Raw genomic sequence first — 57,671 nt, forward strand, 5'->3', positions numbered from 1 at the left:
ATCAAACCCCGTTTCAAACAATAAATGAGTGATATTTTCACCCTCTTTTACATTATCAAAAAGGTATTTTGTCTGATTTGTATGAATATCAAAAACAGCAATATTATGTGCTTTTTCAAAATCAAATACATCTTCTTTATTGGAAATAAGGCCTTTCGGTTTTTTCCTGTGGAGAGACAAATAAAATCGACCGCGCCGTTGATCTGTTTCTTCAGTAATAGAAGATTGTCGAAAATTCATGCTTTTCATATACTTTTTCTCTAAGAAACTGTCTAAAGTAAAATATGCCTTGCAAAACTACACTGTGAAAAAGTCCAGTACTAGAGAGTACCTAACTGTTATAAGTAACTCTCACTATGCACAAAATAGCTTAGCTAGTGTGAAATATGTACTAAAATCTAGTTTACAGCATATCAAAAACAAGGCATTTAATTCTTTTGTGAATAGTTTAGCCTAGTTGCAAACGGCTTTCTTTTCTTCAATCAACCCAGTAATTGCATCCCATAGCCGAATTCTTTGTTGTAGTGCTTGTCTTGCCACAGTCAGTGTTTCCTCCCATTTAAGCTCATCTGAACCGCATAATTCGGATACCATCCGAAGAGATAACGGTCCATGTTCATCTCCATCGAGTTCGATATGCCTTTCTAGGTAATATACCAGCTTGTTGTATTTCTTATTTTCCGCATCAGCATTTTTAAGGATTTCCATAAACATATCTGGAATAAGGTCTTCCCTACCAAAGGTAAATGCAGCTGCAACCAAGTGAGGCTTTTGGATTTCTATCACCTCAAAGGTAAAAGCCACAAAGTCTTTCACCCGTTTATCTATTTCCAATTTATTCAGTGCATCGTTTACAGTGTTTTCTGCTTGTAGGTATCCTATAAACCTTTGGATATCACTTGTATTGGCATCCAACTGTCTCATTGCATCGAGGTACATTTCAAAATGGCTTTTGGGTTCTCCAAATTCATTGACATCACTTTCTTCTCCATGGACAATCTCGTTGATAAACCTAGCGAGGGTTGGGTTGTTTTTGGGAGTCCAAGGCAACGTAACATTTGTCAACTGTAATTGAAGTGATTTTAGCAAAGACATAAAATCCCATACCGCATAGACATGGTTTTCCATGAAAATCTTTATATCGTCTATACTTTCCAGGTTTTTATACAGTTTGTGTGTGCGTAACTTTGCTCTTAGTTCAGTTATTTCTGATTCTATATAATCAATTTTACTCATGCAGTTTATTGTTTTGTTAGTGATAATCAAGTTAGCATTTGTCTATTTTTCCCTAAATCTACGAGATAAAAGCATATTTTCAGCCCTAGTAAAACAGGATTCAAATATCTTTGTTTGAGTCTTTCCTAAAACAAGGATGAGAAGCTAGGTCTGAAAAACAAAAAATCACCAAGGAATATCCTTGGTGATTTGCTCAATTTGAAAGTTCAACCTTTTTCAAAAGGTTTTCTATATACACCTTATGAATATGAAATTGAATTTCTTACTCTAATTCAAAACGCTTTTCTTGCTTGTTGGGCAGTTCTATAGTGCGGATAAACACCTCACTAGAAGTTGGCTGCAACCATACAGATTCTGTACTATTTTGAAGGGCTTCGTGGCTCTCTACTTTCTTCAATTCTTTGCCATTGAGCTTCACACTTTGCAAGAACTTCTCGGTCACTACTTGCAGCTCTAGCTGGCGACTTTCATTTTTTTCTTCGCCCATTCCCTCAGCAGCATGAACCATTAGGGATATTTTTTCACCTGTTATTTGCTGCTCAATTTTGGTAGTGGAAAATGCCCCGTCTTGGTAGCTCACATCCCAGCCATTGTCTTCGTAAAGGGTAAAGCTTGTCGCCTTTATTGATGGAAATATTTTAACTATCAGGTCATTGCGGGTAGTACCATCGGTTCTTCTACCGTGAGCATTCATAGTTTTGGCATCTACATAAGCCAATGGAATAATGGCTCCTTCGCGTACATAAATGGGCAACTTGAACATACCGGCACGATAGAGTGCCACATCTTTTTTGAGCTCGCCACGGCTATTGAGCTTTTCGTGGTTGTGCCAATCATACCAAGTACCTTCAGGCAAATACACATCTCTTGTTTTGCGATCGTATTCTGTTTCTGCCACACCCATAAGGTAAGCTCCTATCATTTTTTGGTCGAAAATATCAGCTACGCTAGAGTCTGCTTGAAAATAGCACACCAAGGGAGCGATTACCGGATCGGCTTCTTGTGCCGCTTTGAAAGCCAAGGAATAATAATAGGGCATCATGGCATATCGCTGGCGGGCATTTGACAAATTGCTGGCAAAATCCCCTACTCTATCGGGTGCTGTCTCAAAATTATTCTTGAGGTTTTGAGCATGAGGCCTTACGGGCACATCGAACAGCATGGCATAAGCAAACCATTTGGTGTAGAGTTCGTCATAAGGTTTTCCCTCGTCGTTGATATGTCTATGAAAACCACCCAAATCTGCCCCATAATAATCTATACCCGAAAAGGACATGTTGGTTTGGTTCATGGCATGGGCAGTGAGGCTGATCATTTTGGTGCCAATATCAGCAGACCACATAGCTGAGCCATAGCGCTGGATACCCGAGATGCCCGAACGAGACATAATGAACGGACGCTGGCTTATGCCGTTACGCTTGTAGCCATCAAAAATACTTTTTATCCAAAGGATATTGTAAATATTATGAGCCTCTTTTTGGGTTTTTCCTCCCATGTAAATTGCGTCGGCATTGTACACTTCTGGCTCACCTAAATCTGTCCAGTGACCAAGCACGCCATCTTCTATCAATGCTTTTCTGCGATGGTCAAATACGTATTTCCCAGTTTCAGGATTGATATAATCAAACATTCCACCACTGCCCCACCACGATTGCTCGGGAAAAAGCATAGCTGAACTTTCATCTGTGCTCGCAACCAATAATCCTTTGGATTTAAACTCTTGATAGTCTGGCAGTTTCTGGTCTACATAAGGCTCTTCTATGAGCATAACCCCGACCCCGTAATCTTTTTCTAGCTGTGAAAGCTTGCCTTTAGGATCTGGATAGGTTTCGGTATCCCAGGTTAGGCTGCCCATATGTGAGTCGTCGCCCTCGTTGCCTATTCCCCCAAACCACTGCAAATCCATCACAAAGCCATCGAGGGGAAACTCGTTCTTTTTAAGGGAAACAAGCTTGCTGTCTAGCTCATCCCAATCGTCAAACCCGTATTCAGACACCCACATTCCAAACATCTTTTTGGGAGGAATGGTTGGGTGACCAGTCAACTCTAAATAATCTTTACGAAGATCGAGCAAGTCTTCTCCAGACATGAAATAATAGCTTGTGTTTCCTCCAGAATGATCTACTTTCCAAGTATCCTCTGCAGTAAAATCCCAAACATGTTTGAAAGTATTGTCGAGAAAAATAGCGTAGTTTTCATGCCCTGCACCGTTCATGGCGTACATAACAGGAAACTGCGAGTTGCCATTGCAGCCACCATCCCACCAAGCCATTACATTTCCGAACTCATTGCCTTCCCTCACTTTTCCATTGTAAGAAAGCTGACTGTAGCCCTCATTGGTAAACTGCTGGCCCAAACCATACACCTTAAGGTCAGCTGGGCAAGTGGCTACTAAGCCTTGCAGCCCCTCTTTCCTACTTGGAGAAATGGAGGTTAATTCTACCCAGCTTTTAGTCTTATCAATAAAAGAAACTTCAAACGTTTCTGAGTTTATGATCAGTTTCAGGTCATTTGTTTCGATAATATCCTTTTCTCCTTTCTTGTAAAAGGAAACTGTTTTTGCTCCCTTATAGTCGGTTTTGGCAACCATGACAGAAGCGTTTTGTGGCAAGGTAAAGCTATCTCCATAGTGATATTGTACATTTACCAAATCGTCGTCCAGCAGTTCAATGTAAAGATGGGTATCTGCATTGGAAAAATTGAAGACTTTACTGGGTGTTTCTTCCCCACCTCTTTTGCAGGAAGCCAAACAGAAAATGGCCACTGCAAAGAATAGTATTTTTTTCATTTCAGCTCAAGCTTAATTCTTATAAATAATTTCCTTTATGAAGTCCTTTATTGCTTCAAGACTTTCTTTGAAATAGTCGATTTGCTGTTGTGAATATTGATAAGGTATAGCCCGCTAGCTAAGTCTGACATATCTATTTTCAGTTCCTTTGCCCCTGGTTGCAGGTAAATTGTTTGAATATTTTCCCCTTTGAGGTCTGTCAGTTTTACGTATAAGACTTTTGCAGATTCATCGAGGACCAATAGATAAGTAATGTTTGTTACAGGATTAGGATATACTATAAAAGCCTTGCTTAGCTCTTCTTTGCTCAAGGCGAGTGGCTCTTCGGTAGTAATGGTCTCAGAGTACTCCGAATCTTTGAAACTTCCTTTTGCTTTTACTCGGTAATAAAACTGTCCAAATTTCACCGCTGCATCGGTATAGGTTTGTGCATTTATTTGCAAATCGGCAATTTGCTCAAACGTAGCCCCTTCATCGGCCGAACGCTCCACCACGTATCCTACTTCCGAGTTGGAATTGTCCATCCAGTTGAGATCAACACCTGTAGGCGAAGTAGGAGCGGCTTTTAGCTCCGTTGGCTTGGCTAAACTCAGCTTGAAGGGAACAGGGTTTCCTTCTACAGCAGTAGCCAGTTTTTTGTTGGTAAAGATATGAAACTCCCCTGGGGCAAGTGTCACTGTTTCTTCCAAGTCGGTTACTTCAAGCGAGTCTCCTGAGAAATAATCATACCATTTCCCCGTACTGATAAACTGAGGATTCACCACCGACTTTCCAGTACCAAAATTGGCTACAACACTCATTTTTAGGGATTCGTGTTCCAAGTTTATCCACTTGGTATTTCCAGAAGGATCCCAAGTAAATGTCCCATTGTTGAAAGCTTCTGCCTGCGATTTTTTGAGGTGGATAAGGCTGCGGTACGTATCAAACAACTTCCTTTTTTGAGGGTCGTCGAGGTACTCCCATTTAAGTGGTTTCACACCGGTTCTTCCATTATAATCAATGGAAATATCGTATCCGTATTCGCCAAACTGCCAGATCATTTTCGGCCCTGGAATGGTAAAAAAGAAGCTTGCCGCTAATTTCATCCGATCTAGTGCCGTAGCCGTGTCCCGTACATTATAATCTCCCGAAGAATTTCCATAGTTCAATGCTTCGTACATTTGGCGCTCTTCATCGTGGCTTTCCATGTAGCTCACCAAGTTCAGGTCATCCCAACCTCTTTCTTTGGCATAACCCCATTTCAAATCTGCACTTTTACCCAAAATCACATCTTTGTAGTTGAAATGCATATTTCCCCACAGCATCATCCCATAATCTGCCAATTCCTTTTCCTCGTCGTTGTCGGCCAAATGCTCTAAAATAACCAAAGCATCAGCTTTTTGAGCCCAAACCACATCTGCCAAACGCTTCAAGTTTCTCACCCGGTCGGCATCGTATTTCCCTCCCCATTCGTCGTCAGCAATAGTTTTAGGATTGTTGGAAAAACCTTTAGTAAAATCGAGACGGTAGCCATCGAAATGAAATTCTCTCAGCCAATACACCAAAATGCTGTCCATAAGACCTTTGGTACTGGCACTTTCGTGGTTGAAATCCGAGCCCCATTGCAAGCCTGTATTTTCAAAATTAGATTGCTCATTGTACCAAGGGCTGTTTGCCGCAGGTCGGTTTTCCTTAGCATTCCAATACAACTTTGCCCAAGGCGAAGAGTTGTACGAATGATTCAGTACCATATCCATCAGCACCAACATGTCCCGTTTGTGGCATTCGTCTATCAGCATTTTGAGTGCTTCGCGAGGACCGTAATATTTGTCGGCAGCGAAGCAAAAATTAGGATTATAGCCCCAGCTGAGGTTTCCCTCAAACTCGTTCACGGGCATTAGCTCAATCGCATTTACCCCCAAACTGTCCAAATAATCCAACCTATCTATAACGGACAGGTAACTATGTCCTTTGTCAAAATCTCGGATAAGTAATTCGTAAATCACCAAATCGCTGTTGGCAGGCTTGGTAAATCCGTCGTGCTTCCACTCAAACTCGTCCTGCCCCGTTCTCAATACCGAAGCTCTAAATTGGGTTTTTCCTTCTGGGTACTTCACCAAGCCAGAATAAGTCTCTTCGGTAATGTATTTGTCTTCCCACGGATCGCTTACCTGCTCAGTAAAAGGATCGGCAATTCTCAATTCTTCATCTACCAAAAACTGGAACACGTAGTCTTTCCCAGCAACCAACCCGTCTATTTCCAACCAAAAAAACTTATCGTCTTTTTTCATAGAATAGGCTGGCGAAGGCGTCCAATCGTTGAAATCGCCAATGGCATACACGGAAGATTTGCCCGGAGCTTCCAAGACCAAAACCGCTTTCGAATCATCCGTTGCGTTGTAATTCACCCCAGGTTTTACACCTGCGGGCAACGGAGCTTCGTCCACATCAGCTCGGGTAATGTAACTGAAAGTCACCGTATCGGCTTCTTCACCTGCTGTAGCTATAATGGCAATATCGTTTTTCCCTTCAGATGTTACGCTTTCTTGGTATGAATATTCGTTGGAAGGAGTAACCGTTGTTTCTACCAAACTTTGGTTTCGGTACAATGAAAAAACGGCATCTTTAGAGCTCGCTGCAGAAATGGAAATTTGCTCGTTTAGATCAACAAATAGCAATTGGGAAAGAGGAGTTAATAGATTCAGCTCCAGCTTATCCGACGTATAAAGATCTACAAAAATATCTGACCCGTTGGGGTCTTTTCCCTCGGCACAATTGTTACTTGCCCCATCAAAACCTCCACAAGGTCCCTCTTCCCGAAACACCATGCTCAAGCGGTATACCGTAGCATCGGCAGGCAAGCCCGCTGCGGCAAAATAGGTACGAGGGGTAATAATAATCTGCCATTTCTCATCGCCAAGAGAAGTCATTTTCCCCGAAGAATTTGGGTTGCCCCATTCGCCTACTACATGTTCCCATTCCAATCCGTTTTCTTCCAAAATCACACCTGCGTGCATCATCACTCCTGTAGCCCCTTCCAGTCCCGAAGCACCTTGGGTGGCATCGTAGGTAATGGTGATTTGCTCGTCGGAAGAGGGAAATAATGGGGAGACAGTTACTTGTCCCCAAGCAGTGTTTAGGGTAAGAATTGTCAGTATGAAAAGTAAAATCCGTTTCATATAATGATGGTTTGGAAATAAAAAAGCTTGTTGTCTGTCGTGAAATCTATGGGGAAGTATAGCTAGGAAACCCTGTTCCATTGAAGTTAAGAAAGGGCACGAGCGAGACGCTCGCGCCAGCATTTCTAACTAACCTCTAATTTTCTAGCACCCAGCCTCTAGAAAGGGCAATAGCCTTCCCAAGTTTGTACCGTTCCTGTGAACGAATTGGTGCCGTCGTAGGTAAACAAACGGTTCTCCACCCCTTCGCAACCCGTATTGTCTCCATTAGGCTTTTGCTCTCCATTACCCCAAGCTGGGGCATCTGTAGTCGCTAAGAAAAATTTAAACTCTACTGATTGCCCATTGGTCATTGGAAGATAAATTTCGTAGGTAGTACCTCCTGTATTATTCATTTTCAGACCTGCCGCTTGACCAGGCTGCACCCAGTATACTACACCCAAATCACCAGTGATATAAATATCTTTATCCGTAGGAGTATCGACAGGAACATCCACGGTGAATTTCACCAAATCTTTGCCATCTGCCACACAAAAGCCTTCCCAAGTCACTACTGCACCTTCTACGGTTTGGTCAGAAAAATCACCACTGTTAAATGTAAATTTTCTGTTGTCTATTCCTTGGCATCCAGCATCATTAAACGTTTGCTCGCCACCTCCCCAGCTTGTTCCGCCATCAGGTACAAGGAAATATTTATATTCAATACCAATTCCGTCTTTGTCAGGAGTTATTATAAATGTTTTCTGGTAAACCCCGTCTTTCAATTCAAGCTTCAAAGCTTGGTTTGAACCAGGCTCTTGCCAATTACCATCAGCAATGCCCAAGTCACCTAATGAACCTGCCAAAAATACGCCGTAACCGGCAGGAACCTCGGCAAATTGACTAAGCTTGAAGGTAAGTGCAATACCTGCTCCGTAACGATAAAGGTCAAGATTAAAAGGCTCTTCTGCCATTTTTACTACACCTTCTGCATCCGTAGCTTTAGCCTCTACTGTCCAGATAATGGAGGCTTTGCCTTTTTCTTCAATTCCTAAATCTTTCAGAGCATCTTCTAACTGTTGGTGTGTAAGGGTAAGAGTGGTATCCTGCCCACTGTTGTCAGAAGAAAAAGAAAGAATTGGCTCGGCAAAATCGCCACCTATGTTATCAGCTTTCCATGTGTATGTAATACCTGAACCTAGCCCCGCCTTGCTCGCTTCCCACTTTATAACGATATCTTCGTCTGCACTCGATTCCAATAAGTATAATGGTGTGTTATTTGTTGGCGTCATAAGATTAAAATCCGCCAATGTTTCGCGGTAGCGCACGATAGTAACTGGTGAAGGACCTGATATTTTAGTTATTTCACCGTTACTTGCCCTTACTCCCCAGTCCAAAGATGCTTCACCACCTTCAGCAACACCCAAATTTTTGAGTGCTTCTTGCAATTGTGCATGTGTAAAGGTGATTTGCGTTGCTGTATTATCATTGTCGGAAGGAAGTTCCAGTACAGGAGCTTCCAAATCGCCACCTTCTGTAACCGCTAACCAAGTATAGCTTACAGGAGAATCAAAACCTGAACGGGCTTGGTTCCATTGAACAACTATTGGTTCGTCTGGGGTCAAAGGGTTCAATTCTACCCTTCCCGTTGGCACTTCTATGAGGGAAAAATCCCTCAAACTTTCTAGCCCTGAGCCTACAAACTGCTCTTGGTCACACGACGAAATGAGACCTGCTAGAACAAATAAGAATATGATATATTTTTTCATTTTCAAAAAGGTCTTTTTGTTGAGAAATCTTAAAAGTCGCCTGTTACAGCATCGGCTTTGATAGGCGAGAAGAGCTTATCGCCCAAGCTTGCTGGGGGCTCTGGTCCTCCAAAGTCTGGATTAGGTCCACTTCTTACATGAATTTTTATCGATTCAATTTCTTGACCTTCATCCAACTCATAAAAATCGAAAGGTACCATGGTTAAGGTAAAAATCCCGTCGCCCTCATTTGTGAACATTTGCTCTGGAGTATTACCAACTTCATCCCAAGGTACCAACTGAATCTCTGTACCATCAGTAAGTTTGATATCTGTGTACATGTACACTTCAGTAAGCGCAGCCAAAGTGCTATTCACATCTTTGTGGTTCTGGTCGAAGTAGAAAGTAACCACATCCGATTGCTCAAACTTATCGGGGAAAGCTCTCAAAGGAACGGGTACAAACTCTAGTGCAACTACATCTACCGACATATCGCTAGTCTGTCCATCACTCCAGTCTCTTCCTTTAAAAAGGAAACCTAAAGTCAATAACTCACCTGGCGTTTTGTTAAAGAATGCAGTTGGCACAAAAGTAAAAGTGAATACATTTTCAGTAGCCGTTGGCAGCAAACGAGCAGCTTCTTGGTCTGGTCCTGCTGGGTTCACATTAGTTGGCGCATCACAGCATCCGTCTACAAACATCCAGATATAAATATTGCCAGTATATTTTGAAGCTTCAAGGTCTGTGCCCGTAAAATCGACGGTCATGGTAACTTGGTCTTCCGCTGTAAACTCAGCCGGATCGTAGGTGACAGTTTGGGCTGAGGCAACTCCTGCCAAAAGCAGCCCTATGATAAATAATATATATATTTTCATTTCTTTAGTTCTTTTTAGATAATAGGAGAAAATTGTTATTCCCCTGCAGATTGTACCAACGTATAATTATAAGTCAAGAATTTTTGCCAGCTAACCTTACCATTTTCTTCTTTTTTAAAATATTTAGAAAACTGGAAAGCGATGGTAGGTACCTCAGTTTCTGTAAGCCCATTTAGACCTTGGATATCCAAAGTAGTTTTGGTATTTCCATCTTCGCTAGTAAAAATGATTTGGCTAGGATAGCCCGCATCGTCAAATGCCCAAGTTCCTTTGGTCATGCCTATGATGTTCGGCGCAGAGCCAAGATTTACCTCAAAAGAGCCATCCGCTTTTAGGTCGATATTAAAGTCCCCAAACGGAAGCTTTTGGGTAATATCCACCGACTGCACAAAGGCAGGGTATCCTTTTTCTACGGCAATGTCATCTACCTGCACCACACGGGTCACATTCCAATTGCCTACCATTTGCGTGGGGCGGTCGAATGGTTCGCCCACACCGCCAAATTCTTCTATACAACCACTCAAGCCCGCTAAAAGCAAAATGAGTAGTAGTTGGATTTTATTTATGTTCTTCATTTTCAATGTCTTTATCTTTTTATGACTTAAAAAATCGAGTAAAAAGGAGCTGGACTAGCAGCCTCCTTCTTCGTTTGGAGTGAAAAACTCTGTACCGCCAGCACCTGCTATCTCTATATCAGGAAACTGAACTGACATGCCTGGGCAGCTCCAAGGAGATCCGTTAATGGTGATATTTTCACCTTTTGCTCCTATGCGCCTTAAGTCGTGGAACCGAACACCTTCCGCTACCAACTCTTTGCGCTTTTCATCTCTAATTCGGCTAATAAGCGTTGCTTGACCAATAGGTCCTTCTATTTCACTCAAACCTGCACGCATGCGGATATCGTTGAGATCGGCAAGTCCTTCATCCAACATATTCAACTCTGCAGCAGCTTCTGCTCTCACCATTTTTAATTCCGTTACGTGGAGTAGAGGAACATCAAAATAGTTTTTCCCATCAAATTTCTTCACAGAAATCTTCTCGTTCTCAAGACCTTCATCTTCTACCACATACCAGTTTTGACCTCTCAAGTCTGCAGGGTCAGCTGTAGCTTTTTCATAAAGCTCACGAGCGATTCTCAATGTAGGAGGGTTATCGCCATCAGAACGGAAATGTGCAGTAAATTGCTCTCCACGATGATCGTTGGCATTACTTACCATCTTAAAAATAGCTTCCTCAGTTCCTGTAGTCGAATAACGATCGATCAATTCACTTGCATTTGGATTGAATTTATTAGGACCATTTTCGATCACATCATTCGCCAAATCATAGGTGCTTTGGTAATCATGCATGTGGAAATATACCTTTGAAAGCAAAGCTTTTGCAGCCCATTGGTTAGCATAAATACTATTTTCTGTAGGTAATTTAGCGGCTGCGGCTGCTAGGTCTGCCGTAATTTGGGCATACACTTCAGCTACTGTGTTTCTATCTTTTGCAACAGATTCTGGAGTTGTTCTCAATACAACACCCAAATGGCTATTATCAGCAGTGTAGCCATATGGTTGGGCAAATAGCCTTACCAAATCAAAATAGCACAACGCCCTTAAGAATTTTGCTTCACCTTCTATCCTATCTCTTTCAGTATCTGACAAGCCTTCAAGCTCTAGATTTTGTAGCAAAACATTTGCTCTATAAATCAAGAAATGTGGCTCTGTGAAATATGCTTGTGTGTATCCTGTAAAAATAGAAGTTGACTTATTATAGTAAGCCAAGAAATCAGCGTTATCAAGACTTCCTGGCTTTCCATCTATGTTGTCGCCCATTACCTCTGCAATTGCTTGAGTACGACCACCCATAAAATCACCACCTGAACCTCTAAGCACATCGTAGGTTGCATTGAGTAGCTCCTGTAAATCCTGAGGAGTATTGATTGCTTCTTCTGCAATGATTTCATCACCTGGCTCTAGCTCTAACAAGCTATCGCAAGCTTGTCCGCTCAACATTGCCAGAATGAGAAGTATATATTTAAGATGTTTCATTTTCATTCAAGTTTTTTGGTTGAACTTTTTAGAATTTAAGATTTACTCCAACAGAGACTGCTCTTTCTTGAGGCGGTGTTAGGTAGGTGATATTTGGGCTCAAGTTTCTCCCTTGAGGGCCACTATGATCTCTAACAATCTCTGGGTCTGGACCAGGGTATTTTGTGAAAGTAAGCAAATTGGTACCTGTCACATATACTCTAGCGTTTTGGACAATCTTAGATTTGGTTGGGATGTTGTAACCCAATGTAAGCGTACGTAATCTCAAATAGGACGCATCGTACAAGAACTGGGTAGTGTTCAAGTTCCAGAAACTTGGCAGACCTCCGTAAGTTGTTGGATCTTGTGTAAGCCTTGGGAAAGATGCCTGATCACCTGGTTGTCTCCAACGGTCTACGATATCCCTACGCATATTCCAGTCAGAAACAACACCTAACTGACGCTTGGCCGCATCATCATAAATATTACCTCCAATTGTGAAAGTGAATAAGATATTCAAATCGAAGTTTTTGTAGGCAAAGTTGTTGGTAATACCACCTGTAGCATCTGGCACTACACTTCCTACTGGTACTCTATCGTCGAGGTTAAACTCATACGTTTCGTTTCCTTCTTTGTCCAAAAAAACAGGCAAACCATTCGCTGGATCTACATAAGAGAACCTGTTCAAAAAGTTTACACCTACTGGCAAGCCTTCTACTACACGTGTATCACCTGAACCAGCAATTGCATCTGGAGGAGTTGCTCCAATATCAATTACTTCGTTTTGAAGTCGAGAAATGTTCAAATCTGTAGTCCACTGAAATTCACCTACTAGGTTACGAGACTTGATAGTAAGTTCTAATCCTCGATTGCTAATAACACCTATGTTTTCGAAGTAGCGCTCAAAACCTGTTGATGCTTGAACTAATCTATCGATAAGCACATCTGAAGAACGTTTGTCGAAATAAGCGAATTCAGTAGTAATTCTGTTTTCTAATAAACCTAGTTCAAACCCTACGTCAACGGTACGTTGTACCTCCCATTGCAAATCGTCATTTTTCAACCTAACTGGGTATAAAATTGGTTGTTGATTGTAAGGGTTACCATCGTCACCAGCTTGGCGTCTAAATGTTCCGAAACGTTGGTAGTTAGGAATATCTGCATTACCAGTGATACCCCAGCTAGCTTTCAGCTTCAAGAAGTTCACTGCACTGCCTTCTGGGAAGAAGTCTTCCTCTGAAATCACATAACCAAGACCTGCGCTTGGGAAGAAACCGTAACGGTTGTTTTTACCAAACCTAGATGAACCATCCACCCTTGCAGATGCCTTCACAATGAATTTATCTTTATGGTTCCAGTTCACACGACCAAAGTAACTTAAGAAAGACCACTCTTGGTCTGCAGCAGTTGAGATCACTGGATTGGGCAATGGCTCGCCCTCTTCATCAAATCTTGGAGGAATAGTTGGGTCTTCATAAAGTGGACCTGTTACATTATATGCGGTAATACTGTTGTATTTTTCAGTGATTGAGTACTGATACTCTGAACCTACTAAGAATACAAATTTGTTATCGTCATTCAGGTTTAGGTCGTATGATACAGTTGCAGATGTGCTGTAATTAGTTACCCATGTCGGATACCTAGATGCTTTGCTTTCCGCATTTGTCCACTCTGCTGGCTCAAACTGGTCATCTTGGATATCCATGTAATCCAAGTTACCAGCTACCCTAACCTTTAGGTTTTTGATAGGCTCATAATCTAAAGAAAGAGAAGATATAGATCTATTTTCACGAACTTTCCAATCGTTGAGTTCCTGTTGCCTTACAGGGTTACTCCCTCCTGTAAAATAAGTTCCATCATCGTTGCGAACGGGGTAAATAGGCAATGCATCAGAAGTTGCAGCACCCAAACCGCCAGACCATGCAGCAAATACCCTATTGTTTATACCTTGGCTAAGTGTAGATGAAAGGCTTGCCTTTAGGTTATTTAGAATCTTATAATCTAGGTTTAACCTACCACTTATTCTTTCATAGTTGTTGCCAACCAAAAAACTTTGGTTATTACTATAAGAAAGACCTATATAAGTTGTGAGCTTATCATTACCTTGGCGCATAGAAAGATTATATTCTTGTTTTACCCCCGTTTGGGTAGTTAGGTCTTGCCAATCTGTATCTGTATTTTGAGCATCTTCCCAAGAAACACCACCATATAAAGGTGCTCTTCCAGTTTTTCCATCATTTTCCCAGGCTTCTTGGTAAAGCTGCAACCATTCAGAACTACTTAATAAATCAAGCTTACGAGCTGGTTCAGATACTCCAAATTTTGCTGAAAAATCAAAAGAAGGTTTTCCTTCTTGCCCTCTTTTGGTTGTAACCAACACAACTCCATTAGCACCTCTTGAACCGTAAATAGCTGCTGCAGAAGCATCTTTTAAGATTTCAATAGACTCGATGTCATTGGGGTTGATAGTTGCCAAAGGGTTGTTGTTCATTGCGCCACGATCACCGTTGATAAACGGGTCTTGTGTGATAGGAATACCATCTACGACGTAAAGAGGGTCGCCACCTGCACTAAGTGAAGCAATACCACGAACACGGATCATAGATCCAGAGCCTGCCATACCGCTACCTTGGATTACCTGAACACCAGCAGCTTGCCCTTGCAGAGCAGCTTCAAAACTGGGAACAGATACATTAAGGAGTTTTTCCCCTTCTACCTTGGCAATAGAGCCAGTTACTTCCCGTTTGGTTTGTGTACCGTAACCTACTACGATTACCTCTTCTAGTTGCCTAAGGTCAGGCTCAAGTGCTACTTCAAAAATAGATTTACCACCAATTTCAAGCTCTTGGGAAACATATCCCACATAGCTTATTACTAAAATCCCGTCGGTAGGGGCTACCAACTTAAATTTTCCATCGATGTCTGTGATAGTACCTTTACCAGTACCTTTTAATAAAATACTTACACCGGGGATTCCAGCCCCGGTCTCATCATAAACTGTTCCTGATACGGAATGATCTTGTGCGTGCGCCAGCGACATGTTAAAGAACAGGCACAAAAGCCAGCACAGCATACTCTTCGACGTGTAGTCTTTCATCATCATATTCAATATTAGTTTTAAAAGTTAAGCACAAGTGCTTTATAGAGTTTCACCAATACCTCTGCAGGTATTTTTTAGGGATGAAGCGCACACCATGAAATGCGCGACCAAATTGGATCACTAAAACTGTGGGATAAATAAGAAGGGAAAACTAGGTTCGGGAACGTTTGTATTTCAAGAATAAAAAATAGTAGAACTTCATTTTCATATCTTATTCTGATTCGTGCAGTTTTATTTCACTAATTGACTCTACAATGATATGGCAGAATAAAAAAGCAATCGTTCCGCGTTCGGAAAAATACGTTCATTATAAAATGAAACGTTTCAAATCATAATTTGCACCTTTTAAAACATTGGCTATCAAACTATTGTTATTTCTGGAAAAAGTGGGTTATAATTGAAAAAAATAATCCAATTACCAAGAACGGCACTTATGAAAATGAATAATATTCTATTATCGGCCATACTTACACTACTTTGTTGTTCTCCTATCAGCCAAGTTTTGGCTCAAGTAACCATTATAGTGGAGGCTGTGCCCGAAAATACCCCAGAAGGGGCTAATATTTTTGTAGCTGGGACTTTCAATGACTGGAATCCTTTGGACTCATCCTACATGCTTACCAAAACGGCGGAAGGGACTTTTGAACTTACTTTAGATATAGATGCTTATTCTTTTGAGTATAAATTTACCCGAGGAGGCTGGGATGCCGTAGAGGCAAATGAAGATGGAGACTTGATGGGAAACCGTATCATAATCAGGAATGACGACCCCATAAGAAGAGTACGCATAGCTGGCTGGAGAGATCTGGTTATCAATACCGTTCCTCATTCACGGTTTGTCATCAGAGAACTTCCTGAGAATACACCCCAAGGCAGCGAAATTTATATGGGAGGGAGTTTCAATGATTGGACAGCCAAAGATCCTAATTACAAGCTCACCAAAGATATTGATGGCTTTTACCACATTTATATCCCTGCAAGTATCGATTCATTTGAGTATAAATTTAACAGAGGAAGCTGGGCTTCGGTTGAGGCAAAAAAAAGTGGAAAACTGAGAACAAACCGCTATTTCCAACGGAATTCAGATGAAAATATCACTGTAAACATCGATATTGAAAACTGGGAGGATTTATCGAAAGGCTTGCCGAGGAACTACATTCTCTTCATGCTTTTTTCCGTGTTTTTCAATGGTTTTCTGATTCTTTCTGTATTCGGCATTCGCTACAAGCAAGGTCCAGCCAAACTATTGCTAATCCTCCTAATCTCCATCAGTCTAATAGGCTTGCTATCACGCGTTTTTTTTACCGAGCTGAAGGAGGCTCATGAGGCGCTCCCTAAGCTACACCTCGGCTCAGATTATATTCTTTTCCTTTTTGCCCCAGTTTTTTACCTTTTGGTCAGAAGCCTGATCCAAGAAATAAAACCAGGGCAATTTGAGGGTATGTTTTGGCGACATTTCCTCCCCTTTACCCTACAAATCATTATCTACCTCCCACTTTGGTTTACCAATATAGAAGACTTTAAGCTTCACCTTGTTAATAAGGATTATAATTTACTTTTTTATAGTGTAGGCGCAGTTGCATTTGTTTATAACCTTGCTTATTGGGTCGCTATTTTCCGAATAATCAATAAGTTTAAAAAGCTAAACCCAAGCAAATGGCATTATAATTCTCTTTTTTCTACCTTAAAATTCATTCAAGGACTTGTATTATTATTTTGGGCTTATACCATAATCATGTACCTCATAGGGCAGGCGACTGGCGAAAATCTAGAACCGTATGTAGAGCAGGGTATTGAAGGTACTTGGAGTATTTTTGCCCTTAATGTTTATGCTATTGCTTATTTCCTCGTCACCCGAAGGGGGATTTTTAACGAGAAGAAAGAAATGGAAAAAGAGCAAAAGATTTATAGCAGCAAAATTGCTGATGAGGAGCTGGCTAGGTATAAGGACAAATTAGACAAAGCGATGGAGGAAAAGCAACTTTACCTCAACCCACAACTCACACTTACCGACCTTGCCAAAGAGCTAGGCATGTCTACACATACATTATCTAAAGCCATAAATGAAGGGTACGACAAAAACTTTAATGACTTTGTAAATAGCTATAGGGTCGAAGAATTCAACAGGCTTTCGATAACAGTTAAAGATGGTTCGGAAAACATTCTATCGCTCGCATATAAAGTTGGTTTCAATTCTAAAACAGCTTTTAATCGTGCATATAAAAAAGTGACGGGTTCTACGCCTAGCGAAGCTTTACGATGAAAGTGAGCCAGATCTATATAAACAAAAAACCGCATCAGCAATGCCAATACGGTTTCAGTTCTACCTTTTCTTAATTAAAACTCTTTCTGCTAGAAAGCATATTTGTTTTTTTCGATGAGGTAATCTGCTACCTCTCTTCTTATCTGATGCACGTTGAGTAGGTTGGTTTTGGTAAAGCGTTTCAAACCAAGTACCATTACTTTTTGCTCATCACCTGAGCCAAAAGATGAAACGGCTTCTTTTCCTGAAACATTTACTTTATCAACCGCTCCAGCTAAGTAAGCTTTCGCCATTTTTACATAAAGCTCAGCTGCTTCTTCACCTTTTGTCTCCATTATTTTTTCGGCACGGAGCAAAGCTGACTCAGCTGCATAAACTTCAATAGCCATATCGGCTATATTCATTAATACTTCCTGCTGCTTCTGAATTTCAGTAGTGAATGTCTGAACAGCTTTTCCAGCTACCATCAACACCGCTTTTTTCAAATTCTTCAGCACACTTTTCTCTTCAGCAAGAGGCGTACTCATATCTGGTATTGCAAACGAAGGAACTGCCGTTAGTTCTTGGGCAACTGCCATAGCTGGCCCCATTAAATCGAGCTCACCTTTCATGGCACGCTTGAGAGCCATTCCCACCAAAAGCATTCTGTTTATCTCGTTGGTACCTTCATAGATTCGGCAAATTCTCGAATCACGGTAAGCCCTTTCCATAGGCGCATCGGCTGAATAGCCCATTCCTCCATAAATTTGCACACCTTCATCTGCCACATAATCTAACACCTCCGATCCGTGTACTTTCAAAATAGCACACTCCATGGCAAACTCTTCAGTTGCTTTAAGCTTCGCTTCGGCTTCAGAAGCTCCGCCAGCCATTAGGGAAGCTATGGCATCTTCTATATCTTGACCTGCCCGATAAGTAGCACTTTCACTCACAAAAGTACGAATGGACATTTCAGCTATTTTTTGCTTAATCGCTCCGAAAGAGGAGATTGCCACTCCAAATTGTTTCCTTTCGTTGGCATACTGGGTAGCAAGGGTGATAACTCTTTTTGCACCACCCAAGGCACTTGCAGCTAACTTTATCCTTCCTATGTTGAGGATGTTTACTGCTATTTTAAACCCGTTGCCTCTATCGGAAAGCATATTTTCAACAGGCACCATGCAGTCATTGAAGAAAACTTGACGTGTAGAAGATCCTTTGATTCCGAGCTTGTGCTCTTCCTCGTTCATGGTGATGCCCCCAAAGCTTTTTTCTACTATGAAAGCTGTAAGGTTTTTGTCATCTTCTATTTTAGCAAATACGATGAAAAGCTGCGCAAACCCTGCATTGGAGATCCACATTTTTTGACCTGTAACTTTGTAATGCTTCCCATCTTCAGTTAAAACTGCTTTCGTTTTTCCAGAGTTAGCATCCGAACCCGCATCGGGCTCGGTAAGGCAATAACTTGCCGCCCATTCTCCGCTAGCAAGCTTAGGTACGTACTTTTTCTTTTGTTCCTCAGTACCATAATAGAGAATAGGCAACGTACCAATACCTGTGTGTGCTCCGTAGGTAGTGGAAAAAGAACCCGCAGCGCCAATTACATCTGCAATCAACATAGATGTGTTAAAACTCATGCCTAGCCCTCCATATTCTTCTGGCACGGAAATACCCAACAAACCCAATTCACCAGCTTTGGCAAACACATCTTCTACTACTCCTGCTTTCTGCTTTTCAATATCTTCTACTCTCGATTCTATTTCTTTTTCAATAAAATCTTTACAAGCTGAAGCCATCATTTGCTGCTCTTCACTAAACTCTTCTGGGATAAAAAGGTCGGCTGCAACTGATTCTTTGATGAGGAATTCTCCTCCCTTTACTGATTTTTTATCTATTACTTCCATCTTCAAATATTTTGGTTGAGGTTAAAAGGCTAATTAAATTGTTACATCCCCACATCAAGCTCCATAAGCATTGCGCTTAAAGCTTTTCACTTTCCTCTGATCGTATCAACAAGATGATATATCAAACAATTTAGTATGCATGCATACTATTATATGTACAAATATATGCAATTAAATTTATTATGCACGCATACTAAATGTTTTTTTTATAAGAACAAAGAGATAACCTTTATGGTTTCGGGAACGATTGAAAAAATAAAGAACACTTGACTTTCTAGATTTTATTTATGAAATTCATACACATAAACCACGGAATAAGCTACTATTATTTCAAATAACATAATTGCATGAGTAAAACATATTTACTGAAGCAATTGGGAGGGTTGGTAAACCGTATTTTTTTACATTATTTTCCTACCTATACCTCTTCTAATGAGTGTCCACTCCTAACATAAGTAAACAAACTTCTGATTAACAAATTTGCTCATCTACTACCACTAAAGAGTCCAATTGCCACCCACCAACAAACCTCTTGGAGCACAAGCAGGGGCAATTTCTAATTTCTTTTTCCTAAAAAAATAAAAATCAGAAGCATGGAGCAAAACATTCTACATTCCAGTAAGAAATCTCTCATTCTAGAGCAGTCTCAACAAGCCCGAAACCTTACTAAATTATTGGTATCGGACGTGCCTATTAACTTATGGACAGCTACACCTGTAGGTATTGATACCAACATAATGTGGCAAATTGGTCATATGATTATTAGCAAAAATTATCATAGTATCAGCTGTATAGCAGGGTTTCAAAAGGAAGTCTTGGATATTTTCCCTTTCCAAGAATATCTCACCATGTTTGGCAACAGCAGTAAACCAATGGAATTAAAAGGGTATGACCTCAGTCCTTCTAAGATGCTAAGGCAATTAGAAGAAGTAAGAGAGTTAGCCCAAAGTATCTTACTGAACCTCGACGAGGGTCAGCTTGATGCACCTTTGGCTTCTTCGGGAATGGCACATCCTATAGCAAAAACCAAAAAAGAAGCTTTGCTCTGGTGTAGCCAACATGAAATGTGGCACAATGGGCAAATTGCTATGATCAAGCGAGCTCTTGGATTAAAAGTTTTCATTTATTAAATACCATTTTGCGCCCTTTGGAGACCCAGAGGGCATTTTTTATCGTCCTCCTTATTTTAACACCATCCCTTATTAGTTTTATCAAACTATAACATTTTGATAAAAATCATTTCCTTCGGCACACCCCTATCATAATTTCAAATAATTAGCCACCGTACTTTTGAACTTGAGAAATCATCTATACGCATCAGAACTCATGAACTTCTTACATTTAGCTTGTATTCAGGCAAAATGTTTATTTGAGAAATGATCAAACACCTATAAATACTAGAACCATGGCTAACCTGGTCATACTCCGTCACGGAAAATCATTATGGAATATTGAACATCGCTTTACAGGTACAGTAGATATAAAACTGAGCCCAGTTGGAGTAAAAGAAGCAGAAGATGCTGCCGATAGATTGCGAGACATGAAATTTGATGCAGCATTTACCTCTAGCCTAAGCAGGGCTAAAGATACGCTACAGATAATGCTAGGAAAAAACAATCAACTCCATACGCATATAAAAGTAAACAAAGCTCTTAACCCAAATTATCTGGGTGATTTGGAAGGGCAAAAAAAGGAAGACCTTGTAGAAAAATTTGGGGCTTCTAAGGTAAGATGCTGGCAAAAATCATATTCTGCCACCCCCCCAAACGGTGAAAGCCTACTCGACATTAGTAATAGAATAATCGATTTCTATGAAAAAGAGGTAATTCCTCTATTGAAGCAAAAGAAAAATGTATTGCTGGTAGCACATGGAAATAGCCTAAGGGCATTAATGATGTACTTGGAATCCTTGACTCCGGAAAGCACTAAGAACCTCAACCTCCCAACGGCACAACCTATTCTCTACAAATTAGTTTCGATGCAAATCCCCGAACCTGCCGAGGAAGAGGTACTCCCTTCTGATATTCAGGATATACGGGAATACATGGTGGTTTCGGAAAAAGTTTATGTTTAAATGGAGTTTCCTTGGCAACATGAAAGGCGGTTCAATGCGTACTCAAACTACTTGAAAAGAGTATTTGGTGGCCGCATACAAAAGGTTTCGATCGATGCTGGATTCACCTGCCCCAACCGAGACGGAAGCAAGGGAAATGGCGGTTGTACTTTTTGCTTTAACGACTCATTCACTCCTTCATACTGCTCCGAAAGCGATGGTATTAGTGACCAGATTGAAAAGGGAATTGAATTTCATAAAAAGCGCTATCGGAAATCGACCAATTTCTTAGCCTATTTCCAAGCCTTTTCCAATACATATAAACCCCTTGAAGAGCTTAAAGAAATTTATTCTGAAGCTTTGGCACAACCTGAAATAATGGGGCTGGTTATTGGCACTCGCCCTGACTGCATAGACAACGAAAAGCTCGATTATTTAGCAAAACTTGCGGAAAAGCACTATATCACGGTTGAGTATGGGATAGAATCGGTCTACGACAAAACTTTGAGGAGGATAAATAGAGGGCATACGTTTGCCGAAAGTGAAAAGGCTATACGAGCCACTTCCCAACGAGGAATCCGCACGGGTGGGCACCTGATATTCGGGTTGCCAGGCGAATCGCAAAAAGACATGCTCGAATCAGCAAAGATTATTTCCGAATTACCTTTACACAGTATCAAATTCCATCAGCTACAAATTATCAAAGGGACTAGAATGGGAGCTAATTATAAAAGAAATACCTCTGATTTTGAACTATTTGACCTTCCTGATTACTTAGACTTTATTAAAAGCTACTTGGAACAACTTCCTCCATCTCTCGTGATAGAAAGAATAGCAGGGGAATCATCACCAGAACTGAACCTTGGGCGGAACTGGGGAATGCGCTACCACCAAGTGCTCACCTTATTTGAAAGGCTTCTGGAAAAGGAAAACACTTGGCAAGGAAGGCTCCACAAAGAAGTAAAACACCCTTCTGGAAACAATTTTTCCACTTTTCATAAATAAAGGATAATTTGCAAGCTTGTCTATCGCATTTTAATATTCACCAATTTAAAGAACCATAGCAAAAAAATACTGGTTAAACCAAGGCAATTAACAACTTGCCGGTTGATGATCTAGTTAATTATTTTTGCAAACTCTTATGATCCAATACGAAAGCTTTGTTTTAGAGAATGGATTGCGGGTTTATGTCCACCAAGACAAGTCCGTGCCAACAGCTGTTTTGAATATACTTTACGATGTTGGCTCAAGGGATGAGGACGAAAACAAAACTGGGTTTGCACACCTTTTCGAACATTTGATGTTTGGAGGCTCAGCCAATATCCCCAATTTTGACACTCCTCTTCAAACTGTGGGAGGGGACAACAATGCTTTTACAAGCCCCGATATCACCAATTATTATATCTCTTTGCCTGCTGGAAATATTGAAACTGCTTTTTGGCTAGAAAGTGACAGGATGCTGAACCTAGCGTTTAGTCCAGAGAATTTGGAAGTACAAAGGAAAGTAGTGATCGAGGAGTTCAAACAACGCTACTTAAACCAGCCATACGGCGACCTTTGGTTAAAGCTTAGGCCTTTGGCTTACAAAGTCCATCCTTACAAATGGCCTACTATAGGTAAAGAAATTTCCCATATAGAAGATGCCACTATGGATGATGTAAAAGCATTTTTCAGTAAATTCTACTGCCCAAACAATGCTATTTTAGTAGTAGCGGGAAATGTGGAAACTGAGCAAATCCGTAAACTAAGTAAAAAATGGTTTGGACCAATTCCAAAAGGAAATATTTATAAAAGAGACTTACCACAAGAGCCTGCTCAATCTGAGCCGCGTCAACTCGAAATAGTTGCCGATGTTCCCGTAAATGCCATCTACAAAGTTTATCACATGTGCAGCCGAACTTCAGAAGATTATTTTGCAACAGATCTTTTGAGCGACATATTAGGCAGAGGGAAAGCTTCACGTTTTTATGAACAATTGGTAAAGAAAGATCAACTATTCAGCAGCATAAGTGCGAGTATCTCTGGATCCATCGACCCTGGCCTATTTGTAATATCGGGGAAAGTATCTGACGGCATTTCCGTAAACGACGCCAATAATGCTATTGAATCCATCATAAATGATTTGAGGACTAAGGAGATTGAAGCATTGGAACTTCAAAAAGTAAAAAATCAAGCGGAATCTACCATCGTGTTCTCAGAAATGGAATTACTTTCACGAGCGATGAGCTTGGCTATGTCAGTGCTCCTAGGCGATGCTGAGCTAGCGAATAAAGTTGGAGAAAAAATAAACAAGGTTACGGAGAAAGATATCCACAGGCTGGCAAACAGCGTATTGAACCCTAATAACTGCTCCACTCTTTTTTATAAGAAAGGTTAGATATAGGAGAAAAATTTTGCACAAAAAAGCCCTTGGTAGCATGCTATCAAGGGCTTTTTTGAATTCTATATCAAAACTAACCATTGGAAAGAGCTTCTGCACCGCCAACAATCTCTAGTATTTCTTTGGTAATAGCAGCCTGACGAGTTCTGTTATAAGTTAATCGAAGTTGTTTCAATAGCTCACCTGCATTATCAGTTGCTTGGTCCATAGCTGTCATCCTAGCTCCTTGCTCAGAGGCATTTGACTCAAGAAGTGCCTTATAGAAGGTCGTTTTCAATGAGTAAGGAATCAAGTTTGTAATGATCTCTTCTTTGCTTGGTTCAAATATGAAATCAGTTGCTTCTTCTTCCACTACATCGTCACCTTCCACTACTTCAGGTGACAGCGGTAAGAACAAATCAGTTTTTAGAATTTGTGTTGCTACATTCTTGAACTCATTATATACAAGTTCAACTGCATCATACTTTTTATCCAAATAAGACTCCATCACGAACTCAACAGCCTCTCTCACATTGTCAAAAACCAGGTCATGAAATAAGCTAGCATAATCAGCATTAATGGTATAACCCCTTCTTTTGAAGAAATCAAGTCCTTTATTGCCAATACACATCAACTCCAAGTTACCTGCTTTATGCTGATCAGCATACTTTTCATTGATCAGACGCTGAGTAGCTTTAATCACGTTGGCATTAAAACCACCACAAAGTCCCCTATCAGAAGTAATTACTACAATAAGAACATTATTTTTCTCACCTCTGTTATCCTCAAAAGGGTTGTTGATCTCGCTTCCTTTTACAGAATGGCTGATGTTTTCAAGCACTCCATTTAGTTTTTCAGCATACGGTCGCATCTGAAGAATCCTGTCCTGTGCCTTTCTCAATTTGGCAGCAGCAACCATCTTCATCGCCTTGGTGATTTGCTGAGTTGACTGAATGGATTTAATCCTATTTTTTACTTCTTTAAGACTTGCCATTATCTTACCCTTTCTCTTATGTATTGAAAAGCAGGCAAGGTATCCCAAGCCTGCTTAAGTTGATTACAAATAGTTTTTAGCTAGATCAGTAGCTACTTTGCCCATCGTATCTTTGATGTTGTCATCGAGCTTACCAGCACCCAAAGCATCAAGAATAGCTTTGTGGTCTTTTTCTAGGATACTTAGGTACTCTTCTTCGTAAGCTTTCACTTTATCGAGAGGAAGTTTATCCATAAATCCATTAGTAGAAGCAAAAATGATAGCTGCTTGCTTTTCAACTGTGTAAGGAGAATATTGGTTTTGCTTCAATATCTCTTGGTTTACACGCCCTCTATCAATTGTTTTCTTAGTTGCAGCATCAAGATCAGAACCGAACTTAGCAAATGCTTCAAGTTCACGGAACTGCGCTTGATCCAGCTTCAACGTACCAGAAATTTTCTTCATCGACTTGATCTGAGCATTACCCCCTACCCTCGATACAGAAATACCTACGTTAATAGCAGGACGGATACCTGAGTTGAACAAGTTAGTTTCCAAGAATATCTGACCATCAGTAATCGAAATCACATTGGTTGGAATATAAGCAGAAACGTCACCAGCTTGAGTTTCAATGATAGGAAGAGCAGTTAGTGATCCTCCACCTTTCACTATAGGCTTTAATGATTCTGGCAAGTCATTCATCTGAGATGCGATCGCATCCGAAGCATTGACTTTTGCAGCTCTTTCCAACAAACGAGAGTGAAGGTAGAAAACATCACCTGGGTATGCTTCACGTCCTGGAGGTCTTCTAAGTAGCAAAGACACCTCACGGTAAGCAACCGCTTGTTTAGACAAATCATCATAAACTACCAAAGCAGGACGACCAGTATCCCTGAAATACTCACCAATAGCAGCACCGGTAAATGGAGCGTAGAATTGCATTGGAGCAGGGTCAGATGCGTTTGCCGCAACGATAGTAGTATAAGGAAGCGCTCCAGCTTTTTCCAATGCAGCATAAACCCCTGCCACAGTAGAAGCTTTCTGTCCTACAGCAACGTAGATACAGTAAACTGGCTCACCTTTATCATAAAATTCCTTTTGGTTGATGATAGTATCTAGTGCAACCGCAGTTTTACCAGTTTGTCTATCACCAATAATCAACTCACGTTGTCCCCTTCCAATCGGAATCATCGAGTCAATCGCTTTGATACCTGTTTGGAGTGGTTCGTTTACTGGCTGACGGTAGATTACACCAGGAGCTTTTCTTTCGAGAGGCATTTCGAAGAGTTCACCTTCAATAGCACCTTTGCCGTCAATAGGTTGACCAAGTGTATTGATTACCCTTCCACATACGCCTTCACCAACTTTAACTGAAGCAATAAGTCCAGTTCTTTTTACAGAATCACCTTCTTTGATCTCGGTAGATTCACCAAAAATTACTGCACCAACATTATCTTCTTCAAGGTTTAGTACTAATCCTTGAAAGCCGTTTTGGAACTCGATAAGCTCTCCAGATTGTGCTTGGGTTAGGCCGTAGATCCTTGCCACACCGTCACCTACTTGAAGAACAGTACCAACTTCTTGAAGATCGGCTTCTGATTTAAAATCGGATAGCTGCGCTCTCAATATTGCAGATACTTCATCCGGTCTTACCTCTGCCATTATTTTTTAATTTATATAGGTTGATTAATTTATTATCTGAATTCTTATATATCGAAACTTAAGCTTTCTGTAACAGTTGACGCTTAAGTGTACTCATCTTAGTTGCAATTGAATCATCCAACTTCTTATCACCTACGGTAAGTACAAAACCGCCCAAAATAGAAGTATCAACTTCTACTTCCAGCTCTACTTTGTCTTTCCCAGAAACCTCTTTTACGATGCCTACAAACTTCTCTTTCAAAGCTTTATCAACTTCAAAAGCCGTAACTAGCTTAGCAGTTTGGATGCCTTTTAAACCATTGTAAAGCTTAATAGACTCCTCTGCAACAGCTACTAGCACCGCTTCCCTATTTTTTCTACTAATGATTTCAATAAAGGAAACCGTTAGCTTATTCAGGCTTTTCTCAAAAATTTCTTTCAGGATAGAAAGCTTCTTATCATTATGAATGATAGGACTTTTAAGCATAAGGCGAAGATCTCGGCTAGCTGTGCAAGTATCGAAAACCAACTGCATATCATTCTTGATATCCTCTAGCAAGCCTTTTTCATCTGCCAAAGAAACCAATGATTTTGCATACCTGATGGCTACTCTTGAATCTGCTGACATAATGTATGCTGGTTTAGTTGAGTTTTAGATCCTTTAAGTGGCTATCAACCAAGTTTTCTTGGGCTTTTTTATCAGCCAACTCTTTTTCGATCAATTTTTCAGCGATTTCCAATGAGAATTGAACTACTTGGTTTCTTACTTCAGCCAAGGCAGCGTTTTTCTCACTGATAATATCTTCTTGAGCCTGCTCTACTATTTTAGCATACTCTTTTTCTGCCTGCGCTTGTTTGTCAGATAAAAGTTTATCGGCATTTACTTTAGCCTCTTGCAATATCTTCTCGCGCTCAGCTCTCGCCTCTTTCTTCATCTCTTCTATCTCTCCTTTTAGGGCATCCACTTCAGCTTTTGCCTTATCAGAAGAATCAAGCGCATTTTTGATCGTATTTTCTCTTTCTTTTATCGCATTGAGAATAGGTTTCCAAGCCATTTTGCCTAAAATGCCCCATACCACTAAAAAAGCGATACTCATCCAGAAAATTAATCCTAAACCAGGTTGAACTAATTCCATTATTTATAGAATTTTAATGTTTGTATGCTAAGGAAATACCAGCGCTGTGCCTATCGCAGCAGCACTGGATTTAAAATCATCTCCACTGGCTATCGCCCATTGCGTAAGCTGTGGTACTTTAGATAAATTACTTAAGAGCTACCAATAAGCAAACGATGATACCAAAAAAGGCAGCACCCTCTACAAGAGCAGCAGCAACAATCATGTTACCACGAAGGTCACCAATTGCCTCAGGCTGTCTTGCCATAGCATCCATCGCATGTTTACCGATGTTACCAATACCAAGACCAGCACCGATAACAGCGATACCAGCTCCAACAGCAGCACCTGCGTAAGCAAGGCCTAAAGATTCTTGCAAAAGAATTAATAGAAATTCCATTGTGATTTTATTTATATAGTTTAAAGTAATTTACTTATTCAAAAACTGGCTTTCGCCAATTTAACATTAATGAGCATCGTGATGCTCTTCCACAGCCGAACCGAAATAAATAGCCGAGAGCAAGGTAAATACATACGCCTGCAAGAAAGCTACAAGAATTTCGATCACGTTGATGAACATGGCAAACACTAATGATACGATTGACACGCCAAACCCTGCCGCAGCACCATACATTCCTGCAAAGATGAAAATCAAACTCACGAAAGAAAGGATAGCAATGTGACCTGCTACGATGTTAGCAAAAAGTCGAAGCATAAGCACCACAGGCTTGGTAAGCATACCCATGATCTCGATTGGCGTAAGGAGAATCCACAACGCCGGCGGAACTCCTGGCATGGCAAAAATATGTTGCCAATAGTTTTTGTTACCACTAAATGTGGTTACAATGAAAGTAAACACCGCCAGTACCAAAGTAGCAGCAATGTTTCCAGTGATGTTGAATCCGCCTATAAAAGGGATAAGCCCTAACAAGTTACAAAGCCAGATAAAGAAAAATATGCTCAACAAATAAGGCATGAATTTCTCGTGCTTTGCTCCTATACAAGGCTTAGCAACATCGTCTCTAATAAAAATGATAATCGGTTCAACAAAGGACTGCAAACCTTTTGGCTCTCTGATCCCCCTTTTCTTATACGATTTTGCGATAGACAAGAAAATGAAAAGCATAGCGAACATCACCATCACACCACCTAAAGCTGATTTTGTCAATGAAAAATCAAGCGGCTGGGCATTGTGGGAATGTCCATCTGCATCTAGTTCGAGAACGCCTTCTGCATTTGCAATATATATCTTTTCGTGGTGCATGATATACCTACCGTGCTTGTGCTCCGCATTGTGGAACTTAGCCGATGAAAATATCTCAACACCGTTATCTGCTGTGTAAAGAATAATAGGAAGAGGAATGGATGCATGAAACTCATCAGCTTTGCCCTCATTGAGCGTAAAGAAATGAATCTCATGGGCATCTAATACGTGATGGATGATTGTCTCACCCGCATTAAACTCTGCAGTTTCCGCACCGTCACTAGCAATCAGCTTGCTGTTTATCAAAAATGTGAATAAAAAAACGCCGATTATTGCAAGTAAAATCCTTGAATTGTAGTTCTTAGCTACCATTTAAAATTTTATGTTTTTTGGGAATTCGAGCGCAAAACTAGGTAAAATTCAAATAGTAAGAAAATAAAATATTCTCTTTTTTCAGAAGGCTATAAGAACCCATCTATTTCTATAGAAAACTCATTGTAACCTACTGGTAATTAGTCTGATTTTTATTGGTTTACAGGAAAATATAAGCCCAAGAGTATTTATTTATTAAGATATGGCAATCAAGTGGTTCAAGAAGTTTTTTAAAAAACAGGAAATAGGCATTGAAAAAGTAACCTTTATTGGGGCGGGAAATGTTGCCTGGCATTTATCCCAAGCACTGGAGTCAATCGGCTTAATTGTCGCAGAGGTTTATAGCAGAGATTTGGGACATGCCCAGAAACTATGTAAGAAATTATATGATGCAGCCCCGGTCAACTCTCTCGACTTTAGCTCAAGTGAGGCAGAGTTATTTGTCATCGCCATTCCCGACGATGCAATCGCTGAAGTCGCAAGCAGCTTACTTCTCCCCCCAAATACAACCTTAGTCCATACTTCAGGTGCAATGGCTATCGACCTTCTCGTACCTTATGCTACTAAATTTGGCGTCTTTTACCCACTCCAAACCTTTTCCGCGAACCAAAAAATAAACTTCAAACACATCCCTTTGTGCCTTGAAGCATCGGACGCAGAAACTTTGGCACTTATGGAGCGAATAGCCAAACGTTTATCAGAAAATGTGGCAAAAGTGTCTTCGGCACAAAGAAAGGTTATTCACTTAGCTGCGGTATTTGCCTGCAATTTCACCAATCACCTTTTGGCAATTTCTGAGCAAATTCTGAAGGTAAACGGCCAAGATTTGGAGTTACTAAAACCATTGGTAGCGGCAATGCTAGAAAAAGCATTAAAAAATGGTCCGGCAGGTTCCCAAACAGGACCAGCCATTAGAGGCGACCAAGAAACAATAAATGAACACTTGACCTTATTGAAAAACAATGCTCCTTATAGCAAGCTTTATATGCTTATTACAAGGAGCATTATTGATTTTTATGAGGACGATTAAACTCTACTGTACTTTTAGCGTCTCGCCCACAACTATTTCGTTAGAACTTTTGCCGTTCAATCTTTTCAATTCATCGAGGCTGATTTTGTATTTACGGCTGATAGAGTATAGTGTCTCATTTTTTTGAACAGTATGGACAGACCCTCCAGCAGAAGAGCCAACTCCTGATACAATCAATTCTTGTCCAGTATTGATTTCACCAGAACTCATTCCGTTCATCGACATCAAATCGCTCACCTTTACATTATATAGTCTAGAGATCGCATACAAAGTCTCCCCTTTTTGAACTATATGGGTCTTGCCATTTCCCACACTAGCAGCTGATGTTGCCGCTGCACCAGCTGCTTGATTGTAATTGCCCGCAGTTGCTGCATAATCAATCTGGCTGTTTCCTGTAGGAGCAGTATAACCTACCACCTGACCACCAGTTGCTGTATTATTTGCCGAAGGAATAGCCGTAGCTCCTCCCGCAGCTCCATTTGCTTGGTTGTAATCAACAGCACCTGCTGCCGCACCTGTCGCACCAGCAGCTACTTGAACATCCGCTGCTCCTGCTACGCCCTGAGGCTCTACTACCAATACTTGTCCAGGTTGGATATCTGTCCCAAATGGGATATTATTCCACTTTCTAAGGTTTTCAACGGTTACATTATATCTAGCAGACAAAGTATAAATATCATCTCCATTTTGAACAATATGCTGACCCTGACCTGTAGTTGTAGCCGCACCAGGCGGAACTGTTGCGGCAGCTCCGCCTGCCACTTGATTATAATTCGGCATAGCAGCTACTTGAGCACCCGCCGCTCCTGTATTAGTTTGCGCTCCTGCGGGCTGGTTATATGCGCTTGCAACTCCTGCTTGTTGGTCATATGCAGGAAGAGTTGTTGAAGCACCTGCTGCTGCTCCAGCTACTTGATTATAATCTACTGCTGCAGAAGCACTAGCCGCACCAGCTACTTGATCATAGCCTCCTGCTGGAGTAGAATAAGATCCTGTATTGAAAGAAGCTGAAGCTCCTGCTGGCGCTGCTCCTGCTGCTCCTATTGGCGCACTTACCAATAGCTCTTGGCCTGCATTGATATCTGTACTAGCCAATCCATTCCAATCCATTATGTCATTTACAGACACACTGTATTTACGAGAGATCCTGTAAAGCGTCTCACCTTTTTCCACTATATGTGTCTGGTCTACTGGTATGGCAGAACCTGTTGTTCCAGCGGCTACTCCACCCGTTGCAGCTGCACCATAAGCATTATACCCTCCTGTAGCTCCCGTATTGTTGTACGAACCTGCTGGAGTTCCAGTATTATAAGCCGAAATAGCAGAAGAAGGATCTGCCACATATATTTGCTGACCAACTTCTAGCAAAGTATTATTATCCATCGAGTTCCAAGCCATCAGGTCTTTAGGAGAAATGTTATACTGCCTTGCTATTCCGTAAATTCCTTCTCCTTTTTGAACCGTGTGCATTTGAGAAGCTGTAGAAGCTCCTGCTGCCGTTCCAGTAGCAGCGCCTGCTGGAGTTCCATAGCCATATCCATTTTGGGTTGCACCATAAGCAAAAGCACTGTCAGGAGCATTTCCCCCAGGCTTCAAAATAATAGATGGAGTCAAAGGATCAGCGCCTCCACCAGTTGTAGTCGCTGTATTTCCATAAGAAGAATTCTGAGGAAGTTTATCACCTTTTACTATGATTACCTCACCAGGCTTCATGTTTATATTATTGTAATCAAGGTTATTCCATTCTTTCAATTCTAGCACCGTTACATTGTAGGCCTTAGAAATATCAAAAATAGTCTCCCCTTCTCTTACCGTATGGAATTTTGCATTAGGGTCAATTACCAGTTTAGAAGCCGCTTGATTATCTATTCTAGTAATTTTCTCCAAAGGCTGTTCATCTTTTGTACCTCCTTTATCACCATCTATGAATCTAGCCCATGGTCCTGCTGCTTTAGGATCTGGCTTGATATCCTTGTTAAATTCTACTGGGGTTTTCTTTTTGCGATTGCTCTGAAGGAACATTTTACGCCCCAACTGCAATTCATCTCCAGTGCTCATCCTGTTTTTCTTGAGCAACTTCGACTTTTTGATACCATACATCTGGGCAATATCCCAAGCTGTTTCTTTCGGCTGCACATAGTGGAAAGGAACAGGAGCTTTCGATTTTTTATTTTTCAAATAATACACCGCTCCAGCTATTAGTTCATCTATAAATAATGGAGGCGTATCATTAATTTTGGCGAACTTGTTCCTCGACATATTGGTAGAGGCAAGTAGTTTTGGTACATTTTGCCCAGGTCTTGCTATAATTGCAGGAATCCCATTGGCCATTACATGGATAATCGTATCCCCTTGGTACACCTTCACCTGACGGTTCGAAATGATAGGATACTGATATTGGAGCTGTGTAGGAGTTGAGGGCTCTACCAAAACGCTGAGAGAACCATCTATCTCAGTTGGCTCAGTCCCTCCTCTAAATGCCATGTTGAGAAGCAGAATTGCCGCTAACGACATAAGGGCAATCAGTTTTTTGCTATTTTTCATTTTGAATATAGTGTTAGTTGAATCTCTTTCCTTTGTTTGATTTAAAATATACTACTTATCTTAACCTATGCAATTCAGTAAATGACTATTCTTTTGCCAATTTCCCAAACCACAAGGTTCTTATATAATTTATGCTACTTAATTCTTTCTTGCAATCATCAATCCATCCCTCACGGGCAGAATCGTATTGGTTACCCGCTCGTCTTCTTGCACCATTTTATTAAAATCACGGATCGCTCTAGTCGACTTATCTTTCATTTCTTCATCAGCGACCTTTCCCTTCCATAACACATTATCCGCTACAATCAATCCACCTGAGGTGACCTTATCTACTACCAACTGATAATAGTTGCTATAGTTTTGCTTATCGGCATCTATAAAAACCATGTCAAATAAACTTTCAATAGTAGGGATGATTTCCATGGCATTACCAAACATCGGCTTGATCTTTTCAGAAAGCCCAGCTTCAGCTACATGTTTTTCAACAATGGGCTGAAGCTCTTCATTCTTGTCAATAGTATAAAGCAAGCCATCAGGTTGTAGACCACGTGCCATGCAAATAGCCGAATACCCAGTAAATGTCCCTATTTCCAAAATCGTTTTTGGGGATAACATTTGTGTCAGCATAGTAAGAAGAAGGCCCTGAGGGTGACCCGAAATCATATGGGGCATCAAAACGTGCAAATGAGTAGCACGGTCTAGCGCTTTCAATGCGCCATCCTCACTACTCGAATGTTCGGTAATATAGTCTTCTATCTTCTTTTCTATCAGCATGTTGATTAAACAAAGAGTTGTCAGCAAAATCCATTTTGCTGCTTATTTTGTTTGCTTTAATTTACGCTCTAACTCTAAAAAGGTTTTAGTTGCTTGTAAATCAAGTAATAAGCTATCATGATTGAAAGTATTAAATTAACGCAAATTTTATTCAAAAAGCTCAGAAAATCATCAAAAAATAATTTAAAATTTGCACAGCAACAGAAAGAAAAAACATAATCTTCTGAATATCAATGAAGTGCGAACAAATATAACTTAGGTAACATTTTAATAATTATGCTTCGTATAGCACACTCCAAAGAATATTCTCACAACTTACCTGAAGGACATCGGTTTCCTATGATCAAATATGATCTGCTTCCAGAGCAGCTGGTTTACGAAGGAACGGTAAGCACACAAAACTTTTTTGCTCCCGACCCCATTTCGGAAGAACTTATACTCTTGACCCATGATGCAGACTATTGGTACAAACTCAAAAACCTTTTGCTTTCGAAATCAGAAATCAGAAAAACAGGGTTTCCGCTTTCCGAAAAATTAGTTCTCAGAGAGCAAGTTATTTGCCAAGGCACAGTTCAAACCATCGAATACGCTCTTGCCCATGGAGTTTCTCTCAATATAGCAGGGGGCACGCACCATGCCTTCACCGATAGAGGCGAGGGGTTTTGTCTGCTCAACGACATTGCCATAGCAGCAAATTATTTACTTCACAAACAAGGCTTTGAACGCATTTTGATAGTAGACTTGGACGTGCACCAAGGCAATGGCACAGCCCAAATTTTCGAACAGGAAACCCGAGTTTTTACCTTTAGCATGCACGGAGCCAAAAATTACCCTATGCACAAAGAAAAATCTGACTTGGACATCCCCCTACCCGACGGCATAGGTGACAAGCAATACCTAGAGCTACTGAACAGACACCTTTCACAATTGATCGATCAATTCGAACCTCAATTTATCTTTTTCCAATCAGGGGTTGATGTGCTCCATACCGACAAACTTGGTCGCCTTGGCATGACCATAGCAGGGTGCAAAGAAAGAGACAGAACTGTTTTTGAGCTTTGTAAAAGGAATAAAGTACCTGTAGCTGTGAGCATGGGTGGTGGATATTCTGCCCGAATTGCCAACATAGTAGAAGCTCACGCCAATACCTTCCGACTAGCTCAAGAATTGTATTTCTAAAACCTATTATCTCTGTTTGATTTTGTTAAGAAACAACTTTGAAGCTCAAAAAAATTCATTGCCCCCTGATCATCAAAAGATTGAGCCATTTTACAACATATTATTGCCTATTAATTAAATCGTTCCCGTTTTGCGAGTGAAATCCAATTGATTAGATTTGGAGCATTAAAACAATAAAATGAATCTAGTGCACTAAGTGCCCATTATTTAAAAACATACTGTTATGTCGAAAGTACCTAAAGAAGAGAGTTTAGAATTTGATGTATTGATCGAAATCCCAAAGGGAAGTAGGAATAAATATGAATACGATCCAGAAAAGAGGTTGATCCGCTATGACAGAATGATTTTCTCATCTATGCACTACCCAAGTGACTACGGATTTGTACCAGAAACATTGGCTGGCGATGGTGACCCTCTCGATGCACTTGTACTAGTTTCGGAGCCTACATTCCCTGGCTGTATCATCCGTGTTCGTATCATCGGCGTTTTTAACATGACCGACGAAAAAGGAAAAGATGAGAAACTACTTTGTGTACCTGTAAGTGACCCTATCTGGAATAGCCTCACCAAACTGGAGCAAGTAAACGATCACCTCATGAAGGAAATCGAACATTTCTTCTTGGTATATAAAGACTTAGAGAAGAAAAAGGTATCGGTAGAAGGCTGGGAAAACGAAGAAGCGGGCATCAGGATCTACCACGAATGCAGGCAAAAATACATTGACAAAACATCTGAAAGCAACAAGCTGATCAAGCTTTAGCCGCAATAAAGGAAATAGATAGTTGAGCCACAGCCAATGCTGTGGCTTTTTTTATTCCTTTTACCCTCAAAATAAACAGTGTCTAAAAGCACCCTCCTCATTTTTTTAGTAATGTAATGCCCTAATTTAAAACGTTTGCAGTACTTTTGGTTTTGGTGTTAAAATCTATAGTTTTACTCTCCAACATTATTTTTTTATATAGAAACATAGCTAATCAAAATTTAAATTATTCATATGGAAAACCTGATTTACGTAGCTCCAGCCTTAGGAGTGCTGGCATTGATATATATGTTCATGAAATCTTCATGGGTGGTAAAGCAAGATGCTGGCAACGATAAAATGCAAAAAATAGCAACCCACATTGCTAACGGCGCTATGGCATTTTTAAAAGCCGAGTGGAAAGTCCTTTCTTATTTTGTAATAGTAGCAGCCATTATTTTAGCATGGTCGGGAACGTTAGTGGAAAGCTCTCACTGGACCATCGCAATCTCCTTTGTCATAGGGGCAGTTTTCTCGGCTGTTGCTGGCTATATAGGCATGAGGATAGCCACAAAGGCAAACGTAAGAACTGCACAAGCAGCACGAACCAGCTTAAGCCAAGCACTCAAAGTTTCCTTTACAGGTGGTACTGTAATGGGGTTAGGCGTAGCAGGATTGGCTGTTTTAGGCCTCGGTTCATTGTTCATCCTTACTTACTACGCTTTTGTGGTTTCTACTGGAGCCGATGTGAATGGGCTAGAGATGGAAAAAACGTTGGAAGTATTGGCAGGTTTTTCACTTGGAGCGGAATCTATCGCACTTTTTGCCCGTGTGGGTGGCGGTATTTACACCAAAGCAGCAGATGTTGGAGCTGACCTTGTAGGTAAAGTAGAAGCAGGTATTCCTGAAGATGACCCTCGTAACCCTGCCACTATCGCCGATAATGTAGGAGACAACGTAGGTGACGTAGCCGGTATGGGCGCCGACTTATTTGGTTCTTATGTAGCCACTATCCTAGCTTCAATGGTGCTAGGCAGGGAAATTATTTCAAGCGATGCGCTTGGCGGTATTGCACCAATCGTATTGCCAATGCTGATTGCAGGCCTTGGGCTTGTATTCTCGGTAGTGGGAACTTGGTTTGTAAAAGTAAAAGATGAAAATAGCGATATCCAAAAAGCATTGAACATAGGCAACTGGCTTTCTATCATTGCCACAGCAGCGGTTTCTATAGGAGTTATTTATTGGATTATGCCCGAAACCCTCGAACTAAGAGGTTTTGAATTCACAAATACTGGTATTGTTTATTCAGTACTTATCGGTCTGGCAGTAGGTGCCCTGATGTCCCTCATCACCGAATATTATACTGCTATGGGCAAACGCCCTGTCAACATGATTGTAAAGCAATCTTCTACAGGTAGTGCAACCAACATCATTGCAGGCTTGGCAATGGGCATGGAATCTACCGTGTTGCCTATCCTCGTGTTAGGAGCAGGCATTGTACTTTCTTATGCTTCTGCTGGTCTTTACGGTGTAGCCATTGCCGCTTCGGGCATGATGGCAACCACTGCCATGCAGCTTGCCATTGATGCTTTTGGCCCTATTGCCGATAATGCTGGAGGTATTGCCGAAATGAGCGACCTCCCTAAGGAAGTGAGAGAAAGAACAGATAACCTCGATGCAGTTGGAAATACTACAGCGGCCATTGGTAAAGGTTTTGCCATTGCTTCTGCTGCCCTAACTTCACTAGCACTTTTTGCCGCTTTCGTAGGAATTGCAAACATCGAACATATTGATATCTACAAAGCTCCCGTACTCGGTGGTTTGTTTATAGGCGGGATGATTCCATTTATTTTCTCTTCTTTAACTATCTCTTCTGTAGGTAGCGCAGCCATGGCCATGGTAGAAGAAGTCCGCCGCCAATTCAAAGAAATTCCGGGCATTATGGAATACAAAGCCGAGCCTGAGTACGACAAATGTGTGGATATTTCTACCAAAGCATCTATCAGGCAAATGATGTTGCCAGGTCTCATTACTATCTCTGTTCCACTTATCATCGGGTTTGGGTTCAAAGATGTATTTCCAGATACTCCATCTGCCGAAATTTTAGGTGGTGTACTAGCAGGTGTGACTGTTTCTGGTGTGCTTATGGCTCTTTTCCAATCAAACGCAGGTGGAGCTTGGGATAATGCTAAAAAATCGTTTGAGAAAGGCGTGGAGATCAATGGAAAAATGGAATACAAAGGCTCTGATGCTCACAAAGCTTCGGTAACTGGCGATACGGTTGGCGATCCTTTCAAAGACACTTCTGGTCCCTCTATGAACATCCTCATCAAACTGATGTCGATTGTTTCATTGGTAATTGCCCCTCATATTGCTGTGGATGGCGTAGGTCATGGACACGCAGCGGCAGAAAAACAGGAACAGCGAATAGAGAAAAAAATTAAAATGATTCATGAAGAAGCCGAAGAAGGACAAGTGGTATTTTTCGACTACGCTCCTGAAAGCCTTATAGAAGTGATGTTCCAAAAAGAACCTAAGCTTGACCAAGAGCATGAAGAATGGCTAAGAGGTTTGGTTGCCAAGCTTTCTATGGATACTTCGGTGAGTATCGTGTTTGAAGCCGTTACCAACGAAAAACCTGATTTCGAGGTGAAAGACAGAGCATTGCTGGTAAAGAATTTCTTCAAGGAAAAAGGGATTGACCCTGACCGAATCAATGTAGATTTACAAGTAAGAAAAGCAGGTGCGAACGAAGGCCTCAAACGTGATGTAAGCATCAAAATAATTGAGTAACAAACTCATCAGGAGTTAATGGGATAAATGAAGCTGGGGGAAGTATCCTCCAGCTTTTTTTGTAAATCCGACTTACATCCCCATAAACCTGTGATTTTTTTTCTACACATATCTCTTTTTTTTCTTCTCTCCTTTTTTCCACCCTTACTGCTAACCCTCAGATTCACAACACCTTAAAAAAGCGTAATACTATCTTTCCAAAAGAATAGAGGCAAAGGCACATTATTTGGCAATGATTAGTTGGTTATCACGTGAATTTTAAGACTAAAAATTCGTTCACTACAGGTATTCCAAATAAAACATCAAGCCGTTTTTAAACCTTTCTCTTTTAAATGAACTCTTTCTAGGTGGAAGTCCCGCTTTTTTTTAACTTGTATTCAATAAAACACAAACAGATAACATCGTTTCAGAACAATCCAATTAATCTACTTTATACACAATGAAAAAATTCTTGTACATCATTCTTGGTATTTTGGCTGTCGTAGTAATTTTGGCAGCAGTGCTCCCTATCGTTTACAAAGACGATATTCGTGCGCTGGTAGAACAGCAAATTGACGAAAATGTAAACGCAGATGTTTACTTCGATGCCGATGAATTTAGCGTAAGCCTTTTCAGAGATTTCCCCAATCTCAATGTTTCCCTCGGCAACTTTGGGGTAGTAGGAAAAGCACCTTTTGCAGGCGATACCCTCACCAGCATTTCCGAATTTAGCGTTTCGGTGGACCTGTTCAGCCTCATGGGCGATCAAATAGTGATTGAAGAAGTCTCGCTGGTTGACCCCTACATCAACATTATGGTGAAAGAAGATGGGACAGCCAACTACGATATCGCTAAGGCTTCAGGAGAAGAAGAAGTGGTTACAGAAGAAGAAAGCAGCGGGGAAATGGCTTTCCAAGTGAACGGATGGTCCATTGAAAACGGAAGGGTGATCTATGATGATAAATCGTTACCAACCTTCCTAGAAATCCAAGGCTTGAACCATTCGGGCAGCGGAGACTTCACTCTCGAAGTTTTCGACCTCGAAACTTCTACCAAAATGGAGTCTATCACCGTGGACTTCGACGGGGTCAAATACTTGGAAAACAACGTGATTGATGCCGAAATCACCATGAATATAGACCTCTCAGACGTAATGTCTCTCACTTTTAAAGAAAACCTTTTAAAAGTAAATGATTTTGCCATGGGCTTCGATGGGTTCATCAAAATGCCAGGTGATGACATTGTAATGGATATTACGTTTGAAGCGAAGGAAAATGAATTCAAAAACATCCTTTCCCTCGTACCTGGGGTATTTTTAGAAGGTTTTGAAGACCTTAAAACTGATGGAAGCCTTGCTTTTGGAGGTTTTGTAAAAGGAACATTTAACGAAACCACCATGCCCGGTTTCAAAGTAGATCTCAATGTGGAAAAAGGCATGTTCCAATATCCCGACCTCCCTACAGCTATCAACAATATATTGGTAGATATGCACGTGGATGCCGAAAGCGGTGTGTACGACGATATGATTGTCGATATCCGCAAATTCCACATGGACTTGGGCAAAAACCCCGTGAATGGGCGAGTTAAAATTGCTGGCTTGGAAGACATGGATGTAGATGCCGATGTAAGCGCCAAGCTTAATCTTGCCGACCTTTCTAGCATGTTCCCAATGGAGGGACTGAGCATGGCGGGCATGTACTCGCTTGGGCTGAAAGCAAAAGGGGTTTATAGCGATGCCAAGGGAACTATTCCACAGATTAATGCAGATATGGCACTAAACGATGGAAAAATAGCATATGCCGATTACCCTGTGCCTATGGAAAAAATCCATGTTCAAACGCAAATAATCAATGAAAATGGAATATTGAACGATACGAGGGTAGAAATTTCTGATGCGAGCATGCTCGTAGACGGAGAACCGCTCAAAGCCAGTGGAAAAATCTACAACCTCAATGATCTTACTTGGAACTTCAAAGTGAATGGCGGCTTAGATTTCACCATCTTAGACAAGATTTACCCATTGGAAGATATGCACCTTACCGGTAAGATTAAGGCAGATATCGTCACTTCTGGTAAAATGTCCGATGTAGATGCAGAGCGTTACGATAAACTGCCTACTAGCGGAAGTGTGACTATTGACAAGCTAAAATTCACCAGTGTTGATTTGCCGCAAGGGCTAACAATTGACAATGCTATAGCCACTTTTAACCCTCGCACCATCGAGCTTAGCAAATACGAAGGGGCTTTGGGCAAAAGTGATATGAAGATAAAAGGTTCGCTTTCCAACTACATCGCCTATGCCTTGAAAGACAATGAAGTATTGAAAGGCAATTTTAGCATGACTTCCAATACCTTCGATGCCAACGAATGGATGACGGAGGAGGAAGAGACCGCTACTGCCGACACTACTACAGAAGAATATGGCGTAGTCCCCATCCCAAAAACACTTGACTTTAGGTTCGATGCAAACATTGCAAAAGTGCTTTACGAAGATATGGTGATGGATAATATGAAAGGCAACATCACTATGAAAGATGGTGTGATGGGACTCAACAACCTCAGGTTTGGTTTGCTAGGGGGCAAGTTTACCATGAATGGAGCTTACGACACCAAGGACCCTGAAAAACCGAAGTTCGATTTCGATATGGGCATTGCCGCTCTGTCTTTTGCTAAGTCTTACGAAACCTTCAATACGGTTCAAACTTTTGCCCCATTGGCAAAAAATATAGATGGTGATTTTTCTACCAACCTTAAGCTAAAAGGTGGGCTGGGACAAGATATGATGCCGCTTTACGAAACACTTACTGGTGGAGGAAAAGTAATTGTGAAAGATGCGGCGGTAGTTGGCTTAGATATTCTCACCAAAATGAGTGAGATCACGAAAATAAAAGAACTTAGCAACCCTAAGCTGAAAGACATTTTGGTACAAACCAAGTTTGAAGATGGTAAAATGAAAGTTGAGCCATTTAAATTTGACCTTGAGGGCATCGCTACTGAGGTGGCTGGCTCTACTTCTTTCACTGGCGACTTGGACTACAAGGTAAATATGGTAATCCCTCTCGAAAAATTTGGAGCCGACGTTGCCGCACAATATTCAGCCTTGACTGGTACAACCCAAGTTCCCCTCGTATTTAACGTGGCAGGAAACTATGACGATCCTAAAGTTGGGCTTGAGGGCGATCCGTGGAAATCACTTGCTGAGCAACAAGCGAATAAAATAAAGAAAGAGGCTTCGGCTGAAGCACAAAAGCAAATAGGCGCTGCAGTAAATGTATTGCAAGACACAACCCTTACCGATGAAGAGAAAAAGAAGAAGATGGAAGAGATGGGCGATGACCTTAGCGACGATGCGAAAAAGGCATTAGAAAAACTTAAAAAGTTGCCTTTTGGCAAGAAAAAAGAAAATTAACATTAGTTCAAAAAAAGCTTAAAGTAAAACTCTCAGTCTATGTTATTAGGTTGAGAGTTTTTTTATGAAAAAGAACCTAAATCAATTTAGAAACATTTTAAATAAACCATTGTTAGGATAAGAAATATCATTAGGAAAACTCTTTATTTTATTTGATAGAGCTACAACTCAAGATAATAATTGGGAGTGTAAGTTTAAATTAGGCGTTGGGCTGGACCTTGTCTGTTCACCGCCTTTATTTTGCACAAAGCCTTTATAAGATTGAATTTACTCAGCTAAAACCGAAGGTAGAAAAGTGGACAGAATTGTGAAAATAATGAAGAAGCCTGCCCTTGGCAAAAAAGTTATATGACTGAGGCAAAAGGTATTTAGTTTACTTCAATCACATATTCTTTTTCATAAATTTCAATAAAAAGAGGGTAATTATCCCCCAGCTTATTATACGCTGCCGACTCCTCATTAAGCCGATGTTTTGTCACTTCTACACTGAATAAATAAGAACCTTTTTCTTTTGGAGAAAAAGCAAATTCAAATGTCCTTTCTTCATTGGGCAACATATTATTATCAGATAATTTTTTCGCTTCCGGATACCACTCCCACTCTTCCCCTATTCTTGAAGTGTCTGTTTCCAACACTTGACCTTCATTAGTTTTAAATGCAAACTTTATCAAAAAGAAGCGTTCTGGATCACCAGTAGGAACTTTATGCCCCGCATGTTCATTTTTTACCATGAACTCAAAATGTATGCTATCTGTCGTTTGATATGACTTTTGAAGCGGTGAAGGATAAAACTCCAACCCATTTAAACCTTTGGTAGATACGCTGTCGAATTTCGGGATTCCCGAGCCGGCAAAATAATGACGGTGGCTAGTTCGCTCTCCATATCCAGCTACTATTTCCCGCTCTATTGGCTCCATATGGCAACTAACACAATTTTGCTCTCCAGCATACGGCCCTGCTTTCCATTCATCGCCTGTTTCAAACGTACAGACTAGATCGGGGGCAACAACTGCACTGGCATTGTGGCAAGAGATACAGAGTGCTTCCGAAAGAAAAGCTGGATCTTTGACTGTTTTGTGGGGAGCTTTATCAGTCCCAGTAGGACCTATTACCGCTCCATTGCGCACATGGCAACTAGCACAATTGATCCCTTCTTGCTGTAGCTTTTTATCGAAAAGTGGATTGATCTCTTTCACTGGCTGATAAACATCTCCATCAATCAATCCTGTGACTATAAACTCTTGTTGGTTTTGCAGGGGAATGTGGCAATTGATGCATAAGAAAGGGCTCGACTCTTTTTTTAGCTCAGCCTGAAACTGCAAATCCGTCCAAGCATGTGAATGGGTAGAAAGTTTCCACTCTTGGTAATGCTCCTGATGGCATACTCCGCAATGCTCAGCGCTCAGCGACCCAAGCCCTTGTGGAATTTCTTGGTTGGGAACAGCTATCTCCCAACTTTTACTAAGCGGCACTATATTTACTTGTTCCTTTTCTCCTTTTGTAAGAACAAAAACAACAATGGCTATAAAACCTAGAAATGTAACAAACAACAGCTTTTTGGTCATGGCTAAATAAAGTTCAGGAAACCCAAAGTTAGCAATAGTACCAATAAAAAAACCGTGACATAAGTCACGGTTTGCACATCTCTATTTCTCCAAATCCACCCAATCATCTAAGGGCAAGGTAAACATAAATATGCTTCCTTTACCCTCTTCACTCTCTATCTGAAGCTCTCCTCCATTCTTCTCAATAAACTCCTTACATAAGACAAGCCCCAGCCCCGTACCTTTTTCATTAGCCGTTCCTGTGGTAGAAATCTGAGCATCTAGGTTCAAAATCTGGGCAATTGTTTCTTTTTTCATACCCATTCCTGTATCCCGAACCTTTATAGTAACTCCAATTTTTGATGTTTCTGCCTCTACGGATACTTTCCCCATATACGGTGTAAACTTCACTGCATTTGCTACCAAATTCCTGATGATCAACTCTAACATAGAAGGGTCTGCAAAAGCCTTTGTTCCTTTTTCAATATGTTGCTTAAGTTCAATACTTTTCTTATCAGCTTCTGTTCTATAAAGCTGTACCACTTTTAGGGCAATCCTATCTACTTGTACCACCTCAACGTTTACCGTTAAGCCTTGCATCTGCGAACGGGCCCAGTTAAGCAAATTGTCCATCAGGGAATTCGCTTTATTAAACTTTTCCTGTATCCCCGCTTTCATTTGCTCAATCTCATCGGTGTTCAAAGCCCCCGCAGAAAAAAGCTTCAAGAAGCCATCGAGTGCAGCAAGTGGACTCCGCAAATCGTGTGATATAATTGAAAACAACTTGTCTTTTACCTTATTTGTATCTTCGAGTTCCTTCTTTTGGGCTTCTAGCTCTTGTGTTCTCTCTTTTATTTTAACCTCAAGGGTTTTGTTTTGATTACTTAATATGGCGCTTATTTCTTCTTTCTGTTTCTTCTCTATCCTTTCTTGCTCTATTAACTTTTCTACCAGCACTTCCTTTTCCAAATAATACCTATACCCCAAACCAATAGTGAAAACTAATAACATTAGAATTTCACCCATTTGCAAAATATAATCGGTGACAATGTAGTAATAAACCACACCTAAATTTGCAAATACAAATAGCAAAATACCTATCAGGGAAGCTATTGATGCTATCAGAAAGAGAAGCGCTGGTCGGTATTTCCTCAAATAAGCCATTAAGCCCACTGAAGAGGTAAAAATCACCACTGTTCCTCCAAACACAAACAATGCTGTATAAAACGACCTATACTCTAAAACAAAACCGCACACCACATTTGTAGATAATAAGAAAGTGATGATGTACACTACGCGTTTAAACCACTTTTCGGGGATGGCTGGTCTTAGAAAATAATGTACAAAATACAAATAGGAAACTAAACCAGCAGCCCCTGAAATATATCCCAAATACCTATATGTGTTTTGCACGGTTGGGCTGCTAATCAAGAACTCTAAATCAGCAGTATATGAAATAAAAAATATTAGATTGGTTACAACAGTAACTACCAATAACATTTGAGACCTATCCCTATAATAGAGAAAAATGAAGAGATTGAGAATGATGGTAATAATCAAACTACCAAGCACAGCCCCTTTAAAATAATGCCTATGGATTTCATTTCTCAAGAAAAGTTGATTAGAAATTAAGTGAATATCAACCTTGCCCATTTGGCTACTCAAATAGCTTGTAAAAACCATTCTTCCATAAAGATATGTTACTTCTTCAGTAGAAATATTGATGGAGACTACAGGTCTTTTGCAACCATTTACTTGAAAAGTTCTTTGAGAGAAGGGAATAGCCGATCCAATTAACTCTTGCTTCAACAAGCTTCCCTCTTCATTGAGCATGAAAAGCTCAAGCGAATCGATGTACTTATTAAATGAAAGTGCATAACTATTTGATAGTCCTTCCCCAGCATATCTAACAGGTATTTTGAACCAATAGACTCGTCCTTCAGGACTTACTTTTGTATCTATACTTTTCCAAAAAGAAAATGAGTTTTCAAAGGAAGGAGAAGTGACATCCTCTAGGGTAAGCATTCCCTCCACATCTTCCAAAAAGAGCGCCCTCCTATGCAAAACATCATAAGTGCCTTTTTCCACATTTAGCGGAGGTATTTCTGCAAACAGAAGTGTGGGAAACAATACCAAAAAGAACACAAAGCAAGCCTCTAAATTACATAAAGGTGCTCTCGTTTTTTTCGGATGATAATAGCTTGTTTGTAACAAAATATGTCTAGTTTATTATTTTTCAACTGGTAGTTTGTTGCAGCTTTATACAAGTAGATCAGAGAGTTGTAAACCCCTATTTTACTAATAGTATAAAAAACTAGATTATTTGGTTATTCAATAATTGCCGACAATTTATTATAGCAGTGGCAGTTTATTTAAGTTTGTTTGTAAGAAGTAGTTAGTAGGTATTTTAAATATGACAAAGCATTTTTTGTATAAGTTAATTTACCAAATATACGAGATAAGAGCCGCATCGCTTACTCCCATTAGGATTCTTTAATAGAATAAACACGTTTTTAAGAACTGACTTCCTATCCACTTGACTCGGCTGGTGTGCCAATAAAGAAATTCCATATGAAGCTGATATTTCAGATAGGCATCTGAGAAAGTAACTACGAGATTTAAAGCGGTTCGTACTAAGGGTGTTGAAAGGTTATTAATTGGCAGAAATCTTAGCAATCTTTCTCCACCACATAATGAAACCAGTAATAGGTAGGGAACATCCAACTAGGCTAACAAAAAAGTAGAGAATGATGCTTGGCAAGCCCATAATTTCACCCGTGTGCAGGGGTTTGGCTATAGCTTTAAATTGTTCATGAAGGGACAAGGCGCTAAATCGAGTTACGTTAATGACCTGGCCTTTTGAGGAAAAATCAACTGTTTGGGGAATATGCAAGCCAAAGAAGTTATCATTGTTCATCTTGATAATCCTTGTATTTTTCGAGAACTCGGTTGCAAGACGAATAGTTATTTCTCCTCTTTCTTGGAATGTTTGGTTCGTTTCGTCCAAGGCAGCTTGCAATGTCCATGAGGAATCAGTTATAGATTTTTGTTCATCTTCTAAATTATTAAGCAGATCGCTGAATGCATTGGACAACTCCTCTTTCAAAGCAGTATTTCCCTCGGAAATCACAATAGAGTTTCCCCCAAGCCCGACTATCATCAAATTTTTCATCCAGTGAAAAGAAACATACAATCCTGTTAGAGAAATAACTAACAACAGCAATAGCGTATAAAAGCCAAGTACACTATGCAAATCGTAATTGAGGCGATAGAACCTAGCTCTCCATCGGATTGTCAGCCGTTGCTTCAGCTGTTTGAGTTTTTTGGGAAACCAAAGAATGAGACCAGAAAAAAGCATATAAACAAAAATCAAGATTCCTGTTCCGTTGATGAGTTTTCCCACATCGCCCGCAAGCAAAAACCTATGAAGATTGAGAACAAGGTCAAAAAATTGTTTACAAGCCCTATTTTGAGTAGAAAGATATTCCCCAGTATAAGGGTTATAATATGCGGTAACCCCTGGTCCGTTTGGGCTTAAGGAAGAAATAATGATACTCTTGTTTAGCTCTGAAAAAAGCTGAATGCTAGTTGCCCCGCCAAAACGTTTATTGAAATCATGGAGAGATGCATCTATATCTATTCTTCCTTCATTTTTAACTGGCAGGTAAACATTTTCATAGTTTACAATATTTTCTATTTGTGTCCGGAAAGCATAAATACTTCCCGATAGGCAAGCCAAAAAAACTACGATAGAGGACAAAAGTCCGAGCCACAAATGTGACACGGACATGATGTATTTGAACCAACTTTCTTTTTTTCTTTTCTTGCGAAAAAGCGAATTAACTAACTGTTTCAATATGCTTCTGACTTACCTATTTTATACTCTTCGGCAAGTTCTTGATACTTACCATACTGATTCTTATTCATTAGTTTCTGGAATGCTTCCTGACGGCTTACATCAATTTCTGCATAGTATTGCAAATACACATCAGGCTTGCCATGATAGTTATCGTGGTTCTCGATCAGTAGTGTGTAAAATGCCTCATTCGCCAAATCGTATTGTACCGTCTGGGCGCTATCCAGTCCTAACTGATCCCGTATCACCGTCATATTATACTTTTCCCGACCCTCTCTCTCGATCTTAATCTCTTTGGTATAAATCGCAAACTGATCCTCATTGAGTACTTCACCGATCAAACGATCTTGCTCTTGGAAAACTGCCTCAACCGCTTTTTTGACTTCTTCCCTATTTCCACTGTTACTTTCATAAGCCTCACGTGCTTTTTTCAGATAATTTGATGTGATTTCGTCAAACTTGCCCACTTGCTCTTCCGAAAGGGAAAGTTTCGATTTGATGAGTGTATAGTTAAACCGCTCTCGTTTAGAGCCACCACAAGCAGAAAGCAGGAAAGCTAAACAAAGGACTGTCCAAGTAATTTTTGTTTTATATCTTAATAGCATAATCATAAATAGTTTAATCAAACAAACCTTCTACAGTCACATTTCCCCCATCCAATTGCAATCCTTTTTTGAAGTCATTACTGCTAGACGATTCAGGGTCAAACTCATAAATGTATGACTCGCCACCAACCGGACTAATCGCCATGTAAAATTTACCTTCGTGCACCACGCCGTTCTGGTAAGCAAATAGCAGGCTCATCGGAACATCTAACTTAATGGCGGTTTGATTGTACACATCGATTTTGGCAAGTGTCCAAGAGTTTTCGTTGTGATATGCCCCCTCGTCTTCCAACTGAATAGGCATGTACCCAATTCCGTTGCCGACGTAAAACCATCCTACAGTAGCCACATTCGAACTTAACCCAAGTGCCTCCGATACATTGAATGTATAACTCTCATCATAAACTCCATTTCTAAGGCGTTTAATCACAGTCTTATCTCCACCCGATAGATCGAAAGAGTTACCAGACATAAACCAATTGCTTTGGTACACATCTCCATTTTCATCTACGTGCATAGAGGGTGCTCTGTACCCACTGGTATGACCCGACGCGCTGCTCGACTCTACAATCTTTCCATTACTGAAAGAAGGATAATCAAATACCAATGTTTCAAGACCTGTTTGTTTAGGCTTTCGGAAAGGTGGAGGAGTGGAAGGGTCTGCCATGTCGAGGTGCATCAAGCCGAAGTAAATTTTGTCACCAGAAATCACCGGGCTTTCTACTCGCATCGGATGATAACCAATCACTCCTCCCTGTTTTGCATTTGCCGATTGGGGAATCACAAACTCGGTCAAGCTAGTGATGGACATGTCAGGAATAGACACCGCAGCCAAACGCAATGTACAGTTATTGTCAACAATAGCACCGAGGGTATCAGTCACTGGTTCTACTGTTACATTGTATACCATCACTGTATTTTCATCTGCAAGTTTGAATCTCGGAGTATTCGAACCAACAGATAAACCTGCATTGATCTCGTTGACCACATCGTACCCTCCTTCATCATTGGCTTTCAACTGGGTCAGAAGCCCTGAGCCATAGTTTAACGAGTACAAGTAATCGCCAGAAGCAAGGATACGGGCGGCAATATTGGCATCCAACTGAGTACCATTGTTCAAGAAGGTCAACGTACCTTCTGTAAGCACATCAGATTGTGCCAAATAGTAAGCACCGTCGATGCTACCCAACACACTGAAAGTATTTACCTCGGAACCAGGACCTGGTTCAGTATCATCATCACTACACGAATAAAACGTGATAGCTAAAAGTGAAACAAATAAAACTGTAAGTATTCGGTTCATAATTAAAAATAATTTGATGTTTAACGATTTTAAAAAAGTTGATATGTCGCTTTGACATAAGCTCCCCGCCCTGGTTTCTGAATGGCAAAATCATCAAAAACTTGGCGGTTGAACAGGTTATTTACATCAAAGCTTAAGGTAAGTGAGTTGGATAAGAAAGTATATCCTACACCTGTACCATGCACAAACTGTTCGGGAATTTCATCCCTCCCAAACTGTCCGATTTCTTCCGAATTGCGATAAAAAGCCCCAACATAATTGAAGTTCCAATAGAAAAATAAGTTGTTTGTATTATTGCCCATTCTGTCATGGGTAAGGTTTATTCTGAGGTTGCTATTGGCTTGAAAAAAAGGAAGGTTAGATAATCGAGTATTTTGTAGCACATTGTCATTGCCAAGGGCATCTTTCTCTGACTTAATGACTGGGTTGAGCCAAGAAATGGTCTGATTGAACTGTAGCCACCGCTTATGGTCGTATTGCAAGCTGAAGTCCGCACCTCTCATCAGTACCTTGTCAATATTCTGGTATACAAACTGACCTTCAAATTCTTGAGAAAAGGTTTGCTGAATAAGATCTGTAACCATTCGATAAAAACCATTTCCAGAAAGCCTTACAGTGTTATCAGAGAGACTAAAAAGGCTTAGGTCGAAACCCAAATTAATGTTCTGACTCAATTCGGATGACAATTCAGGGTTATTATCAATGAGCAGTCCATCACCCAATAGTTCATCTGGCTCGGGCAAGCGAACTGCCGATTCTAAAGAAGCATTTACCCTAAGCCAAGGAACTAACTGATAAGAACCTGCCATTCCATATCCATAGTTTGTATCCCCCGAATACGCTACCTTAAACATTTCCTCACCTTCTTCATATTCCGAATACCTGATATCCGCCGAATAAGTAAATGACTTGGCAAACAGCGTCGCATTTAATCGTTGCTCAAGCCATTCGCCTTGCAACGCAAACCCTGTACTATGCTTTTGGTATAATTGAGGCGCATAATACCCCTCTGTTTTTTGCAGGATATTGACCAATGGATCATCGTCTGTCCGTGTGAGATCAGTAAAGAGGTAGTTAAATCCAGCCGAAAGCCAATCTGTCCATTGGTAAGCTAAGTTCACACGATGGAGAAAAACCTCCTCAGCCAATGAATTCAGCGTTCTAGTTTGTTCACCTCCCAATGTCCTATTGCCCTCTATCTGTCCGTACCAGTTATAAATATTTCGAGTAGAATCTTCCCTGTTGCGTTCCAGTTTTGACCAAGAACTAAACAGCGTCACATCTAAACCTGGCACAAATACATTCTTTTTCTGATAGGTCAAATAAGGCATTATGACGTTCTGGTTATACAATGCTTCACCAAAAGGAACTTCCATCGTTGCTCCGTGCTGAATTTCTTTGTTCATTCCAGAAAGGAGGATTCCGACAAAAAATTGATCCGTCCATTTTTTTCCAGTAACCCCAATGTCCGCTTTGACAGACCCAGATTCAAACGCATCGTGAAAACGCTTCACCTCAATGTCTCTAGTAATTTCAAACGTCTCTAAGTCAGTGACATAAATATCATTCCCCCAAACCTTGTAGTCGTTGTCCGAGTAATTGTAAAAACCCGATAATTTGACTGTAAAACCAGATTTTGCATCCCTCCAGTTGCCAAGTACAGAAGCTCTGTGCGTATTGAATGAACCAAAGGAATAAGAAAATCCTAGTGCGTTATCGTACTGACTTTTGGTTACAATGTTGATAGCTCCACCCAATGCATCGTTTCCCAACTCCACAGGCACTACTCCTTTGTACACATCCATTCTATCTATTTGGGAAATAGGAATGGTATTTATGGAGTAGGACGACCCAAAATAATCCATAGGAATACCGTCCAAAAAGAAGCGAATAGCCCTACCTCCCAAGCCATTGACAAAAAAATCGGAGCGAGAGCCTAGCCCTCCTTGTTGCCGAACTTTCACTCCACCTACACGCTCTAGCAATTGGTGCGGCTCGACCGATTGAAGCTGAAAGTCGCTTACCGAAATAGAAGCAATTTCAAAACCTTTCCTTTTTTGGAGGGAAGCTTCTGTTTCACCAGTGACAACGATCATGTCCAGTTCAGTCACACTTTCTTTGAGAGTGACCTCAATTTCTGGATAACTTTGTTCTAAAAAAGTAAATTCCAGCCGCTGGGGCTGATATCCTATTCCTGAGATTGAGATCGTATATGCACCGGAGGCAACACCCAAAAATTCAAACCTTCCCTCCATATCAGCAGAAATATTCCTATTAGTCGATCCTTCCAAGCTAATAGTAACCCCTGGAGTTGGGTTGCCGTTTTCATCCATCACTTTTCCTCTAATTTCTACCAACCCCTGACTAGCAGCCAAGTACGGGCAAAAAAGTAACAGCCCAAGAGTTATCGGTAGATAAACAAAGAATTTAAGATACATGAACACAGTCGTTATTTTAATTTAGTCTAAATACTTATATTTGTGCCAAATGTATCTGCTGATGAAGCTCGATCGATAACGAAATTGGTTATATGAATAACGCAAAAGGAAGAATGCAAACGGAAGTCAAAGGAAAGCCTTTTGAGAATGGAAAAATGACCATTGAATACAGCCAGGACTTTGCCTCAGACCACTTAGTTGAAACAGTAACGCAAATCAATAGGAACGGATTAAAAGGACAGGTTACTGATATTCAGCTGAATGAAGTCATTTTGAATATTCGCGATGTGGAAGTGAGTGAAAAATATGAGGTAGAGGTACATCACGATTATCCTTTGATTAAAATCCATTTTGAGATCGAGGGTTCAAATCGATATATGCCCAACTCTTCAACCTCTGGAGTTCCTATTTATATTCCTCAAGGCCACTATAATTTCTTCTATATACCTGAGGTTGATGGTGTTCTTTCTTTCGATACCAAAAAAAGGAAAACCCTAGAAATCAAATTTACAGAAGCATTCCTCAAAAGGATTCTTGGAAATGACATGAAAGATACATCAGCCGAATTTGTTGATTCTTTGAAAAAAAAGAAACCTTTTGTCATGTGGGAAAATGGCGCTCCAATCACAGTTGAACTGAAAGAGTACATTGATGCGATCTGCAATTGCCGATTTGAGGGAAACATTAAAAAGGTATTTTTGGAGGCAAAAGTGATGGAACTTCTTGTAGTGTTGCAAGCAACGCTGATACGGAAGAATAAAAAAGATAAAGACCAACTCTCTAGTAAAGAACTTGAAACTATACTAGAAATAGGTACTTACATCGAGAAAAACCTTGAACAATCACTCACCATTGCTGAGTTAGCAACCACTTTTGGCACCAATACCTCAAAGCTTAAGCAACAGTTTAAATCGGTCTTCAATACAACAATTTTTAAATACATGACAGATGTACGAATGAAGTACGCCAAGTCATTGATTAAATCAAAGGACACCCCTATATCAGAAGTTGCCTACAGGGTGGGATATAAAAATTCCCAACATTTTACCGTTGCGTTCAAAAAAACATATGGTTACCTACCCAGTAGTTTACTCAAAACAGGCAATCGCAAAATGTTGTAATTTATAATAGCTAGTAACATATTGAACTATTTTACTAGCTATTACAAATAAGTCCCTACTCCTCAAATTTCCCCATCCAAGCATTGAGGTAATGGTCTCCTACTTTCATCAAAACCTTCAACGTTTTTGAGTCGCCATTTGGAAGGTCAAACTCACACCGTTCTTTATTTAATGACACCTTCCCAAGCTTAATATACTCATCTTTCCCCCCTTCTTTAAAACTGTTGGTTTGAGCAACAAAAAACTCTGCCTTCCCACTTTTTTGGAAAGCTTTCCAAGTTAATACTATTTTTTCACCGCTTACCTCAGCCACTAGGTTCTTGGCAAGAATAGGCCCTACAAAGGAAATACCATCTACTTCCTTCTTAATTTCTTTGGGAATTTCAATTTCCATATGGGCTAATACGGATGGCATAATATCTACCATACTAGGCATATGTTGAAAACTTTCATTTAACTCTTTAGTGTTGGTCACCATCCAAATAGTCCGCTCTCTTTCCGACTGACCGCCATGTCCCCTGCCCGTTCTTTGCTCCCTTCCATGGTCGGTAGTAATCAAAATCATCCAATCCTCACCGTACTTCTCCTCTCTTTCTTTTATAGCATCCCAAATCCTTTTTACCTGCTTGTCAGCTTTCTGGACAGCATCTACCATATGCTCGCCATCTCCGTATTTATGCCCTATGTCATCGGTAAACTCCAAATAAACCCAAGAAAGATCAATTCCCTTTTCAGCCAAATACCTACCAGCTTCTTTGGAAACATGTTCGTCAATATTGAAAATAAAAATCCTATCAGGTTTATGGGGAAAATTGACTTTATCGTTTTCAAACCCATCAAATGAATAATCAAATTTGAAATTGCCGGCTTCATCTAGCCCTTCTCCTACCAATTTGGTCCGATTATCTAACCAAGTAGAAAATATTGCCGTAGTAATTTCAGGTTTCTCTGCTTTGGCAATTCTAAAAATATTCCAATAGTTATAATTAGGTTTTTTAATACCATTGCCCCACACATTGTGCTTATTTGCCCAAACCCCAGTCAACAAACTGTTGTACCCAACTGCCGAAATAGTTGGCGTTTCAGAATATCCTTTGGCAATTCCCCCTGTGTATGCCCTTGTGTACCCACCCACTTTGGCAATTTCATCGAGCGTTGGCGTTTCTACGGATTCCAGCACATCAGCAGGAATCCCATCCAAAATAATAAAAACAGCCTTTTTTTGCGCAAAAGAAGGACTGCAAGAAATAATAAAAAGTAATGTTATTGAAAAATAGAATAGTCTCATTTGTTTCGTTTTCTACTATGAAAAAATAGTAAAGAAAGCTCGAAAGCTTTCTTTACTTGATTGAACATCTTTACCATCCAAAGATTTGAGTCAAATTCGGATTCAAGGTCACTTGATTTTGTGGAACAGGGCGGTAATAATACTTTGGAGCTTCAAAAACACCTCTTTCCGGAGTAGCTACTACGTATCCTTTATCTCCTTCGGTCAGGTAAAAAGAAGCGTCGCTGCCCTGCGGACCTACTCGGTAGTAGATATAAGGAACATCGTTTTCATTTAACTCTTTTTCTTCAGGAATAGACTCGGTGTTTGGAATCAAGAAAACATCTCCCACTCCGTCTCCAGTCAAATCAAATTTTCCAAGAGAAGGAAAATAAAGCCCTACTGGCTCTTCTTCTAACACATCTCCTGCCCCCCATCTCATTAGGTCGCCCATCCTATGCCCTTCCAATGCCAGCTCAACCCTTCTTTCTCTTCTAATTTCCAAAAGGATAGCCGAACTTACATTAGGGTATTTAGCTTGCTGCCAAGGATCTATCGCTACACCTATAGATAATGCTGGCATCCCCGCTCTTTCTCTCACTTTATTCACCGTCATGTCTAAGTCCGCTTGCGAAAGTTCTCCCAATTCAGCTTTTGCTTCAGCGTAAGTCAACAACACTTCTGCATAGCGGATCAGAGGAATGTCCAAATTATTCATTACCGATTGGTCAGTATTATTTACAAACCCTTTCAGTTGATGATACCCTGAAAAATTCTTTTGTAATTGTTGGATATAAATACCTCCACCTTGCGAATAAGTAGAAGTATTGATCAGTTCCCAGCCTGGAAAAGCATACGTTTGGGAAAGGCGCGCATCCCTGTTTGCGAACTCACCAACAAACTGATTGGTCTCGAAATCAGATACGCTTGAATAATAAGAACCATCAGCATTCAAATAAGCCATCATCAAATCTCTTGAAGGGCTAGATTCGTAATTTCCAAACATAAACGCCCACCAGCCACTGTTTTTTAGGTCATTTTCACTGATGTTCATCAAAAGAATTTCAGGATTATTACGAAGGTTTTCATTATTGAAAAGACTCCCATAATCTTCTGTCGGATTTCCTGTGTTGTAAAGAGAAAAACCACCTTCTTCCATAATTTTTTCAGAAGCATCTCTGGCTATCTGAAGAAAAGAGTTCGCAGTGTTTTCAAGCTTCAATTCGTTGTGATATTTCCTATACGTTCCTTCATAAAGAGCATGCCTTGCCTGAAATGCCAGAGCCACCCATTTGTCCACTGCTCCGTCAGGCTGACCTGTTTGGATGTGCTCAACGGCAAATGCATAGTCTTCAAATATTTTCTCAACTACGAAATCCCTAGGGTCACGGTCGGCAAAAAGAGCTTCCTCGTTATCAGTTGAAATCACGTAATCGTACCAAGGCACATCCGAATATCTTTTTACCATACCCATGTAAAAATTTGCCCTAAACATCCTAGCCAAACCTTCGTAGTGGTTCAAAGTTTCTTCGGGAAGATCTGCATTTTTAAAGTTTTCCAAAAAGAAATTGATATTCCTAAGCGTCTCCCAGTCCCATCCACCATTAATTGTCTCCGCAGTTGGGTTACCTGTCATCATATTTTTGATTTCGGTAACACCCGTAGTTACTTGATTATCTGTAGAAGCATCGCTTGTATAAATACCCGTTCCCGAAAAATTGTAAAAACTGTTCGTGTACATCATCAAATCTTCCTCAGTATTGAAGAAGTTTTCTTTTGAAATGGAGGTTTCCGGATACCTATCCAAAAAGCTGTCGTCACATGCTGTGAAAACAGTTATAATTAGCATTGAAAATATTATTTTTTTCATTTTGATAGAAATTTCAAGTTTGAAAGAAGGCTCACCAAATCAAATTCGTTGACAAACCAAAACAAATTGAAGGACTGGAATGAGTTAGAAATTCACGCTTAAACCCATAGAATACCTTCTTTGAAGAGGGTAAGAATATCCCCAACCGCTTTCTGTACTTCTAGAGGGATCATATTTTCTCACATCGTCGTTGATAGCTTCTGGGTCATAAAAATCCTTCAGCTCAGACCATTCTGCTAAGTTTTCGCCACTTACATAAATCCTCAAATTTGAAATTTTTGCGCGCTGGGTCAATGCATTAGGCAAGGTGTAGCCGATAGTCAAGTTTTTCAACCTCAAATATGAGCCATCTAATAAGTAGTCAGTTTGAGGAATAGCAAGCCCTTGCGCTTGGTCAATTCTTTCACCTAGGTTTCTGTCAGCTAACCAAGATTGGAGCACGGGGTATTTCGAGTCAGTGTTTGCATCGGCCAAACCAGCGTCAATATATGCCTGCGAATGTTTCGCTCTATCCACATCGCTATCAGCCGAACCTCTGTAATAATCTAGCAAGTGCTCATACCCACCCGCATAAGGTTGCTGGTAAAAGCCCCAGTACAAGTAGTGGCGTGGGTAGAAGTCTCTTTTGGCAACTCCTTGGAAGAAAACTCTCATATCGAAATTTGACCAGTTGAAAGAAAGGTCTACTCCATACCTCAACCTTGGCTGTAGGTTTCCAATAACAGACAGGTCTTTAGGCTCATCAACAGTCGCCCCTTTTTCTATTCTGCCATTGCCATCTGCATCTACATATTTTGGCCAGCCCGGCACTATGTTCAATGCGCCCCATGGAATGATATCCGTTTGGTCCAATTCAGCAATTTCATCTTCTGACTGGAACAAGCCATCGCTTTGAAGCCCCCAAATTTCTCCAATTTCCATTCCCTCATAATATTGGGGCAAACTTCTGTTTGGGTTATCAAACTTGGTAACTTTTGTTTTGCTATCGGAAAGAATGAACCTCGTGCTAAATTTAAATGGCTTATCAGCCAATAAAAATTGGTCTTGATAGCCCAAAGTAAATTCCCAACCCTTCGTCTCTAGATCTGCCGCATTTTCTAAAGGCTCGCTAGTCCCCAATACTGAAGGAAGCTCTTTTCCCAGCGTAAGCATATCAAGCGTTTCTCTTTTGTAAATATCAAAAACAGCAGTTAACCTATTTCCAAATAGACCAAGGTCAACTCCAAAGTTTAATGTGTTTACTTTTTCCCATGCATAATTAGCTGAAACTATTTGTGGAGAAGAAATGGCCAAAGGGCGGCTATCACCAATAATATAAGGGTTTACATACGGGTTCATTGTAGGGATATAATCATATTCATCTACAAATTGATTACCCAGCGTACCGTAAGAAGCTCTAAGTTTAAACTGATTTACAGTATTTATTATAGGCTCAAAGAATGACTCAGAATCAATTCTCCAAGCTGCCGATGCCGATGGGAAGAATCCCCACCTTTTGTCAGAAGGGAACTTGGAAGAACCATCGTAGCGACCGTTGAACTCGACTATATATTTGTCTTTGTAATTATAATTTGCCCTAAAAAACGCACCTTGTACAGCCCATTCCCTGATCGATTCTCCCAAAAATACTTCTCCAGTGGCAAGAGCAACGGTTGGGAATGCAGAGGAAACAAGATTAGTTTTTTGAGAATAAAAATACTCGTACTTGTTTTCCTCCTGATTATATCCAGCAATCGCACTTAAATTATGATCACCTAAGCTTTTTGTAACCGTAGTATAAATATTAAATACAGTATATGTGTTTTCTGCATTGGTCCTTAAAGCCCAACTATTTCCTTGTTCCCGAATATCTCCTGGTCCATACCCAATTTTGTACTTTGTCTGATAAATGTCGTTGTTATCGATATTTTTCCGGATAGTGAAATCTGAATTTATTCTTAATGCCCTATCAAAAAAGCTCATTTCACCTGTAAAAGCAGTTTGATAGATATTCAGTTTGTTTGTACTTAGGCCACCGTCTTTTAATTGTGCTTTGTAAATACCTACCTCTGTATTGGCAAATGATCCATCAGGGTTAATATCCCAATCATTTGGATGAAAATTGTAGATCTGCCACATTTCATCAACACTTTTAAAGTCATCATCTTCCGTAGTCGGATCGTCGTACTTAAAATAAGTTGGCCTTGTTCTTTCTGTAAAAGCTAAGGAAGTATTATTACCTAATTTTAACCAATCAAATACTTGGTAATCCACTTTACTTCTAAAAGAATATCTCTTGTATCTGTCAGGAGCAATATTATCAATAATGCCTTCCTGATCATCGTAGGATGTTGACAATAAAAAAGATGTTTTTTCACCTCTAGCTCCTATAGAAAGGTTATGCTGCTGAGAAAAAGTCATATCTTCCAAAAACTCTTTCGTCCAATCTTTGTCGCCCATGTACTCCCATTGCCCTGCC

At 40.4% G+C, this 57,671-nt stretch carries 38 protein-coding genes (2 of these 38 only partly in view); 11 read left to right on the top strand and 27 right to left on the bottom strand.

The window, feature by feature from the left end:
- From R9C00_24490 to R9C00_24530, 9 genes are all read right to left on the bottom strand, one after another.
- Positions 1-240, bottom strand: the 5' end (the start) of a protein-coding gene (locus tag R9C00_24490; protein WPO34857.1) for a hypothetical protein. Its footprint begins 279 nt before the window's first position; the window shows 240 of its 519 coding nt (coding positions 1-240); its start codon is at positions 238-240; the stop codon falls past the left edge of the window.
- 213 nt (positions 241-453) lie between these two features.
- Entirely contained in the window at positions 454-1,236 is a 783-nt protein-coding gene (locus tag R9C00_24495) for a DUF3050 domain-containing protein (GenBank protein ID WPO34858.1), read from the bottom strand.
- Between the two features lie 262 nt (positions 1,237-1,498).
- Positions 1,499-4,024, bottom strand: coding sequence for a glycoside hydrolase family 31 protein (locus R9C00_24500; GenBank protein WPO34859.1), 2,526 nt, complete (start codon positions 4,022-4,024; stop codon positions 1,499-1,501).
- Positions 4,025-4,071: 47 nt separating this feature from the next.
- A complete protein-coding gene (locus R9C00_24505) occupies positions 4,072-7,182 on the bottom strand; it encodes an alpha-amylase family glycosyl hydrolase (GenBank protein ID WPO34860.1) in 3,111 nt (1,036 codons plus the stop codon).
- 158 nt (positions 7,183-7,340) lie between these two features.
- Positions 7,341-8,930: a SusE domain-containing protein gene (locus R9C00_24510; protein ID WPO34861.1), complete on the bottom strand. Its 1,590-nt coding sequence runs from the start codon at positions 8,928-8,930 to the stop codon at positions 7,341-7,343.
- A 29-nt stretch (positions 8,931-8,959) separates the two neighbouring features.
- On the bottom strand, positions 8,960-9,784 hold the full coding sequence (locus R9C00_24515; GenBank protein WPO34862.1) for a hypothetical protein: 825 nt from the start codon (positions 9,782-9,784) through the stop codon (positions 8,960-8,962).
- A 35-nt stretch (positions 9,785-9,819) separates the two neighbouring features.
- The gene (locus R9C00_24520) at positions 9,820-10,359 is read right to left on the bottom strand and encodes a DUF5004 domain-containing protein (protein WPO34863.1); all 540 of its coding nucleotides are present in this window, start codon (positions 10,357-10,359) and stop codon (positions 9,820-9,822) included.
- Between the two features lie 54 nt (positions 10,360-10,413).
- The gene (locus tag R9C00_24525) at positions 10,414-11,820 is read right to left on the bottom strand and encodes a RagB/SusD family nutrient uptake outer membrane protein (protein ID WPO34864.1); all 1,407 of its coding nucleotides are present in this window, start codon (positions 11,818-11,820) and stop codon (positions 10,414-10,416) included.
- Positions 11,821-11,848: 28 nt separating this feature from the next.
- Positions 11,849-14,902 (bottom strand): TonB-dependent receptor, encoded by a 3,054-nt coding sequence (locus R9C00_24530; GenBank protein ID WPO34865.1) that lies wholly within the window; start codon positions 14,900-14,902, stop codon positions 11,849-11,851.
- Between the two features lie 430 nt (positions 14,903-15,332).
- On the opposite strand from R9C00_24530, the gene R9C00_24535 reads away from it, so the two are divergent.
- The gene (locus tag R9C00_24535; protein WPO34866.1) at positions 15,333-17,162 is read left to right on the top strand and encodes a helix-turn-helix domain-containing protein; all 1,830 of its coding nucleotides are present in this window, start codon (positions 15,333-15,335) and stop codon (positions 17,160-17,162) included.
- A gap of 89 nt (positions 17,163-17,251) precedes the next feature.
- Here the strand turns inward: R9C00_24535 and R9C00_24540 are convergent, their stop codons facing one another.
- On the bottom strand, positions 17,252-19,045 hold the full coding sequence (locus tag R9C00_24540) for an acyl-CoA dehydrogenase family protein (GenBank protein ID WPO34867.1): 1,794 nt from the start codon (positions 19,043-19,045) through the stop codon (positions 17,252-17,254).
- Between the two features lie 593 nt (positions 19,046-19,638).
- Between R9C00_24540 and R9C00_24545 the strand changes: the two genes are divergently transcribed.
- The 4 genes from R9C00_24545 (at position 19,639) to R9C00_24560 (ending at position 23,475) form a co-directional block, all read left to right on the top strand.
- Positions 19,639-20,175: a DinB family protein gene (locus tag R9C00_24545; GenBank protein ID WPO34868.1), complete on the top strand. Its 537-nt coding sequence runs from the start codon at positions 19,639-19,641 to the stop codon at positions 20,173-20,175.
- Between the two features lie 275 nt (positions 20,176-20,450).
- Positions 20,451-21,119: a 2,3-bisphosphoglycerate-dependent phosphoglycerate mutase gene (locus R9C00_24550; GenBank protein WPO34869.1), complete on the top strand. Its 669-nt coding sequence runs from the start codon at positions 20,451-20,453 to the stop codon at positions 21,117-21,119.
- A complete protein-coding gene (locus R9C00_24555; GenBank protein WPO34870.1) occupies positions 21,120-22,103 on the top strand; it encodes a TIGR01212 family radical SAM protein in 984 nt (327 codons plus the stop codon).
- Positions 22,104-22,239: 136 nt separating this feature from the next.
- Positions 22,240-23,475, top strand: a complete 1,236-nt coding sequence (locus R9C00_24560) for a pitrilysin family protein (GenBank protein ID WPO34871.1) — start codon at positions 22,240-22,242, stop codon at positions 23,473-23,475.
- A 76-nt stretch (positions 23,476-23,551) separates the two neighbouring features.
- On the opposite strand, the gene atpG is transcribed toward R9C00_24560, so the two are convergent.
- The 6 genes from atpG to atpB form a co-directional block, all read right to left on the bottom strand.
- The gene (gene atpG / locus R9C00_24565) at positions 23,552-24,451 is read right to left on the bottom strand and encodes an ATP synthase F1 subunit gamma (protein ID WPO34872.1); all 900 of its coding nucleotides are present in this window, start codon (positions 24,449-24,451) and stop codon (positions 23,552-23,554) included.
- Positions 24,452-24,514: 63 nt separating this feature from the next.
- The gene (atpA, locus tag R9C00_24570; protein ID WPO34873.1) at positions 24,515-26,092 is read right to left on the bottom strand and encodes a F0F1 ATP synthase subunit alpha; all 1,578 of its coding nucleotides are present in this window, start codon (positions 26,090-26,092) and stop codon (positions 24,515-24,517) included.
- A gap of 58 nt (positions 26,093-26,150) precedes the next feature.
- Complete coding sequence (atpH, locus tag R9C00_24575) at positions 26,151-26,699, bottom strand: ATP synthase F1 subunit delta (GenBank protein ID WPO34874.1); 549 nt, start codon at positions 26,697-26,699, stop codon at positions 26,151-26,153.
- A 13-nt stretch (positions 26,700-26,712) separates the two neighbouring features.
- The gene (gene atpF, locus R9C00_24580; protein WPO34875.1) at positions 26,713-27,207 is read right to left on the bottom strand and encodes a F0F1 ATP synthase subunit B; all 495 of its coding nucleotides are present in this window, start codon (positions 27,205-27,207) and stop codon (positions 26,713-26,715) included.
- A 127-nt stretch (positions 27,208-27,334) separates the two neighbouring features.
- On the bottom strand, positions 27,335-27,586 hold the full coding sequence (gene atpE / locus R9C00_24585) for an ATP synthase F0 subunit C (protein WPO34876.1): 252 nt from the start codon (positions 27,584-27,586) through the stop codon (positions 27,335-27,337).
- Between the two features lie 66 nt (positions 27,587-27,652).
- Entirely contained in the window at positions 27,653-28,762 is a 1,110-nt protein-coding gene (gene atpB / locus R9C00_24590; GenBank protein WPO34877.1) for a F0F1 ATP synthase subunit A, read from the bottom strand.
- Positions 28,763-28,964: 202 nt separating this feature from the next.
- Between atpB and R9C00_24595 the strand changes: the two genes are divergently transcribed.
- Positions 28,965-29,792: a Rossmann-like and DUF2520 domain-containing protein gene (locus R9C00_24595; protein WPO34878.1), complete on the top strand. Its 828-nt coding sequence runs from the start codon at positions 28,965-28,967 to the stop codon at positions 29,790-29,792.
- 3 nt (positions 29,793-29,795) lie between these two features.
- Here the strand turns inward: R9C00_24595 and R9C00_24600 are convergent, their stop codons facing one another.
- Together R9C00_24600 and R9C00_24605 are read right to left on the bottom strand one after the other, a co-directional pair.
- Positions 29,796-32,336: a LysM peptidoglycan-binding domain-containing protein gene (locus tag R9C00_24600; protein ID WPO34879.1), complete on the bottom strand. Its 2,541-nt coding sequence runs from the start codon at positions 32,334-32,336 to the stop codon at positions 29,796-29,798.
- A 138-nt stretch (positions 32,337-32,474) separates the two neighbouring features.
- A complete protein-coding gene (locus tag R9C00_24605; protein WPO34880.1) occupies positions 32,475-33,110 on the bottom strand; it encodes an O-methyltransferase in 636 nt (211 codons plus the stop codon).
- A gap of 276 nt (positions 33,111-33,386) precedes the next feature.
- Between R9C00_24605 and R9C00_24610 the strand changes: the two genes are divergently transcribed.
- From R9C00_24610 to R9C00_24625, 4 genes are all read left to right on the top strand, one after another.
- Entirely contained in the window at positions 33,387-34,289 is a 903-nt protein-coding gene (locus R9C00_24610; GenBank protein WPO34881.1) for a histone deacetylase, read from the top strand.
- Positions 34,290-34,512: 223 nt separating this feature from the next.
- Positions 34,513-35,049 (top strand): inorganic diphosphatase, encoded by a 537-nt coding sequence (locus tag R9C00_24615; protein WPO34882.1) that lies wholly within the window; start codon positions 34,513-34,515, stop codon positions 35,047-35,049.
- A gap of 234 nt (positions 35,050-35,283) precedes the next feature.
- Positions 35,284-37,821, top strand: coding sequence for a sodium-translocating pyrophosphatase (locus tag R9C00_24620; protein WPO34883.1), 2,538 nt, complete (start codon positions 35,284-35,286; stop codon positions 37,819-37,821).
- A gap of 439 nt (positions 37,822-38,260) precedes the next feature.
- The gene (locus tag R9C00_24625) at positions 38,261-41,209 is read left to right on the top strand and encodes an AsmA-like C-terminal region-containing protein (GenBank protein WPO34884.1); all 2,949 of its coding nucleotides are present in this window, start codon (positions 38,261-38,263) and stop codon (positions 41,207-41,209) included.
- A 368-nt stretch (positions 41,210-41,577) separates the two neighbouring features.
- Here the strand turns inward: R9C00_24625 and R9C00_24630 are convergent, their stop codons facing one another.
- The 6 genes from R9C00_24630 to R9C00_24655 form a co-directional block, all read right to left on the bottom strand.
- Positions 41,578-42,774: a cytochrome c3 family protein gene (locus R9C00_24630; protein ID WPO34885.1), complete on the bottom strand. Its 1,197-nt coding sequence runs from the start codon at positions 42,772-42,774 to the stop codon at positions 41,578-41,580.
- Positions 42,775-42,855: 81 nt separating this feature from the next.
- The gene (locus tag R9C00_24635; protein WPO34886.1) at positions 42,856-44,841 is read right to left on the bottom strand and encodes a sensor histidine kinase; all 1,986 of its coding nucleotides are present in this window, start codon (positions 44,839-44,841) and stop codon (positions 42,856-42,858) included.
- A gap of 565 nt (positions 44,842-45,406) precedes the next feature.
- Positions 45,407-46,543 (bottom strand): PepSY-associated TM helix domain-containing protein, encoded by a 1,137-nt coding sequence (locus tag R9C00_24640; GenBank protein WPO34887.1) that lies wholly within the window; start codon positions 46,541-46,543, stop codon positions 45,407-45,409.
- 62 nt (positions 46,544-46,605) lie between these two features.
- A complete protein-coding gene (locus R9C00_24645; GenBank protein WPO34888.1) occupies positions 46,606-47,214 on the bottom strand; it encodes a hypothetical protein in 609 nt (202 codons plus the stop codon).
- A 13-nt stretch (positions 47,215-47,227) separates the two neighbouring features.
- The gene (locus R9C00_24650) at positions 47,228-48,517 is read right to left on the bottom strand and encodes a hypothetical protein (protein WPO34889.1); all 1,290 of its coding nucleotides are present in this window, start codon (positions 48,515-48,517) and stop codon (positions 47,228-47,230) included.
- Positions 48,518-48,546: 29 nt separating this feature from the next.
- The gene (locus R9C00_24655) at positions 48,547-50,955 is read right to left on the bottom strand and encodes a carboxypeptidase-like regulatory domain-containing protein (GenBank protein ID WPO34890.1); all 2,409 of its coding nucleotides are present in this window, start codon (positions 50,953-50,955) and stop codon (positions 48,547-48,549) included.
- 92 nt (positions 50,956-51,047) lie between these two features.
- On the opposite strand from R9C00_24655, the gene R9C00_24660 reads away from it, so the two are divergent.
- Positions 51,048-52,076, top strand: a complete 1,029-nt coding sequence (locus R9C00_24660) for an AraC family transcriptional regulator (GenBank protein ID WPO34891.1) — start codon at positions 51,048-51,050, stop codon at positions 52,074-52,076.
- 55 nt (positions 52,077-52,131) lie between these two features.
- Here R9C00_24660 and R9C00_24665 read toward each other — a convergent pair whose 3' ends face one another.
- The 3 genes from R9C00_24665 to R9C00_24675 form a co-directional block, all read right to left on the bottom strand.
- Complete coding sequence (locus R9C00_24665; GenBank protein WPO34892.1) at positions 52,132-53,364, bottom strand: alkaline phosphatase family protein; 1,233 nt, start codon at positions 53,362-53,364, stop codon at positions 52,132-52,134.
- Positions 53,365-53,434: 70 nt separating this feature from the next.
- Positions 53,435-55,213 carry a RagB/SusD family nutrient uptake outer membrane protein gene (locus R9C00_24670; GenBank protein WPO34893.1) on the bottom strand — a complete coding sequence of 593 codons (1,779 nt, stop codon included), beginning with the start codon at positions 55,211-55,213 and terminating at the stop codon, positions 53,435-53,437.
- A gap of 84 nt (positions 55,214-55,297) precedes the next feature.
- Positions 55,298-57,671, bottom strand: the 3' portion of a protein-coding gene (locus R9C00_24675) for a TonB-dependent receptor (protein WPO34894.1). The gene runs 956 nt beyond the window's last position; only the last 2,374 of its 3,330 coding nucleotides appear in the window; the start codon falls outside the window, past its right edge; the stop codon is at positions 55,298-55,300.

It is taken from the genome of Flammeovirgaceae bacterium SG7u.111, from assembly GCA_034044135.1.
GTDB lineage: Bacteria > Bacteroidota > Bacteroidia > Cytophagales > Flammeovirgaceae.

Excerpts from the sequence above, each read along its gene's own strand:
- R9C00_24495 (WPO34858.1), bottom strand. The coding sequence starts at position 1,236 with ATGAGTAAAATTGATTATATAGAATCAGAAATAACTGAACTAAGAGCA.
- R9C00_24500 (WPO34859.1), bottom strand. The coding sequence starts at position 4,024 with ATGAAAAAAATACTATTCTTTGCAGTGGCCATTTTCTGTTTGGCTTCC.
- R9C00_24505 (WPO34860.1), bottom strand. The coding sequence starts at position 7,182 with ATGAAACGGATTTTACTTTTCATACTGACAATTCTTACCCTAAACACT.
- R9C00_24510 (WPO34861.1), bottom strand. The coding sequence starts at position 8,930 with ATGAAAAAATATATCATATTCTTATTTGTTCTAGCAGGTCTCATTTCG.
- R9C00_24515 (WPO34862.1), bottom strand. The coding sequence starts at position 9,784 with ATGAAAATATATATATTATTTATCATAGGGCTGCTTTTGGCAGGAGTT.
- R9C00_24520 (WPO34863.1), bottom strand. The coding sequence starts at position 10,359 with ATGAAGAACATAAATAAAATCCAACTACTACTCATTTTGCTTTTAGCG.
- R9C00_24525 (WPO34864.1), bottom strand. The coding sequence starts at position 11,820 with ATGAAACATCTTAAATATATACTTCTCATTCTGGCAATGTTGAGCGGA.
- R9C00_24530 (WPO34865.1), bottom strand. The coding sequence starts at position 14,902 with ATGATGATGAAAGACTACACGTCGAAGAGTATGCTGTGCTGGCTTTTG.
- R9C00_24535 (WPO34866.1), top strand. The coding sequence starts at position 15,333 with ATGAAAATGAATAATATTCTATTATCGGCCATACTTACACTACTTTGT.
- R9C00_24540 (WPO34867.1), bottom strand. The coding sequence starts at position 19,045 with ATGGAAGTAATAGATAAAAAATCAGTAAAGGGAGGAGAATTCCTCATC.
- R9C00_24545 (WPO34868.1), top strand. The coding sequence starts at position 19,639 with ATGGAGCAAAACATTCTACATTCCAGTAAGAAATCTCTCATTCTAGAG.
- R9C00_24550 (WPO34869.1), top strand. The coding sequence starts at position 20,451 with ATGGCTAACCTGGTCATACTCCGTCACGGAAAATCATTATGGAATATT.
- R9C00_24555 (WPO34870.1), top strand. The coding sequence starts at position 21,120 with ATGGAGTTTCCTTGGCAACATGAAAGGCGGTTCAATGCGTACTCAAAC.
- R9C00_24560 (WPO34871.1), top strand. The coding sequence starts at position 22,240 with ATGATCCAATACGAAAGCTTTGTTTTAGAGAATGGATTGCGGGTTTAT.
- atpG (WPO34872.1), bottom strand. The coding sequence starts at position 24,451 with ATGGCAAGTCTTAAAGAAGTAAAAAATAGGATTAAATCCATTCAGTCA.
- atpA (WPO34873.1), bottom strand. The coding sequence starts at position 26,092 with ATGGCAGAGGTAAGACCGGATGAAGTATCTGCAATATTGAGAGCGCAG.
- atpH (WPO34874.1), bottom strand. The coding sequence starts at position 26,699 with ATGTCAGCAGATTCAAGAGTAGCCATCAGGTATGCAAAATCATTGGTT.
- atpF (WPO34875.1), bottom strand. The coding sequence starts at position 27,207 with ATGGAATTAGTTCAACCTGGTTTAGGATTAATTTTCTGGATGAGTATC.
- atpE (WPO34876.1), bottom strand. The coding sequence starts at position 27,586 with ATGGAATTTCTATTAATTCTTTTGCAAGAATCTTTAGGCCTTGCTTAC.
- atpB (WPO34877.1), bottom strand. The coding sequence starts at position 28,762 with ATGGTAGCTAAGAACTACAATTCAAGGATTTTACTTGCAATAATCGGC.
- R9C00_24595 (WPO34878.1), top strand. The coding sequence starts at position 28,965 with ATGGCAATCAAGTGGTTCAAGAAGTTTTTTAAAAAACAGGAAATAGGC.
- R9C00_24600 (WPO34879.1), bottom strand. The coding sequence starts at position 32,336 with ATGAAAAATAGCAAAAAACTGATTGCCCTTATGTCGTTAGCGGCAATT.
- R9C00_24605 (WPO34880.1), bottom strand. The coding sequence starts at position 33,110 with ATGCTGATAGAAAAGAAGATAGAAGACTATATTACCGAACATTCGAGT.
- R9C00_24610 (WPO34881.1), top strand. The coding sequence starts at position 33,387 with ATGCTTCGTATAGCACACTCCAAAGAATATTCTCACAACTTACCTGAA.
- R9C00_24615 (WPO34882.1), top strand. The coding sequence starts at position 34,513 with ATGTCGAAAGTACCTAAAGAAGAGAGTTTAGAATTTGATGTATTGATC.
- R9C00_24620 (WPO34883.1), top strand. The coding sequence starts at position 35,284 with ATGGAAAACCTGATTTACGTAGCTCCAGCCTTAGGAGTGCTGGCATTG.
- R9C00_24625 (WPO34884.1), top strand. The coding sequence starts at position 38,261 with ATGAAAAAATTCTTGTACATCATTCTTGGTATTTTGGCTGTCGTAGTA.
- R9C00_24630 (WPO34885.1), bottom strand. The coding sequence starts at position 42,774 with ATGACCAAAAAGCTGTTGTTTGTTACATTTCTAGGTTTTATAGCCATT.
- R9C00_24640 (WPO34887.1), bottom strand. The coding sequence starts at position 46,543 with ATGTCCGTGTCACATTTGTGGCTCGGACTTTTGTCCTCTATCGTAGTT.
- R9C00_24645 (WPO34888.1), bottom strand. The coding sequence starts at position 47,214 with ATGCTATTAAGATATAAAACAAAAATTACTTGGACAGTCCTTTGTTTA.
- R9C00_24650 (WPO34889.1), bottom strand. The coding sequence starts at position 48,517 with ATGAACCGAATACTTACAGTTTTATTTGTTTCACTTTTAGCTATCACG.
- R9C00_24655 (WPO34890.1), bottom strand. The coding sequence starts at position 50,955 with ATGTATCTTAAATTCTTTGTTTATCTACCGATAACTCTTGGGCTGTTA.
- R9C00_24660 (WPO34891.1), top strand. The coding sequence starts at position 51,048 with ATGAATAACGCAAAAGGAAGAATGCAAACGGAAGTCAAAGGAAAGCCT.
- R9C00_24665 (WPO34892.1), bottom strand. The coding sequence starts at position 53,364 with ATGAGACTATTCTATTTTTCAATAACATTACTTTTTATTATTTCTTGC.
- R9C00_24670 (WPO34893.1), bottom strand. The coding sequence starts at position 55,213 with ATGAAAAAAATAATATTTTCAATGCTAATTATAACTGTTTTCACAGCA.